The organism is Stenotrophomonas nitritireducens, from assembly GCF_050984405.1.
GTDB lineage: Bacteria > Pseudomonadota > Gammaproteobacteria > Xanthomonadales > Xanthomonadaceae > Stenotrophomonas > Stenotrophomonas nitritireducens_B.
The window spans coordinates 112,995-169,794 of the sequence record NZ_CP158790.1 but is presented as its reverse complement, the minus strand read 5'-3'; the positions used below and the strand labels follow the sequence as shown (position 1 = coordinate 169,794).

51 protein-coding genes (2 of these 51 only partly in view) are annotated in these 56,800 nt (G+C 69.4%); 32 read left to right on the top strand and 19 right to left on the bottom strand.

What is annotated here, in order from left to right; all coding sequences use genetic code 11:
* From ABTV91_RS00790 to ABTV91_RS00765, 6 genes are all read left to right on the top strand, one after another.
* Positions 1–1,095 carry the 3' portion of an ABC transporter substrate-binding protein gene (locus ABTV91_RS00790; RefSeq protein WP_433852751.1) on the top strand. The gene continues 30 nt to the left of window position 1, outside the view, so 1,095 of the gene's 1,125 nt are visible here — the last part of the coding sequence; its start codon lies off the left edge, out of view; it ends in the stop codon at positions 1,093–1,095.
* Positions 1,092–2,162, top strand: a complete 1,071-nt coding sequence (locus tag ABTV91_RS00785) for an ABC transporter substrate-binding protein (protein ID WP_433852750.1) — start codon at positions 1,092–1,094, stop codon at positions 2,160–2,162. The genes ABTV91_RS00790 and ABTV91_RS00785 overlap by 4 nt, the downstream gene beginning before the upstream one ends.
* A gap of 247 nt (positions 2,163–2,409) precedes the next feature.
* Positions 2,410–3,330: an arginase gene (rocF, locus tag ABTV91_RS00780; RefSeq protein ID WP_433852749.1), complete on the top strand. Its 921-nt coding sequence runs from the start codon at positions 2,410–2,412 to the stop codon at positions 3,328–3,330.
* 127 nt (positions 3,331–3,457) lie between these two features.
* Positions 3,458–3,610, top strand: coding sequence for an entericidin A/B family lipoprotein (locus tag ABTV91_RS00775; protein ID WP_433852748.1), 153 nt, complete (start codon positions 3,458–3,460; stop codon positions 3,608–3,610).
* 58 nt (positions 3,611–3,668) lie between these two features.
* Positions 3,669–3,803 (top strand): entericidin A/B family lipoprotein, encoded by a 135-nt coding sequence (locus ABTV91_RS00770; RefSeq protein WP_433852747.1) that lies wholly within the window; start codon positions 3,669–3,671, stop codon positions 3,801–3,803.
* Positions 3,804–3,995: 192 nt separating this feature from the next.
* A complete protein-coding gene (locus ABTV91_RS00765; protein WP_433852746.1) occupies positions 3,996–4,217 on the top strand; it encodes a CsbD family protein in 222 nt (73 codons plus the stop codon).
* Positions 4,218–4,285: 68 nt separating this feature from the next.
* Here ABTV91_RS00765 and ABTV91_RS00760 read toward each other — a convergent pair whose 3' ends face one another.
* Complete coding sequence (locus ABTV91_RS00760; protein ID WP_433852745.1) at positions 4,286–5,077, bottom strand: hypothetical protein; 792 nt, start codon at positions 5,075–5,077, stop codon at positions 4,286–4,288.
* A gap of 109 nt (positions 5,078–5,186) precedes the next feature.
* On the opposite strand from ABTV91_RS00760, the gene ABTV91_RS00755 reads away from it, so the two are divergent.
* The 4 genes from ABTV91_RS00755 (at position 5,187) to ABTV91_RS00740 (ending at position 9,789) form a co-directional block, all read left to right on the top strand.
* Positions 5,187–6,470: a tryptophan--tRNA ligase gene (locus ABTV91_RS00755; protein WP_433852744.1), complete on the top strand. Its 1,284-nt coding sequence runs from the start codon at positions 5,187–5,189 to the stop codon at positions 6,468–6,470.
* Positions 6,471–6,619: 149 nt separating this feature from the next.
* Positions 6,620–6,919: a hypothetical protein gene (locus ABTV91_RS00750; RefSeq protein ID WP_433854226.1), complete on the top strand. Its 300-nt coding sequence runs from the start codon at positions 6,620–6,622 to the stop codon at positions 6,917–6,919.
* Positions 6,920–7,089: 170 nt separating this feature from the next.
* Positions 7,090–8,022: an MBL fold metallo-hydrolase gene (locus tag ABTV91_RS00745; protein ID WP_433852743.1), complete on the top strand. Its 933-nt coding sequence runs from the start codon at positions 7,090–7,092 to the stop codon at positions 8,020–8,022.
* A gap of 114 nt (positions 8,023–8,136) precedes the next feature.
* Entirely contained in the window at positions 8,137–9,789 is a 1,653-nt protein-coding gene (locus tag ABTV91_RS00740) for a M28 family metallopeptidase (protein ID WP_433854225.1), read from the top strand.
* Between the two features lie 21 nt (positions 9,790–9,810).
* Here ABTV91_RS00740 and ABTV91_RS00735 read toward each other — a convergent pair whose 3' ends face one another.
* Complete coding sequence (locus tag ABTV91_RS00735) at positions 9,811–11,118, bottom strand: MFS transporter (protein WP_433852742.1); 1,308 nt, start codon at positions 11,116–11,118, stop codon at positions 9,811–9,813.
* A gap of 168 nt (positions 11,119–11,286) precedes the next feature.
* On the opposite strand from ABTV91_RS00735, the gene yedA reads away from it, so the two are divergent.
* Complete coding sequence (gene yedA / locus ABTV91_RS00730; RefSeq protein ID WP_433852741.1) at positions 11,287–12,186, top strand: drug/metabolite exporter YedA; 900 nt, start codon at positions 11,287–11,289, stop codon at positions 12,184–12,186.
* Positions 12,183–13,103: an EamA family transporter RarD gene (gene rarD, locus ABTV91_RS00725; protein WP_433852740.1), complete on the top strand. Its 921-nt coding sequence runs from the start codon at positions 12,183–12,185 to the stop codon at positions 13,101–13,103. Before yedA ends, rarD begins: the two co-directional genes overlap by 4 nt.
* 58 nt (positions 13,104–13,161) lie before the next feature.
* On the opposite strand, the gene ABTV91_RS00720 is transcribed toward rarD, so the two are convergent.
* The 6 genes from ABTV91_RS00720 to ABTV91_RS00695 form a co-directional block, all read right to left on the bottom strand.
* Positions 13,162–14,280 carry an alpha/beta fold hydrolase gene (locus tag ABTV91_RS00720; protein WP_433852739.1) on the bottom strand — a complete coding sequence of 373 codons (1,119 nt, stop codon included), beginning with the start codon at positions 14,278–14,280 and terminating at the stop codon, positions 13,162–13,164.
* Positions 14,281–14,460: 180 nt separating this feature from the next.
* Entirely contained in the window at positions 14,461–17,313 is a 2,853-nt protein-coding gene (locus tag ABTV91_RS00715; protein ID WP_433852738.1) for a TonB-dependent receptor, read from the bottom strand.
* Positions 17,314–17,564: 251 nt separating this feature from the next.
* Positions 17,565–19,046 carry an ABC transporter permease gene (locus tag ABTV91_RS00710; RefSeq protein ID WP_433852737.1) on the bottom strand — a complete coding sequence of 494 codons (1,482 nt, stop codon included), beginning with the start codon at positions 19,044–19,046 and terminating at the stop codon, positions 17,565–17,567.
* A gap of 10 nt (positions 19,047–19,056) precedes the next feature.
* On the bottom strand, positions 19,057–20,217 hold the full coding sequence (locus tag ABTV91_RS00705; RefSeq protein WP_433852736.1) for an ABC transporter permease: 1,161 nt from the start codon (positions 20,215–20,217) through the stop codon (positions 19,057–19,059).
* A gap of 82 nt (positions 20,218–20,299) precedes the next feature.
* A complete protein-coding gene (locus ABTV91_RS00700) occupies positions 20,300–20,986 on the bottom strand; it encodes an ABC transporter ATP-binding protein (RefSeq protein ID WP_433852735.1) in 687 nt (228 codons plus the stop codon).
* A 971-nt stretch (positions 20,987–21,957) separates the two neighbouring features.
* Entirely contained in the window at positions 21,958–23,208 is a 1,251-nt protein-coding gene (locus tag ABTV91_RS00695; RefSeq protein ID WP_433852734.1) for an efflux RND transporter periplasmic adaptor subunit, read from the bottom strand.
* A gap of 205 nt (positions 23,209–23,413) precedes the next feature.
* On the opposite strand from ABTV91_RS00695, the gene ABTV91_RS00690 reads away from it, so the two are divergent.
* The 5 genes from ABTV91_RS00690 to ABTV91_RS00670 all read left to right on the top strand — a co-directional run bounded on the left by ABTV91_RS00690 (position 23,414) and on the right by ABTV91_RS00670 (position 27,631).
* Positions 23,414–24,340, top strand: a complete 927-nt coding sequence (locus ABTV91_RS00690; protein WP_433852733.1) for an ABC transporter ATP-binding protein — start codon at positions 23,414–23,416, stop codon at positions 24,338–24,340.
* Positions 24,340–25,125 (top strand): ABC transporter permease, encoded by a 786-nt coding sequence (locus tag ABTV91_RS00685; RefSeq protein WP_433852732.1) that lies wholly within the window; start codon positions 24,340–24,342, stop codon positions 25,123–25,125. The genes ABTV91_RS00690 and ABTV91_RS00685 overlap by 1 nt, the downstream gene beginning before the upstream one ends.
* A 36-nt stretch (positions 25,126–25,161) precedes the next feature.
* A complete protein-coding gene (locus tag ABTV91_RS00680) occupies positions 25,162–26,358 on the top strand; it encodes a sensor histidine kinase (RefSeq protein ID WP_433852731.1) in 1,197 nt (398 codons plus the stop codon).
* Positions 26,355–26,957, top strand: coding sequence for a response regulator (locus tag ABTV91_RS00675; RefSeq protein WP_433852730.1), 603 nt, complete (start codon positions 26,355–26,357; stop codon positions 26,955–26,957). The genes ABTV91_RS00680 and ABTV91_RS00675 overlap by 4 nt, the downstream gene beginning before the upstream one ends.
* Positions 26,958–27,154: 197 nt before the next feature.
* Positions 27,155–27,631 (top strand): REP-associated tyrosine transposase, encoded by a 477-nt coding sequence (locus tag ABTV91_RS00670; RefSeq protein WP_433852729.1) that lies wholly within the window; start codon positions 27,155–27,157, stop codon positions 27,629–27,631.
* 294 nt (positions 27,632–27,925) lie between these two features.
* Here ABTV91_RS00670 and ABTV91_RS00665 read toward each other — a convergent pair whose 3' ends face one another.
* The 9 genes from ABTV91_RS00665 to ABTV91_RS00625 form a co-directional block, all read right to left on the bottom strand.
* Entirely contained in the window at positions 27,926–28,258 is a 333-nt protein-coding gene (locus ABTV91_RS00665; protein WP_433852728.1) for a TfoX/Sxy family protein, read from the bottom strand.
* 6 nt (positions 28,259–28,264) lie between these two features.
* Positions 28,265–29,644 carry a leucyl aminopeptidase family protein gene (locus ABTV91_RS00660; RefSeq protein WP_433852727.1) on the bottom strand — a complete coding sequence of 460 codons (1,380 nt, stop codon included), beginning with the start codon at positions 29,642–29,644 and terminating at the stop codon, positions 28,265–28,267.
* A gap of 54 nt (positions 29,645–29,698) precedes the next feature.
* Positions 29,699–30,358, bottom strand: coding sequence for a DUF1294 domain-containing protein (locus ABTV91_RS00655; RefSeq protein WP_433852726.1), 660 nt, complete (start codon positions 30,356–30,358; stop codon positions 29,699–29,701).
* A gap of 4 nt (positions 30,359–30,362) precedes the next feature.
* Positions 30,363–31,058 carry an HAD family hydrolase gene (locus ABTV91_RS00650; RefSeq protein ID WP_433852725.1) on the bottom strand — a complete coding sequence of 232 codons (696 nt, stop codon included), beginning with the start codon at positions 31,056–31,058 and terminating at the stop codon, positions 30,363–30,365.
* A 39-nt stretch (positions 31,059–31,097) separates the two neighbouring features.
* Positions 31,098–32,201 (bottom strand): AI-2E family transporter, encoded by a 1,104-nt coding sequence (locus ABTV91_RS00645; protein WP_433852724.1) that lies wholly within the window; start codon positions 32,199–32,201, stop codon positions 31,098–31,100.
* 47 nt (positions 32,202–32,248) lie between these two features.
* Positions 32,249–32,689 carry a protein sip-5 gene (locus ABTV91_RS00640; RefSeq protein WP_433852723.1) on the bottom strand — a complete coding sequence of 147 codons (441 nt, stop codon included), beginning with the start codon at positions 32,687–32,689 and terminating at the stop codon, positions 32,249–32,251.
* The gene (locus tag ABTV91_RS00635) at positions 32,686–33,183 is read right to left on the bottom strand and encodes a phage holin family protein (protein WP_433852722.1); all 498 of its coding nucleotides are present in this window, start codon (positions 33,181–33,183) and stop codon (positions 32,686–32,688) included. The genes ABTV91_RS00640 and ABTV91_RS00635 overlap by 4 nt, the downstream gene beginning before the upstream one ends.
* A gap of 7 nt (positions 33,184–33,190) precedes the next feature.
* Positions 33,191–33,550: a hypothetical protein gene (locus ABTV91_RS00630; RefSeq protein WP_104939780.1), complete on the bottom strand. Its 360-nt coding sequence runs from the start codon at positions 33,548–33,550 to the stop codon at positions 33,191–33,193.
* Positions 33,551–33,648: 98 nt separating this feature from the next.
* Positions 33,649–35,073 (bottom strand): Do family serine endopeptidase, encoded by a 1,425-nt coding sequence (locus ABTV91_RS00625; protein WP_433852721.1) that lies wholly within the window; start codon positions 35,071–35,073, stop codon positions 33,649–33,651.
* Between the two features lie 464 nt (positions 35,074–35,537).
* Between ABTV91_RS00625 and ABTV91_RS00620 the strand changes: the two genes are divergently transcribed.
* The 9 genes from ABTV91_RS00620 (at position 35,538) to ABTV91_RS00580 (ending at position 51,561) form a co-directional block, all read left to right on the top strand.
* The gene (locus tag ABTV91_RS00620) at positions 35,538–37,691 is read left to right on the top strand and encodes an adenosylcobalamin-dependent ribonucleoside-diphosphate reductase (RefSeq protein ID WP_433852720.1); all 2,154 of its coding nucleotides are present in this window, start codon (positions 35,538–35,540) and stop codon (positions 37,689–37,691) included.
* A gap of 142 nt (positions 37,692–37,833) precedes the next feature.
* Positions 37,834–38,475, top strand: a complete 642-nt coding sequence (locus ABTV91_RS00615) for a hypothetical protein (protein ID WP_433852719.1) — start codon at positions 37,834–37,836, stop codon at positions 38,473–38,475.
* A gap of 77 nt (positions 38,476–38,552) precedes the next feature.
* Entirely contained in the window at positions 38,553–39,317 is a 765-nt protein-coding gene (locus ABTV91_RS00610) for an NrdJb (RefSeq protein WP_433852718.1), read from the top strand.
* A 74-nt stretch (positions 39,318–39,391) separates the two neighbouring features.
* Complete coding sequence (locus tag ABTV91_RS00605; protein ID WP_433852717.1) at positions 39,392–39,817, top strand: GNAT family N-acetyltransferase; 426 nt, start codon at positions 39,392–39,394, stop codon at positions 39,815–39,817.
* An 835-nt stretch (positions 39,818–40,652) separates the two neighbouring features.
* A complete protein-coding gene (locus tag ABTV91_RS00600) occupies positions 40,653–43,934 on the top strand; it encodes a DUF7507 domain-containing protein (RefSeq protein WP_433852716.1) in 3,282 nt (1,093 codons plus the stop codon).
* Positions 43,935–43,945: 11 nt separating this feature from the next.
* Positions 43,946–47,659 carry a hypothetical protein gene (locus ABTV91_RS00595; RefSeq protein WP_433852715.1) on the top strand — a complete coding sequence of 1,238 codons (3,714 nt, stop codon included), beginning with the start codon at positions 43,946–43,948 and terminating at the stop codon, positions 47,657–47,659.
* Between the two features lie 191 nt (positions 47,660–47,850).
* A complete protein-coding gene (locus ABTV91_RS00590) occupies positions 47,851–49,557 on the top strand; it encodes a right-handed parallel beta-helix repeat-containing protein (protein ID WP_433852714.1) in 1,707 nt (568 codons plus the stop codon).
* Positions 49,558–49,830: 273 nt separating this feature from the next.
* Positions 49,831–50,958, top strand: coding sequence for an alpha/beta fold hydrolase (locus tag ABTV91_RS00585; protein ID WP_433852713.1), 1,128 nt, complete (start codon positions 49,831–49,833; stop codon positions 50,956–50,958).
* A gap of 252 nt (positions 50,959–51,210) precedes the next feature.
* A complete protein-coding gene (locus ABTV91_RS00580) occupies positions 51,211–51,561 on the top strand; it encodes a hypothetical protein (RefSeq protein ID WP_433852712.1) in 351 nt (116 codons plus the stop codon).
* Positions 51,562–51,610: 49 nt separating this feature from the next.
* Here the strand turns inward: ABTV91_RS00580 and ABTV91_RS00575 are convergent, their stop codons facing one another.
* Positions 51,611–52,123 carry a hypothetical protein gene (locus ABTV91_RS00575; protein WP_433854224.1) on the bottom strand — a complete coding sequence of 171 codons (513 nt, stop codon included), beginning with the start codon at positions 52,121–52,123 and terminating at the stop codon, positions 51,611–51,613.
* Here ABTV91_RS00575 and ABTV91_RS00570 point away from each other — a divergent pair.
* From ABTV91_RS00570 to bioD, 6 genes are all read left to right on the top strand, one after another.
* On the top strand, positions 52,034–52,243 hold the full coding sequence (locus tag ABTV91_RS00570; RefSeq protein WP_433854228.1) for a hypothetical protein: 210 nt from the start codon (positions 52,034–52,036) through the stop codon (positions 52,241–52,243). The genes ABTV91_RS00575 and ABTV91_RS00570 overlap by 90 nt on opposite strands.
* 30 nt (positions 52,244–52,273) lie before the next feature.
* A complete protein-coding gene (locus tag ABTV91_RS00565) occupies positions 52,274–52,933 on the top strand; it encodes a hypothetical protein (protein WP_433852711.1) in 660 nt (219 codons plus the stop codon).
* Between the two features lie 79 nt (positions 52,934–53,012).
* Positions 53,013–53,282, top strand: a complete 270-nt coding sequence (locus ABTV91_RS00560) for a hypothetical protein (protein ID WP_433852710.1) — start codon at positions 53,013–53,015, stop codon at positions 53,280–53,282.
* 91 nt (positions 53,283–53,373) lie between these two features.
* A complete protein-coding gene (locus ABTV91_RS00555; RefSeq protein WP_433852709.1) occupies positions 53,374–53,910 on the top strand; it encodes a DinB family protein in 537 nt (178 codons plus the stop codon).
* 45 nt (positions 53,911–53,955) lie between these two features.
* Positions 53,956–55,248, top strand: coding sequence for an adenosylmethionine--8-amino-7-oxononanoate transaminase (gene bioA / locus ABTV91_RS00550; protein WP_433852708.1), 1,293 nt, complete (start codon positions 53,956–53,958; stop codon positions 55,246–55,248).
* Entirely contained in the window at positions 55,245–55,895 is a 651-nt protein-coding gene (bioD, locus tag ABTV91_RS00545; RefSeq protein WP_433852707.1) for a dethiobiotin synthase, read from the top strand. The genes bioA and bioD overlap by 4 nt, the downstream gene beginning before the upstream one ends.
* 510 nt (positions 55,896–56,405) lie before the next feature.
* On the opposite strand, the gene ABTV91_RS00540 is transcribed toward bioD, so the two are convergent.
* On the bottom strand, positions 56,406–56,800 hold the end of the coding sequence (locus ABTV91_RS00540; RefSeq protein ID WP_433852706.1) for a membrane-bound PQQ-dependent dehydrogenase, glucose/quinate/shikimate family. Its footprint extends 1,960 nt past the window's final position; 395 of the gene's 2,355 nt are visible here — the last part of the coding sequence; its start codon lies off the right edge, out of view; it ends in the stop codon at positions 56,406–56,408.

The window sequence follows — 56,800 nt, the reverse complement described above, 5'->3', positions numbered from 1 at the left end:
GTGCTGGGCACCGCGGCGATCCTCTCCTCGGCCGCCGGCGTGCTGGCGCCGGCGCAGGCCGCCGCGCGCGCCGCGGACAAGGCCAAGGCCGGCACCGCCACGACGGCAGGCGGGCAGCGCCTGAAAGTCAGGCTGCTGATGAACTCGGCCCTGTCCGGCCCGCACGCCTTTTTCTGCCTGGCCCATGAGCGTGGCTATTTCGCCGACGCGGGTCTGGACATCGAATTCGCCGCCGGCGACGGCGCCGCCTCGGTGGTGCCGCGCATCCCGCAGGAAGGTTTCGACGGTGGTTACGGCGACCTGTGCGCGCTGATCAAGCTGGCCGGGCTGCGCCCGGACAACTGCCCGGTCGCGGTGCACGTGGCCTTCAACCAGACGCCGCTGACCATCGGCGTGCGCAAGGATGGCCCGATCCATTCGCCGAAGGACCTGGAAGGCAAGGTGATCGGCGGGCATCCGATCGACGCCGCGATCGAGGTGTTCCCGGCCTATGCATCGGTCGCGGGCGTGGATGGGTCGCGCGTGTCGATCCTGCGCTCGACCACCAGCATGACCACGCTGGGCGAGGACGTGCTGGGCGGCCACACCGATGGTGTGTTCGGCTTCGTGCACACCATCATCGCCGCGCTGGCGGCCAAGAACATCGACGGCCGCGCCGGCCTGCGTTTCCTCGAATACCGCGACCTGGTGCCGGACATGTACGGCAACGCGCTGATGCTCACGCCGACGTTCCTCAAGGAACATCCGGACGCGGCGCGCGCGCTGGTGGCCGCGGTCAACCGCGGCATCGTCGAGACCCTGGCCGACCCGCAGGCCGCGCTGGAAGCCACCCGCAGGATGGCGCCGAAGTTCGCCGACCATGTCGACGGCCCGCGCCTGAAGGGCACCCTGGAGGTGGAGATGGCGCATCCGGAAGCGCTGAAGATCGGCATCGGCGACATCGACGACGGCCGCCTGCAGCGTTCGATCCAGCTGATGGCCACCTCCTGCCGCCTGCCGCGCACGCCGAAGCCGGAGGAGATCTTCACCCGCGCCTACCTGCCGCCGCTGGCCGAACGCGCGCGTCCGCGCATCGCCGGAGGGAGCCACGCATGAAGCCGACGATGATCGCCGCCGCGATGGCTGCGCTGCTGGTGCTGGCCGGCTGCGGACGCAACGACGCGCCCGCTGCCCCGGCCGCCGCGGCGCCCGCGCAGCCGGCCGCGCCGCACAAGCTGCGCTTCCTGCTCAACTCCGGCTTTTCCGGCGCCAACGCCTGGTTCCTGGTCGCGCAGCAGCGCGGCTACTTCCGCGACGAGGGCATTGAGGTCGAGTTCACCGACGGGCGGGGTGCCTTCACCGCGGCCGGGCGCATGGTCGAGGAGGGCTTCGACGCCGGCTACGGCGATATCCAGGCCACCTACGAGCAGGCCGCGTACAAACCCGGGCAGGCGCCGGTGGGCGTGTACATGGTCATGGACGTGTCGCCGTCGGTGATCATCCTGCCGGTCGCCTCGCCGGTGAAGGAACCCACCCAACTGGCCGGCAGGACCATCACCGGCCACGGCACCGACGTGGCGCTGAACACCTTCGAGCAGTTCGCCTCCAAGGTGGGCCTGGACCCGAAGGCGGTGACCATCGTGCCCAACCCCGGCAACTGGAAGGTGCTGATCGGCCTGCTCGACGAGCACAGGTCCGACGCACTGTTCGGCTATTCCTCCACCAGCACCGCGGCCATCGCCACGGCCGGCGGCAAGGTCGAGGAACGGCTGCGCTTCTTCCGCTTCCGCGATGCGGTGCCGGAGCTGTACGGCAGCGCGCTGATGGTGTCGCCGAAGCTGCTGCACGAGCAGCCGGAGATCGCCCGCGGGCTGGTGCGCGCGGTCAACCGCGGCGTCATGGACACACTGTGCGAGCCGCAGGCCGCCATCGACATGCTGGTCGCGCACAACCCGGACGAAAGCGCCAAGGTCGAGCTGGGCCGGCTGATGGACACGCTGGACGACATGGGCGGGCGCGAGCGCATCGCGCGCGACGGCGTCGGCGACATCGACCCGGCGCGCATGCAGGCCGGCCTGGACCTGACCGTCGCCCAGCGCCAGCTGCCGCGCAGGCCGGAACTGGGCGAAGTGTTCGACCGCAGCCTGTTGCCGGAAGCGGCCGAACGCCGCCCCTGCCTGTAATCCTCCGTCCGGCGTCGCCAGTCCGGCGCCGGCGGGCAGCGCAAGACTCTCTCCCCCTGGCCCGCCGCTTCCCCGGCGGGCCTTTTTTTGCCGCTGTCCCGGGCGGCACGCCGCCGGGCAGCCGATGGCGGTTTCTCCGGCACGCGGGCGCGGTGGGCGGGCCTGCGCCGGCGCCAAGCTGCTGCGTTGCCGCAGGCGGCTGTCATCCGCGCTCGCTAAACTGCTTTCATTTGCAACGGAGAAAGCAATGGCCACTCATCGTCCCGTTTCGCTGATCGGCGTGCCCACCGACGTCGGTGCCGGCCACCGCGGCGCGCGCCTGGGACCGGAGGCGCTGCGCATCGCCGGCCTGCCCGAGGCGCTGGCCGCGCGCGGGGTGGACGTGCGCGACGTGGGCAACCTGCAGGGGCCGCGCAATCCATGGACCGGTCCGGTGGACGGCTACCGCCACCTGGACGAGGTCGTGGCCTGGAACCACGCGCTGATGGAAGCGACCCATGCCGAACTGCGCGACGGCCGCCTGCCGATCATGCTCGGCGGCGACCACTGCCTGGGCATCGGCTCGATCACCGCGGTGGCGCGCTGGTGCCGCGAACAGGGCAAGCAGCTGCGCGTGCTGTGGCTGGATGCGCACTCGGATTTCAACACCTCCGACGTCACGCCCTCGGGCAACATCCACGGCATGCCGGTGGCCTGCCTGTGCGGGCTCGGCCCGGACGCGCTGACCCGGCTCGGCGGCGACGCGCCGGCGATCTCGCCGCAGCAGGTGCGGCAGATCGGCATCCGCTCGGTGGACCAGGACGAGAAGCGCCTGATCAAGCAACACCAGGTGGATGTGTACGACATGCGCTACATCGACGAGAGCGGCATGAAGCGCACCATGGAAGCGGCGCTGCACGGCATCGACGCCAACACCCACCTGCACGTCAGTTTCGACGTGGATTTCCTCGACCCGAGCATCGCCCCGGGCGTGGGCACCACGGTGCCGGGCGGGGTGAATTACCGCGAGGCGCAGTTGGTGATGGAGATGATCGCCGACACCGGACTGATGGGCTCGCTGGACATCGTCGAGCTCAACCCGCTGCTCGACCGCCGCAACCGCACCGCCAAACTGGCCGTGGACCTGGTCGAGAGCCTGTTCGGCAAATCCACGCTGATGCGCGATTGACGCCGGCGCGACCTCGCTGAACCCGGGCCGGCGGCGTTCACGCCCGCTGCACGTGAATGCCGCCAGATTCCTCTCCACACGCGGCATCGCCAACCGGCAGCCGCCAGTCGAGCAGAGGAGAAACCTGATGAAGCGAGTACTGATGCTGGCCCTGCTGGGAATGTTTTCGGCCGGAATGCTCAGCGCCTGCAACACCGTCGCCGGCGCCGGCAAGGACATGCAGAAGGCCGGCGAGAAGGTCGAGGACAAGGCCCAGGACTGCAGCGACGGCAAGTGTTGATCCCCGCCGCGGCCCGTCCGGCGCCGCGCCATACCCACGAGCCACTCAGGAGAAAGACATGAAGCGCATGGTTGCCCTGATGATGCTGTCGCTGTTCTCGATCGCAATGCTGTCGGCCTGCAACACCGTGGCCGGCGCCGGCAAGGACGTGCAGAAGGCCGGCGAGAAGGTGGAGGACGCAGCCAAGCGCTGATGCCCGGCGATTGGCGGAAACGGAAGAGGCCGGCGCATTCGCCGGCCTTTTTCGTTGTGCGGCCCGCGCAAGCTGAAGCGCCATTCAAGAAAGTCAGCGGCTCTGCACGAATCGTCGATGCGGCGCCAACATCGGCGACGGCATGCTGGTCGTGCGGCGGAGCTGCCGCCATTCCCCCGAAAGGAGACACGCATGAACAAAGACATCATTTCCGGCAAGTGGAGCCAGCTCAAGGGCAAGGCGCAGGCCAAGTGGGGCGATCTGACCGACGACGATCTCCAGGTGGCCGAGGGCAATGCCGAATATCTGGCGGGCCGCCTGCAGGAGCGCTACGGCTGGGCCAAGGACCGGGCCGAGAAGGAAGTGCGCGATTTCCAGGATACGTTGCACCGGGACTATCCGGACTGGCGCTGATCCGGCGCGGGTCACCCCTGCAGCATCCCGACGGGCCGCATCACGCGGCCCGTTCTGCATGCGCGCGATCAGCGCCCGCGTGCCGGCGGATCGGGCACGAAGCCGCCGGGAAAGGCGCGCGGCGCGGGATGCACGCGATGGCGCGGCAGGATGCCCAGCGCCACCAGGCGCGCACGCGTGTCGTAACGGATCTGGCCGACCTGGACGGGCGCGCGGCTGGCGCGTTCGAAGCGCGCGGCGTGGCTGATCGAGCCTTCGCGCCCGCCGTGGCCGGTGCCGAGCTGCTGGCGGTCGCGGACTTCGCCGCGCGCGCCCGATGCTTCGGCGGCCATCGCGCGGTCGGCGCGCGCATCCTGCGCGATCACCGGCGCCGGCCGCCGCGGCATCGGCGCCGGCGCGATGTAGGCCGGGCGCGCCTCACGGAACACGGCGATGCCGACCACGCCGACGTTGTCCGGGCGACCGGTACGGCTGGCATAGCTGTCGCCATGGTCGGTGAATACGAACTGCGCCACTTCCGCGGACGACTTGCGCCAGCCGGTGATCTCGCTGTCCTGCCACGGCTCGAGCACGTAGCCGGCCTGGTCGGGCGCGGCGGTTACGCCGCTGATGGCATTGACCCCGTCCACCGACAGCACCACCAGCACGCGTTCGCCGGTGAGGTTGCGCAGGCGCACGGCATAGCGGTGGCCGGGGGCGCCGGCCACCCAGCGGTCGGCGCGGTGCGGGTACTGGTCGAGCTCCTCGCCCGTATCGCGGTCGACCAGCGACAGCGCCACCGGTCCGCTCGAAGGGGGCGGCACGGCGCGGAAGCCGCACAGGGCCAGGACGGTCAGCAGGCAGGCGGAAAGGCGGTACATGGCGGGCTCCTTGGCGGGGGACGAGGCCATGAACGGACGGGCGCGGGCGGCGGGGTTGGCGCGCGGCGGTTACACTGGGCCGGTTAATCCGTCCGTCACGTCTGCGTTCATGACTACCCGCGTCCTCACCGGCATTACCCCCTCCGGCACTCCCCACCTCGGCAACTACGTCGGCGCCATCCGCCCGGCCATCGCGGCCAGCCGCGCGCCCGGGATCGAGAGTTTCTTCTTCCTGGCCGACCTGCACAGCCTGATCAAGTCGCAGGAACCCGAGCGCACCCAGCGTTCGACGCTGGAGATTGCCGCCAGCTGGCTGGCCTGCGGCCTGGACCCGGACAAGGTGTGGTTCTACCGGCAGAGCGACATCCCGGAAACCACCGAGTTGATGTGGTTCCTGACCGTGGTGGCCGGCAAGGGCATCCTCAACCGCGCCCACGCCTACAAGGCGGCGGTGGACAAGAACCGCGAGGAGCAGCTGGACGACGATGCCGGCGTCACCGCCGGGCTGTTCATGTACCCGGTGCTGATGGCCGCCGACATTCTCATTTTCAACGCGGACAAGGTGCCGGTGGGCCGCGACCAGATCCAGCACATCGAGATGGCGCGCGATTTCGCCCAGCGCTTCAACCACATCTACGGCAAGGACTATTTCACCCTGCCGGAAGTGGTGATTGACGAGCAGGTGGCGACCCTGGCCGGCCTGGACGGCCGCAAGATGAGCAAGAGCTACCACAACACCATCCCGCTGTTCGCCCCGCGCGAGGAGCTGAAGAAGCTGGTGTTTTCCATCGTCACCGACTCGCGCGCGCCCGGCGAGCCCAAGGACACCGAGGGCTCGGCGCTGTTCCAGATGTACCAGGCCTTCGCCACGCCGGAGCAGACCGCCGCGTTCGCGCAGGCCTTCGCCGGCGGCATCGGCTGGGGCGAGGCCAAGCAGCAGCTGTTCGAGCGCATCGACGGCGAACTGGCGCCGCTGCGCGAGCGCTACAACGCGCTGATGGCCGAACCGGAGAAGATCGAGGCGATCCTGCGCCGGCGCGGCCAGCAGCTGCGCGAGCAGTTCGCCATCCCGCTGCTGAAGGAACTGCGCCACGCCGTGGGCCTGCGCGACCTGTCCGCCGCCGGCGACCGGCCCGTGGCCGCCGCCGCCAAGGCCGCGCTGCCGCTGTTCAAGCAGTACCGCGAGAAGGACGGCCGTTTCTACTTCAAGCTGCTCGACGGCGAGGGCGCGCTGCTGGTGCAGAGCGCAGGCTTCGACTCGCCGCGCGACGCCGGCCAGCTGATCGCCGTGCTCAAGCAGGCCGAGCACGGCGACGCGCTGCAGAGCGAGCTGTTCCGCCTGGAGGCCGGCGTCGACGCGGTGCTGGAGGCGCTGCGCCAGTTGCGCGACTAGCCGGAACCGGCGGCAATGCGCCCGGCGCGCGACGCTGTTCCTTCCTGCCCGCGGCGAAGCCACCGCGCGGGCGCGGACGAGGACGGACGGGCGCCAGGACGCAGCCGCGATGTCCTTGCCCGGACCACGAACGCTACAAGGAGCCCATGATGGCCTGGTTGTCGTTGTTGCTGTTCCTGCCCTGGTTCGGCGTGATGGCCGCGCTGTACTGGTGGTTCCCGCGCCAGCCGCGCCACCGCACGCGCACCGTGTTCGACGGCGTCATGTTGGTACTGGCGCTGCTGGTCAGCATCGGCTTCATGCACTGGGGCTACCGCATCGGCGCGGCCGACGTCGACGCCGACAGCCTGTGGAAGCAGATCCTGGCGGTGCTCTACGCCTACGGCGGCTTCCTGGCGGTGATGGTGCTGGCGCTGCTGCTGCGGCCGCGCGTGCTGCACCGCTCGTAGGCGCGCACGCCTTCGCGTAGGAGCGGCTTCAGCCGCGATGGGGACTTCGCAGGGAAAGCCCGTTCGCGGCTGAAGCCGCTCCTGCGCGCGCGCCTGCGGCCCCGACGAAAGCCGTATTGCCGCGCTGCGGCGGCGGTGACAGCATCGGGACGGACCTCCGGAGCCACCGCATGAGCGCCGAGCACGACATCCACGTCATCGACACCGCGTTCCAGCGCGATCATTTCGATGCCGCCTACCTGCTGGTGGGCGGCGGCCGCGGCGCCTTCATCGACTGCGGCACCAGCCACTCGCTGCCCAATCTGCTGGCGGCGGTGGAACAGGCCGGGCTGGGCGTCGACGCCATCGACTGGCTGATCCTGACCCACGTGCACCTGGACCACGCCGGCGGCGCCGGCGCGCTGATGCAGCGGCTGCCCAATGCGCGGCTGCTGGTGCACCCGCGCGGCGCGCCGCACATGATCGATCCGGCGCGGCTGGTCGCCGGTGCCACCGCGGTCTACGGGCAAGCGGAAATGGCGCGCAGCTACGGGCAGATCGTGCCGGTGGCCGCCGAACGCGTGGTGGTGGCCGGGGATGGGCACCGCCTGTCGCTGGGCGGGCGCGAACTGCTGTGCATCGACACGCCCGGCCATGCCCGCCACCACCTGTGCGTGTGGGACGCGGCCAGCCGCAGCTGGTTCACCGGCGACACCTTCGGCCTGTCCTACCGCGAACTGGACAGCGCGCAGGGCGCCTTCGTCGTTCCCACCACTTCGCCGGTGCAGTTCGAACCGGACGCGCTGCACGCCTCGATCGACCGGCTGATGGCGCGTGCGCCGGAGGCGATGTTCCTGACCCACTACGGCCGCGTGCGCGATACCGCGCGCCTGGCCGCCGACCTGCACGTGCAGATCGACGCGATGACCGCCATCGCCCGCGCCTGCGACGGCCGCGCCGACCGCCACCGCGCGCTGGTGGCGGCGCTGGGCGAGCTCTACCTGGAGCGCGCCCGCGCGCACGGCTGCCGGCTCGACGATGCCGGCGTGCTGCGCGTGCTCGGCATGGACATCGAGCTCAACGCGCAGGGCCTGGAGTGCTGGCTGGACCGTGCGAAGCCGTAGCTGCCGGGCTCGCCCGGCACGGGGCATCGTCGTTGGAGCTTCATGCGGGGCAAGCCCCGCATCTACGGGTAAAATCCCGCAATCTTCCTGTTGTCTGGTACCGCCGTGAATCCGATGCGCATGCTGTTGTTGTCGTCCTGCCTGTTCGTCGGTGGCATCGCCAGCGCGGCCAACGACCTGCCCGGCGGCGGCATCGACGCGGACGCGCTGTCGCGGCACGTGCGCGTGCTGGCCTCCGATGAATTCGAGGGTCGCGCGCCGGCTACCGCCGGCGAGCAGCGCACCGTCGATTACCTGGTCGAACAGTTCCGCAAGGCCGGCGTGCAGCCCGGCGGCAAGGATGGCGGCTGGGTGCAGGAGGTGCCGCTGGTGCGCGCGCAGGTGGACGGCGCCATCGACGCCAGCCTGCAGCTGGCCGGCAAGCGCCAGCCGCTGGTCAACGGCGAGGACGTGACCCTGCAGAGCCTGAGCCCGCTCGGCGCGGTGGACCTGCAGGACGTGCCGCTGGTGTTCGTCGGCTACGGCATCGACGCGCCGGAGCGGCGCTGGAACGACTACAAGGACGTGGACCTGCGCGGCAGGATCGCCGTGGTGCTGATCAACGACGCCGATTTCGAGGCCGACGCGCCGGGCGCGTTCGACGGCAGGGCGGTGACCTACTACGGCCGCTGGACCTACAAGTTCGAGGAGGCCGCGCGGCGCGGCGCGGCGGGCGTGCTGATCGTGCACGAGACCGCGCCGGCGGCGTATCCGTGGGCGACGGTGAAGGCCTCCGGCACCTCGCCGCTGTTCGACATCCAGCGCAGCGAGGTCGATGCGCGCGCGCTGCACACGCCGCTGCGCGGCTGGATGCAGCGCGCCCTGGCCGAACGCATCTTCGCCGCGGCCGGGCTGGATTTCGACGCGGAGAAGCGCAAGGCCATGCGCGCCGACTTCCGCCCGGTCGAGCTGGGCGACGCGCGCCTGTCGGCCCGCTTCAAGCTCAAGCGCGAGCCGGTGGTCACCCGCAACGTGGTGGCGAAACTGGAAGGCGCGGCGCACCCGGACGAGTCGGTGATCTTTTCCGCGCACTGGGACGCGTTCGGCATCGGCCAGCCCGACGCCAGCGGCGACACCATCCGCCACGGCGCCATCGACAACGCCACCGGCGTGGCCTCGGTGCTGGAACTGGCGCGCGTATTCGCCGCCGGCCCGCGCCCACAGCGCACGCTGTATTTCCTGGCGTTGACCGCCGAGGAAAAGGGCCTGCTCGGCGCCAGCTACTACGCCGAGCATCCGCTGGCGCCGCTGGAGAAGACCGCCGCGGTGCTGAACATCGAGATGTTCAGCCCGGACGGCGAGACCGCCGACATTGCCACCTGGGGCAAGGGCCATGTGTCGCTGGAAGCGGACGTGGACCGCGTCGCCCGGGCGCGCGGCCGCCGCTGGTCGCCCGACCCGAACCTGGAAGCCGGCTTCTTCTACCGCGCCGACCACTTCGCCTTCGCCCGCAAGGGCGTGCCGGCGATCACCGTCGGCGCCGGCCTGGACAAGCGCGACGGTGGCATCAAAGCCGGCCGCGCGCTGCGCGATGCCTACTTCGCCAAGTGCTACCACCAGGCCTGCGATGCGTGGTCGCCGCAGTGGGACGCGCGCGGCCTGGCCGCCGATACGCTGCTGGTCTACGACCTGGGCCTGGAACTGGCCAACAGCCGGCGCTGGCCGGCGTGGGACAAGGGCGCGGAGTTCGAGGCCGCGCGCGGCGCCAGCGACGGCGCGCGGCGCTGATCGCCGCGGCGTGCGCGCGCACTACGTCCGCGTGCCGTCCAGCCAGTTCGGCCCCTTGTTCTCCAGGAAGAACAGGTAGACCACCAGCGACACCGCGATCACCGCGGTGACGTAGAACGCGAACGCGCCGACATGGCCGGTGCGCAGCGCGGCCTGGTACAGCAGCGGCGCGGTGCCGCCGAACAGCGAGTTGGCCAGCGCGTAGCCGAAGCCCACGCCGAGCGCGCGCACGTGGGTGGGGAACAGTTCGGCCTTCACCATCGCGTTGATCGAGGTGTAGCCGGTGAGGATGACGAAGCCGGCCGCCAGCGTCGCGAACGCCGCCAGCGCGTCGTGCTGCTGCGGCAGCCGGGTCACCAGGTACCAGGTGTAGAGCACGCCGCCCACGCCGAAGAACACCAGCAGGCGCTGGCGGCCGACGATGTCCGACAGCCAGCCGCCGACCGGCTGCAGCGCCATAAGGAAGGCGAGCACGCCCAGGTTGATCAGGGTGCCGGTCATCGGGTCGCCGCCGGCGAACGCGCTCTGGATCATCTTCGGCCCGTTCACCGAATACGTGTAGAACGCGACGGTGCCGCCGGCGGTGATCAGGAAACACAGCAGCAGCGGCCGCCACTGGTGGACGAACAGTTCGCGCATCGAGCCGGAGGCGCGCGCGCCGCCCTCGCGCGCGGCGGCGATGGACGACGCTTCCAGCGATTCGTCCATGGACCGCCGCAGCCAGAACACCACGATCGCCGCCACGCCGCCCAGCGCGAAGGCGATGCGCCAGCCCCATTCGGAGATCTGCGGGAGGTCCCAGAACAGCAGCATGACCAGCAGGGTCAGCTGCGCCAGCACGTGGCCGCCGACCAGGGTGACGTAGTGGAAGGAGGACAGGAAGCCGCGGCGGCCGGGCAGGGCGGCCTCGGACATGTAGGTGGCGCTGGTGCCGTACTCGCCGCCGGTGGCGAAGCCCTGCAGCAGGCGCGCCAGCAGCAGGATCAGCGCCGCCCAGATGCCGATGGTGCCGGCCGTGGGGGTGATGGCGACCAGAAACGAGCAGCCGGCCATCATCGAGACCGAGACGGTCAGCGCCAGGCGGCGCCCGTAGCGGTCGGCGAAGCGGCCGAAGTACCACGCGCCGATCGGCCGCATCAGGAAGGTGGCGGCGAAGATCGCCCACACGTACAGCGTGGAGTTGCGGTCGGCGGCGGAGAAGAAGCGCGATTCGAAATAGACCGCGAACACCGAGTAGACGTAGACGTCGTACCACTCGACCAGGTTGCCGGCCGAGCCCTTGAGGGTGTTGGAGACCGAGCGCCGCAGCGCGTTGCCGGAGGTGCGCATGCCGGATGATGTCCTTGCGTGGAAACCGGGCGCCCGCGCCCCTGTCCGCATCGCCGGGACGGCGGCGGCAGGCGTGGCCGGGCGGATACAGCATGCCGTTTTTCGGGCTGATCGCCACCATCGCGGTGCCCTAGAATCCGCATTCCCCCGGATGGCGGTACCTGCCCCATGTCTGCGCCCCCCACCACGTCGGCTGCTCCACGGAGCGGCCTTGTCGTTCTGGCCCTGTTCCTCGTGTACGTGGTCTGGGGCTCGACCTACCTCGGCATCCACCTGGCGCTGGAAGGCGGCATGCCGCCGCTGTCGGTGATCTCCGGTACCCGTTTCGTCATCGCCGGCAGCGTGCTCTACGCGCTGCTGCGCTGGCGCGGCGTGCCGGCGCCGACGCGCGCGCAGTGGCCGACCCTGGCGGTGATGGGCTTCAGCCTGCTGTTCCTGGGCAACGGCATGGTGGTGATGGCCGAGCGCGACGTGTCCTCCGGCCTGGCCGCGGTGGCGGTGGCCTCGGTGCCGCTGTGGATGGCGCTGTTCTCCGCGTTCCGCGGGCAGCGCGTGACCGCCGGCGAATGGCTGGGCATCGCGGTCGGTTTCGCCGGCGTGCTGTGGCTCAATGCCGGCAGCAGCCTGACCGCGACCCCGGCCGGGCTGGTGTTCCTGCTGGTGGCGCCGCTGGGCTGGGCCGCCGGTTCGATCTGGTCGCGCGGGCGCGACCTGCCGTCGCCGTTCATGACCGCCGCCGGGCAGATGCTGTGCGGCGGCGCGATCCTGGTGGTGGCCGGCCTGCTGCGCGGCGAGCGCCTGGACGGGCCGCCGTCGCTGCAGGGCATGCTGGCGGTGGCCTACCTGTGCGTGTTCGGCTCCATCATCGCCTTCACCGCCTACGTATGGCTGCTGCACAACGTGCGCCCGGTGCTGGCCAGCAGCTACGCCTACGTCAACCCGGTGATCGCGGTGGCGCTGGGCGCGTGGATCGCGCACGAGCGCTTCAGCGCCGCCGACATCGGCGCGATGGCGGTGATCCTGGCCGGCGTCGTGGTCATCACCCTGGCCCGGATGCGCCGCGCATGACGACGCCCGCGCACGAACACCGCAACGGCCTGCTGGCGACCACGCTGGCCTTCGTCATCTGGGGCCTGTTCCCGCTGTACTGGCGGCTGCTGATCGAGGTGCCGTCGTTCCTGATCATCGCCCACCGCATCGTCTGGAGCGCGGTGCTGCTGGTCGGCGGGCTGGCGCTGCTGCGCGGCTGGGGCTGGCTGCGCGAAGTGTGGGCCACGCCGCGGCGGTTCTGGCTGCTGGGGCTGTCGAGCCTGCTGATCGGCGCCAACTGGAGCCTGTACATCTGGGCGGTGAACGCCGGCCACGTGGTCGAAACCAGCCTGGGCTATTTCATCAATCCGCTGCTGAGCGTGGTGCTGGGCGTGGCGGTGCTGGGCGAGCGCCTGGGCCGGCTGCAATGGCTGGCGGTGGCGCTGGCGGCGCTGGGCGTGGCCTGGCTGACCTGGCAGAGCGGGCGCGCGCCGTGGATCGCGATCGGGCTGTCGATCACCTTCGGCCTGTACGGCCTGATCCGCAAGCTGGTGGTGGTCGAGGCGGTGACCGGGCTCGGCGTGGAAAGCCTGTTCATGGTCGGGCCGGCGCTGGCCTACGCGGCATGGGCCGAGAACGGCCACGGCGGCGGCTTCATCTCCGGCTGGGGCTGGGGCAACGACGCGCTGCTGGTACTGGCCGGCGTGGTCAGCGCGGTGCCGTTGATCGCCTTCGCCTACGGCGTGCGCCGCATCCCGCTGTCGGTGGTCGGGCTGCTGCAGTACATCGGCCCGACGCTGCAGTTCCTGATCGGCGTGCTGGTCCTGCGCGAACCGTTCGCGGCGGCGCAGCTGGTCGGTTTCGGCCTGATCTGGGCCGGGCTGGTGGTGTTCGCCACCGCCGGCGTACGCGCCGCGGCACGCGCGCGCTCGCGACTGCCGGCACCCACGCCGTAGGAGCGACTTCAGTCGCGATGGGGCTTCCCGGTAGTGCCTTTCGCGACTGAAGTCGCTCCTACGGCATCGTCGAGGTTGCTGCCACGGTCGCCCGCCCAGGTGCGGGCGATGCGGGTGTCGGGCATGGGGCGCCATCGTTGCCGGCGCGTGCGAACCAGTCGTCGATCACGCCCGAGAGACGGTCCAGCCGCAGCGGCAGGGTCAGGTGGTCCTCGCTCTGCAGTTCCAGGTAACGCGCGCGCGGCGCGGCGGCGGCCAGGGCGCGGCCCTGCGCGACCGGGATGTGCGCGTCGTCGCGGCCATGCAGCAGCAGGACGCAGGCCGGCACCTGCGCCAGCGCCTGGCCCACGTCCACGCGGTCCAGGTCGATGCCGAGCCGGCGGTCGGCGGCGGCGATGGCCGCGTCCAGCCCGCTGCCGCCGTACTGCCAGCGCGCCAGGGGCAGGGCGAGGTAGTCGCCCAGGCGTTCGGGCGGGCGCGACAGCATGTGCGGCACCATCGCGCGGATCGCCTGGCCGGCGTTGTCGAAGGATTCCATCGCCACCACGCTGCGCAGCCGCGGGCCGAGTTCGCGCGCGGCGAAGATGGCGGTGGCCGCGCCGTAGGACACGCCGAGCAGGTGCACCGGGCCGCTGATCTCGCCCTCGGCCTCGAGCGCGCGCAGCGCGGCGGCGACGTCGTCGCCTTCGCGCGTGCCGTAGCCGGACGGCGCCTGCCCGGAGCGGCCGTGGTTGCGCAGGTCCAGGGCGATGGTGCGGTAGCCGTCCTGCGCCAGCTGCAGCGCCCACGGCAGCAGCGAGCCGCCGTCCATCATCCAGCCGTGCAGCAGGATCACCGTGCCGCGCGGCGCAGCGCGCGGCGCATCCGCCGCCGGCGCGGTTGCCTCCAGCGAGAACTCGGGAAAGCGCTCGCCCTGGCCGAGGTAGCGGTACTGCAGGCGGTAATCGCCGGGGTCGAAGGCGAGCCAGTGCAGCGCCACGCCGCCGCTGCCGGGCACCGTGCCCTGGCGGTGCGGCAGGCGCGCGAGCAGCGCGTCGATGCGCGCGGTCGGCACCATCGGCGAGGTGCCGCCGGGCGCGGCCAGCCGCGCGCCGAGCGACAGCGGCGGCATCGGGGAGGACAGGGCGAAACCGGCCAGCATCACGCAGACGCCGGCCAGCGCCAGCGAACGCAGCATGGCGGTGATCCGGAAAGAGGAGGGGGGCCACGGTAGCGCCTGCGCCGCCGCGGCTCTACCGCGCGGGGATGACAGGAAGATGACCGTTGTATGCCGTTCGGCCTGGCGGCGGCCGGGCGCAGGAAAAAGCAAAGGCACCTTGCGGTGCCTTTGCCGGTGGAACGCCTGGCGGTCAGGCGATCAGAAGCGCTGCTGGTACTTCATGTACAGGAAGCGGCCGATGTCGAAGCCGCCGTAGTAGGTGAAGCTGCTGTTGGGCTGGCTGTACATCACCGGGCCGACGTGCTTGAAGACATTGTTCACGCCCAGCGACACGGTGCCGTCCCACGGCAGGCTGTAACGCACCTGCAGGTCGTGGAAGGTGTTGGAGCCCAGCTTCCTGCTCGGCTGCACATCGGTATACGACGAACGGAAGTCCGGCAGGTTGCATTCCGGGCCGCCGTCCAGGTCGTAGGAGCACTTCTCCTTCATGCTGGAGTAGTAGCGGGTGCTCCAGGTCAGACCGAAGTTGCCGCGCTGCCAGTCGGCGCTGAAGTTCGAACGCACGCGGAAGTCGCCGCCCCAGCCGGTGTACTGGTCGACCGGCGTGGTGGCTTCGCTGTCGCTCTTGCGCTCCAGGTAGTCGACGTAGGTGGCGTTCAGGCGCAGCGAGATCTGGCCGATGGCCAGCTCCGGCAGGCGATAGCGCACGCCGACGTCGTAGCCGGCGGTTTCCTGGTAGCCGGCGTTGTTGAGCGAGCGGTTCATGCCGCTGACCTGGCCCTTGTTGGTGCCGGAGGCGTAGCGGGTGAAGCGCGAGCACGCCGAGGCGATGCCCTGCACGTAGCACTGGTTGAGGATGTCGGTGGCCGACTCGCCGACGATCACGTTGTCGATGCGGATCTTCCACCAGTCCAGGCTCAGGTCCAGGCCGGAGACGAACTCGGGGCTGTAGACCAGGCCCACGGTCCAGGTCTTGGCGGTTTCCGGCTTCAGGTCCGGGTTGGAGCCGGAGGTGAAGTCGGTCACTGCCTGCACGCCGGAGGTGCTGGCCAGTTCGCCGTCGCCGGTCTTCTGGCGGAAGCCGCTGCCCAGGCCGGCGGCCGTGCAGCGCGCGGCCACTTCGCTGTTGCGTGCCGCCGCGCCGAAGGAGCGGTCGCACGGGTCGGTGATGCGGTCGCGGGTGGTGACGGTGCCGCCGTACAGGTCGTCCACGGTCGGCGCGCGGAAGCCGGTGCCATAGGTGGCGCGCACCAGCAGGGTGTCCACCGGCTTCCACTTCAGGCCGAACTTGCCGTTGGTGGTGCCGCCGAAGTTGTTGTAGTCCGAATAGCGCCCGGCCGCCTCCAGCGACAACTCGCGCGCGAACGGCAGGTCGGCCAGCAACGGCACCTGCAGTTCCAGGTAGACCTCGTCCAGCTTGTAGTCGCCCTGGGTCGGCTGGCCGCTGGTGCCGGCGATCTCGCCGTTCTGCACCATCAGGTCCGGGGTGTAGCGGGCTTCCTCGCTGCGGTGCTCCACGCCCATCGCGGCCATCACGTCACCGGCCGGCAGGCTGAACAGCGAGCCGGAGATGTTGGCGCTGACCACCTTGGTGGTGCTCTGGATATCGTCGACGAAGCTGCGGAACAGGTAGTCGCGCACGGCCGGATCGCCGCTGAGCGAGCCGGGGCTGTTGCTGCCCATCGGCGCCAGCGGGTTCCACGGCACGCAGTCCTGGATCACGTTGTCCGGGGTGCCGCAGCGGGCCACGCCGTTGGCGTCGATGAACGAGGCGCCCACCGACTTGTTGACGTTGGGCTGGTACATGCTCTGCAGCGTGCGGCGCTCGCCTTCGTTGCGGTTGAACATGTAGCCCACGTTCCAGTCCCAGAAACGCGAGCCGGTTTCGAAGCTGCCTTCCAGGCCCAGGCTGGCGCGCTTGGTGGTCAGGCTGTTGTTGGTCGCGCGCGGGAACTCCTCGGTGCGGTGCGAGAACAGCACGTCCTTGCCCCAGTGGTTGAACGCGCTGTCCTTGGACAGCATCGCGCGCGTGCCGCTGGCCGCCTGCGCCGAGGACACCGAGTACGGGTAGCCGGCCAGCTGCTTGAGCGATTCGCGCTCGCTGTACAGCACGTCGGCGACCACGCGCAGGTCGTCGGTGATCTGGAAGCCGCCGTTGGCGAACGCCGAGCGGCGCTCCAGGCCCGACAGCAGGGTCATGTTGGTCTTGGTGTTGGCGTAGGCCGAGCGGTCCAGCGGCTTGAAGTCTTCCACCTTGGACGGATCGCCGCCGGGCCCGACGCTGATCACCTTGCCATCGACGGTGACCGAGCCCCATGCGGTGGTGCCGTTCAGGCCGTCGGTGGGGTGGTACGGGCCGTTCGGATAGGCGGTGAACTCGCGCGCGCCGCCCAGCACCGGGTCTTCCTTCACCTTTTCCGCGCCGAAGGTAACCCAGCCGCGCTCGAAGGTCTTGCCCCAGGTGGCGCTGTAGGAGCGCTTCTGGCCATCGCCTTCGCTGTACTGGCCGACATAGGCGTTGGCCTGGCCGCCGTCGAAGTTCTTGCGGGTGATGATGTTGACCACGCCGGCGATGGCGTCCGAGCCGTACAGCGCCGAGGCGCCGTCGGTCAGCACTTCCACGCGTTCGACGATCGCCGACGGGATCGAGCCCACGTCGGAGTAGCCGCCGGCGCTCACGCCCATGCGGCGGCCGTCGACCAGCACCAGGCTGCGCTCCGGGCCGAGGTTGCGCAGGCTGACGAACATGCCGCCGTAGTCGCGCGCCGAGGACAGCGCCGAGGCGCGGCTGAGCGCCGGCGAGCCGGCCGCGGTGACGTCCTGCAGGATGTCGGCGACGTTGACGTAGCCCTTTTTTTCGATCTCGGCGCGGCTCAGCGCGATGACCGGCTTGGCGGTCTCGACGTTGGCCTGGCGGATGCGCGAGCCGGTGATCTCGACGCGGTCCAGGGTGGTGGTGCCGTCATCGGACTGCGCGAAGGCGCTGGCGCTGCACGCGGTGGCAAGGGCCAGCGCGATCGCGGAGCGGAGTGGGGTCGACTTCAGATACATCGTTTCGTGTTTCCTTTACTGCCTACGAAAAAAAGCGCCCGCGAGGGGCGCCATGAACAGATGCGATCACCGTTGGGGGAGGGACGCAGCATCCGCTGTCACGCAGCTGCGCTGTCCGCGGGATTTCCGGCGGGCGCGCATCATGGACCAAACGGATCGATGCGTGAAGGGGAAAGTTCCGCCATCCCGCCGGTGGATCGCCGTGGCAGGGGAAGGGCGGCGGCGCGTCGGCCGCGCCGCCGCGACGGCCGTCAGGTCTCGCGCAGGGCCGTGGTGATCGGCAGCCGCGCCGCCCGCAGCGCCGGGAACAGGCCGCCGACCAGGCCGATGCCCAGCGCCCACTTCAGCCCGCTCCACAGCAGCTCGGGCGAGACGTGGAACTTGAACACCACCGCGCTGAAGTTGCTGCCGATGGTGGACACGCTGTAGCCGTTGAACACCAGCCACGCCACCGCGCAGCCGAGCAGGCCGCCCACCAGCGCCAGCAGCATGGTCTCCAGCATCACCGCGGTCACCACCGGCAGGCCGCGGAAGCCGATCGCGCGCATGGTCGCGATCTCGCGGGCGCGGGTGGCCACGGCCGCATACATGGTATTGAGCGCGCCGAACACCGCGCCGATGGCCATGATCGCGCCGATCACCTTGCCGAGGATGCTGATCAGCGTGTTCAGCCCGCCGCCCTGCTTGCGGTAGTAGTCGCGCGTGGTTTCCACGTCCAGCTTCAGCCGCGGGTCGGCCGCCACCGCCGCCTTGAACTGCTCGAAGCCGGGCTTGCCTTCCGTGCGCACGCTGATCGACTGGTAGGCGCCGCGCTGGTAGGTGGTGGCCAGGGTCTGTACGTCGGTCCACAGCTCCGAGTCGTGCGCGTCGCCGGAGGCGAACACGCCCACCACCGTCCAGGCCTGGTTGCCGAGGGTGAGGGTCCTGCCGACCTCCATGTCGCGGAACTGGCCCTGCGCGCCTTCGCCGACCACGATCTCGCGCAGACCCGGCTTGAACTGACGGCCCTTCACGATCTTCACCTTGTCGTGCACCGCCCAGGCCATGTCGCCGACACCGCGGAACTGCGCGTTGACGTCGGTGCCGTCGGAACGCGACACCAGGTTGACCACCTGCGACAGCTCGGCCGACAGCAGCGCCCGGCCCTGCGCATCGCGCGCCACGCCCGGCAGCGTGCCCAGCAGCGGCACCTGGTCGCGGGTGATGACCGAGTTGGTCTCGGCCTGCGAGCCGCCGCGCAGCACGATCGCGGTGGTGTCGTCGCCGGTGCTGTCGAGCGTGGCCTGGAAGCCTTCGCCCATCGCCAGCATCGCCACCAGCACGCCGACCACGCCGGCGATGCCGACCACGATCACCGACGAGGCGCCCCAGCGCTGCGGCAGGCTGGCGATGCCGATGCGGGTGGCCGCCAGCGCCAGCCGGCCGGTTCGGGTGAGCGGCAGCCACAATGCGATGGCGACGGCCACGGCCAGCACGCCGACCCAAGGCAGCGCGATCCAGGCGCCCAGGCCGATGGCGAGCAGGACGATGGTCAGCAGATTCCACAGCCAGTTCCACGAACGTTGCCTCGGCTGCCGCGGCCTGGGCTTGCGCAGCAGCTTCCACGCACCAATTGCGGAGGCTAACAGCAGGGCGATGCCGAGCAGGTGCAGCGATCTGTGCGGGCCGAACAGCAGCAGCGCGAAACCGAGCAGCGCGACCAGGCCGGGGACCCACTTCATGTTGTTCTTCATGGTCTTCTCCTCAGCGTCCGGCCAGCGCGTCGACGATCTTCAGCCGCTTGGCGCGCAGCGCCGGCAGCACGCCCACGATCAGGCCGATCAGCACGATCAGCCCCAGCCCCACCAGCCAGGTCTGCAGCGGTACCTGCGGCGGCAGCATGCCCATGGTCTTGGGCGCCATCGCCGGCAGCGCCAGCGCCGCCAGGCCCAGGCCGAGCGCGCCGCCCAGGCCGACCAGCAGCACCGATTCGACCATCACCAGCATCAGCACCGTGCCGTCCTTGAAGCCCAGCGTCTTGAGCGTGGCCAACTCGGGGATGCGCTCGCGCACCGCCTGAGCCATGGTGTTGCCGGTCAGCAGCAGCAGGGTGAAGAACACCGCGCCCATGATCGAGGTGACGATCATGCCGATGTCGGCGAACTGCTTGATGAAGGCCTGCTGGAACGCCGATTCGGTCTGGCTCTTGGTCTCGTGGTCGGAGTTGGCCGAGATCGCATCGATGGCCTGGGCCACGCGCGAGGCATGGTCGGCGTTGTCCAGCGTCACCGTGTACCAGCTCACCTGGTTCTTGATGTAGTCGTTGGATTCGTCGAAGTACTTCCAGTTCATCATCAGCTGGCGTTCGTCGTTGGCGGCCGTGGCGGTGTTCTTCGAATGGAAGATGCCCACCAGCTGCAACGGCCAGTCGTTGCTGCCGCCGCGCGGGAAGATCGTGGCCTGCAGCGGGATGGTGTCGCCGATCTTCCAGCCGAACTGGTTGGCCAGCGTCGCGCCGACGATGGCGCCGGTGCGGGTGTTGTGGAAGGCGTCCAGCTGCTCCTTCGGAATCTCGAACTCGCGGTAGACGTCGAAGTAGTTCGGCGCCACCGAGAAGTTGGGGAAGAAGTTCTTCGGGTCCTGGTAGATGCCGCCGAACCACATGCCGTAGGTGACATCGCGCACGCCCTGCACCTGGCGGATCTGCGGTTCCAGGCGGATCGGCAGCGACTGGGTGATCGACAGCCGTGAGGCGACGACCAGGCGGTTGGCGCCGGCCACGCTGCTGCCGCCGCTGCTGAAGGCCACGCGCACCGAATCGAGCATGCCGAACAGCAGGAACGCGGTGACCACCGACAGCAGGGTGAACAGGGTGCGGGTGCGGCTGCGGAACAGCTGCGCCCAGATCAGGGAGAAGTACTTCATGCCGCGCCCCCTTGTGCGCCGCCCTGCGGGCGGCTTCGCCGTGAAAAACACTTGTCGTGTTGTTTGTTCATGGCCGCGCTCCTCAGTGCACCGGGGCGTCGACCAGCTCGCCCTTGTCCAGATGCACGGTGTGGGTGGCGTATTCGGCCGCCTTCGGATCATGGGTGACCATGATGATGGTCTTGCCGTGCTCGCGGTTGAGCAGCTGCAGCAGGCCCAGCACTTCCTCGGCCGAGTGGCGGTCCAGGTCGCCGGTGGGCTCGTCGCAGATCAGGAAGGTGGGATCGGAGACGATGGCGCGGGCGATGGCCACGCGCTGCTGCTGGCCGCCGGACAGTTCGTTGGGGCGGTGGTCGCGACGCTCGGCCAGGCCGACCAGCGCCAGCGCGATCTGCGCGCGGCGTTTGCGCTCGCCGGCCGACAGGTTGGTCAGCAGCAGCGGCAATTCTACGTTCTTCTGCGCGGTCAGCATCGGCATCAGGTTGTAGAACTGGAATACGAAACCGACGTGGTGGCTGCGCCAGGTCGAGAGCTGGCCGGCGCCGAGCTGGTCGATGCGCTGGCCTTCGATGGCGATCTCACCGCCGCTGGGCGTGTCCAGCCCGCCGATCAGGTTGAGCAGGGTGGTCTTGCCGGAGCCGGACGGGCCCATCAGGGCGACGAAGTCGCCGCGGGCGATGTCCAGGTCGATGCCGTGCAGCACCTGCACCTTCTCGGGGCCGCGCTGGTAGGTCTTGGTGATGTTGCGGAGGGTGACTAGGGCGGTCATGGGTGGTCCTCTGCGGTGGTGCGGTGGGTGGCGCTGCCGCGCCGTTCTGCTTTTTCCTCCCGCGTGGGCGGGAGCGGTGAATGGGGCGATGCTTCGGCGGTTGCGGTTTGCTTTTGACTTCCTATGGCCGTAGAGCGAGCCGAGCACCGCAGTGGGACAGGGGGCGAAGAGGCGCACGTGTCTGAGCGAAGCGAGTTGTGCGCCGTCCCCCTGGCCCGCGAGGAGCGCAGGGAACCGGCGGGCGCAGCCCGACGGATCGCGGCCCGGCCCGTGTTTCTCTTGGTTACTTCTCTTTGCACGAGCAAAGAGAAGTAACTCGCGCCCCGAAGGGGAGCGAAAGCTCTTGATCCTGCCCTTGCCGTTGCTTCAGCTTTCCAGAACTACACGACAACAGCCAAGACGCAGAGCCAAAGCGGGAGCCTGAAAGCAGAGCTTTCACTCCTGCTTCGCAGGAGCGAGCCACCTTTCTTTGCTCGTGCAAAGAAAGGTGGCCCAAAGAAAGCACGCCCTGCCTCCGCGCCCGACGCGCTGCGCGCGCCGGGTCCACTCCGCCGGCGGGATTTTTCGACGAGACATCCATGTCTCGTCGAAAAACGACGTGCATCCATGCACGTCGCCCTTCGGGTTTTTCCCGCCGGCTCCGTCGCTGCGGAAGGGAACCCGGAAGATCAAAGGCACGAGCAAAAGCAACAGCAACAGCAGAAATCGGGTTTTAAGCCCCTCTCCCTCCGGGGCGAGAAGGCACGGCCTGCGCGCCACTGGCGCGCGTGCCTTGGAGCGCCCACGCCGCTGGCGTGGGCCGGGGCGCGGAGCGGGGGTTGGGGTGAGGGATGGGCGAAGGCCCATGGCTGAACATGCCGGACGCTTCGCCTACGCCCTCATCTCTTCGGGGCATCTTCTTCCATTGGAGAAGGGACGCTCTCGTCATTCGTCGTGCGGCGCCAATAGCCACGCAGCCTGCCCGACGCCGGTCACTGCTCCACGTCACCCGCCAGCGCCACCTTGTCGCCATCCTTCAGCGTCGCCGGCGGGTCCACCACCACGGTCTGTCCCGCCGACAGGCCCGACAGCACCTGCCGGTCCTTGCCCATTTCCATGCCGGTCTTCAGCGGCTGCGCCTGCACCGTGTCGTCGTCGCCGACCACGAACGCCACCGCGTCCTGGCCGCGCTGAACGATCGCCGCCGCCGGCACGCGCACGCCTTCGGGTTTCTTCTGTCCGGCTTCGGCCGGCTTTTCCAGGAAGCTCACCCGCACGCCCATCTCCGGCACGATGCGCGGGTCCTTCACCTTCAGCGCCACGCGCACCTTCACCGTGGCCTTGCCGCGGTCGGCGGTGGGGATGATCGCGATCACCTCGGCGGGGATCTTCCAGTCCGGGTAGGCGTTGAGCACCGCTTCCACCGGCATCTTCGGCTGTACGCGGCCAATGTAGGCCTCGCCGACCTCGACCTCGATCTCCAGCGAATCCATGTCCACGATGGTGCCGATGCCGGTACGGGTGAAGCCGCCGCCGGCCGACAGCGGCGAGACGATCTCGCCCGGCTGCGCGGCCTTGGCGGTGACCACGCCGGCGAACGGCGCGCGCACCACGTTGTTGTCCACGCCCAGGTCGGCGATGGCCAGCGCGTCCTGCGCGACGGTGGCGTTGTGGCGCGCGGTGGCCAGCTGCGCGCGCAGGCTGTCGCGCTGGGCCACGTACTGGTCGTACTGCGAGCGCGACACCAGCTGCCGGCCGACCAGCTGCTGCAGGCGCTGCGCGTCGGCCTCGGCCTGGCGCAGCTGCGCCTGCAGGCCTTCGACCTGGCTGCGCGCGGCGTCGAGCTGGGCGGCGTTGAGCGCGCGCTGCGCGTTGGCGTCGATCGGGTCGAGCGTGGCCATGACCTGGCCTTCCTCCACGCGCATGCCTTCCTCGATCATCACCTCGCGCACCTTGCCGGTGATCTTGGCCGAGACCGTGGCCATGCGCCGCGCCACCACGTAGCCGCTGGCGTCGAGCACCGAGGCGCTGGCGCTGTCCTGGCCGATGGCGACCACCGGCGCGGTCTGCACCACCACCGGCTTGCCGCCGCTGAAGAAGATGCCGGCCACGATCGCCAGCACCAGCACCGCCAGCAGGCCCAGCACCCACCACAGCCAGCGGCGTGGCGAGGACGGGCCGGACGGCGGCGGCGCCGAGCGGTCGATGCGGAGTTCCTTGAGCAGGTCGGCGGAGGTGTTCATGGGCACCAGGACGGAGAAAGCGGGAAGAAGTGACGGAAGGTAACCCAAACCGGTCCGGCGGGCCTCCCGGCGACGGGGACCGATTCTAGGCAGTGCCTGTCCGCCGCGCAGGTGACGGGTGTCACCCGCCTGGCCTGACCGCCCGCACTGCAGGGCGAACGCGCGCTTGGCTACCGTGGCGTCATTCCCGACTGGAGGCGACGAGATGGGCGCGAACGGCGAAGTACTGGCGAGCCTGCGCGGCGTGCACAAGCGCTATGGCGCGCTGCAGGCGCTGGCCGGCGTGGACCTGGACCTGCATGCCGGCCAGGTGCTGGCCCTGCTCGGCCCGAACGGCGCCGGCAAGACCACCACCATCGGCCTGCTGCTGGGCCTGCTGCGCGCAGATGCCGGACAGGTGCGGCTGTTCGGGCAGGACCCGCAGCAGCTGGCCGCGCGCCGCGGCATCGGCGTGATGCTGCAGGACGCGGCGCTGCCGCCGACGTTGAGGGTCGGCGAACTGCTGCGGCTGACCGCCAGCTACTACCCGGCGCCGCGCCCGCTGGCCGAAAGCGCGACGCTGGCCGGAGTGGAGGACCTGCTCGACCGGCCCTACGGCAGGCTGTCCGGCGGCCAGCAGCGGCGCGTGCAGTTCGCCATCGCCCTGTGCGGACGCCCGCGGCTGCTGTTCCTGGACGAGCCCACCGTCGGGCTCGACCTGCCGGCGCGGCAGCGGTTGTGGGCCACCGTGCGCGCGCTGGCCGGCGAAGGCGTGGCGGTGGTGCTGACCACGCACTACCTGGAGGAGGCCGGGCACCTGGCCGACCGGGTCTGCGTGCTGATGCGCGGGCGCATCGTCAGCGACGGCAGCGTCGACGCGCTGCGCGCGCGGGTGGAGACGCGCCGCATCCGCTGCGTCACCACGCTGGACGCCGATGCCGTGGCCGCCTGGCCCGGCGTGCGCCAGGCGCAGCGCGAAGGCGCACGACTGGACCTGTCCAGCGACCAGGCCGAAGCGGTGGTGCGGCGCCTGCTCGACGCCGATCCGGCGCTGTCGGGCCTGGAAGTGCAGGCCGCCGGGCTGGACGAAGCGTTCTGCGACCTGACCCGCGACGACAGCGTCGCTTCCTCCTTTCTGCGCGAGGCCGCCTGATGGACACCCTGCCTGCTTCCTTCGCCGCGCAGCCGCCGATGCCGCGCGGCCGCGTGTTCGCCGCCTACCTGCAGGAGACGCGCGCCGAATGCCTGCGCTACCTGCGCAGCCCGTCGTTCCTGCTGCCCACGCTGCTGTTCCCGGCGGTGTTCTTCCTGATGTTCGGCGTGGTGCTGGCCGGACGCAGCACGCCGGAGGCGCCGCGCTTCCTGCTGGCGTCGTATTCCACCTTCGGGGTGATGGCGCCGGGCCTGTTCGGTTTCGGCATGTCGCTGGCGCTGGAACGCGACAACGGCCTGCTCACCCTCAAGCGCGCGCTGCCGATGCCGCCGGCCGCGTACCTGGCCGGCAAGATGGCGATGGCGATGCTGATGGCCGCGCTGATCACCGCCCTGCTGCAGACGCTGGACCTGACGCTGGCGCACGTGCAGCTGCAGGCGGCGCAGGTGCTGCGGCTGGCGCTGGTCTGCGTCGCCGGATCGGTGCCGTTCTGCGCGCTGGGCCTGCTGCTGGGCACGCTGGTCAAGGGCCAGGGCGCGCCGGCCATGGTCAACCTGCTGTACCTGCCGATGGCCTTCCTGTCCGGGCTGTGGTTCCCGCTGCAGATGCTGCCGCCGCTGGTGGCCGCGCAGGCGCCGCTGTGGCCGAGCTACCACCTCAACGCGCTGGCGCTGTCGGCGGTCGGCTTCGATACCGGCAGCGCCTGGCCGCACCTGCTGTGGCTGGCCGTATTCACCCTGGTCGTCATGGCCGTCGCCGTGCGCCGCCTGCGCCGGCATGGCTGATGGCATCATCGACGCCTGCGCGACAGGAACCGCCCCGTGAACCACCGCCACCTCCCCGCCTGGCTGAAGCCCGCCTCCGATTCGGTGGTGGCCGACAACCTCAAGCTCGGCAAGTGGCCGTGGATCGATGCCGTGCACCTGCTGTGGACGGTGTGGGTGTTCATCACCCCGATGTTCGGCGCCGGCTTCACCCTGCGCTGGGTGCTGATCACGCTGTGGTCGTACCCGCTGTTCATCCTGTTGTACGTGATGACCCTGGTGGCGTCGCGGCGCAATGCGCCGATCTTCGCGCTGGCGATGATCGTGCTGTCGATGGCGCTGCTGCGCAGCTATCCCTCGGGCATGAACTACTTCGTGTTCGGCTGCGTGATGCTGCGCACCAACCGCTGCATCGGCGTGCCGCGCTACCTGCTGGAGCTGCTGCTGCTCAACGCCGGCTTCGTCTCGCTGGCGTGGTGGATCGGCTATCCGTGGCAGGTCGTGGCCTGGATACCGGCGCTGACGGTGATCATCGGCCTGATCGTCAACGTCGAGCGCGCCAGCAGCGAGAAGGACGCCGCGCTGCGGCTGTCGCACGAGGAAGTGCGGCGGCTGGCCGCCACCGCCGAGCGCGAGCGCATCGGCCGCGACCTGCACGACCTGCTCGGGCACACGCTGTCGCTGATCACGCTGAAGATGGAGCTGTCGCGCAAGCTGTTCGAACGCGACCCGGCGCGTTCGCAGCGCGAGCTGGCCGAGGCCGAGCAGATCGCGCGCGACGCGCTGGCGCAGGTGCGCAGCGCCGTCACCGGCTTCCGCGCCGCCGACATGGCAGCCGAACTGGCCTCGGCGCACCTGCTGCTGGAGTCCTCGCGCGTGCACCTGCGGCACTCGCCGCCGCCGCCGATGCCCGGCTGGATCGAATGCGGGCTGGCGATGGTCCTGCGCGAGGCGGTCACCAACATCGCCCGCCACGCGCAGGCCAGCGAGGCGATGATCGCCCTGCGCGTGGAGGCCGGCGCGGTGGTGCTGGAGGTGGCCGACGACGGCCGCGGCGGCGTGTCCGCCAACGGCAACGGCCTGGCCGGCATGCGCGAACGGGTGGCGGCGCTGGGCGGCACCCTGCGCATCGATTCGCCGCGCGGCGCCGGCACGCGGCTGACGGTGACGGTGCCGCTGGGCGATGGCGACGCGGCCATGACCGCCGCCGTACCGGATGATCCAGGGCTGCCGGCCATGGAGGCGCGCGCATGATCCGCATCCTGCTGGCCGAGGACCAGGCGATGGTGCGCGGCGCGTTGTCGGCGCTGCTGAACCTGGAAAGCGACATCGAGGTGGTCGGCGCCGCCGCCGACGGCGAGAGTGCGTGGCGCGAGCTGCAGCGGCTCGCCCCGGACGTGCTGGTCACCGACATCGAGATGCCCGGCCTGACCGGGCTGGAGCTGGCCCAGCGCGTGCAGCGCCACGGGCTGGCGACGAAGGTGGTGATCGTCACCACCTTCGCCCGCACCGGCTTCCTGCGCCGCGCGCTGGACGCCGGCGTGCAGGGCTACCTGCTCAAGGACGCGCCGGCGGAAAAGCTGGCCCAGGCCCTGCGCCAGGTGCAGCGCGGCGGCCGCGCCATCGATCCGCAGCTGGCGGTGGAAGCCTGGTCCGAGGCCGATCCGCTGAACGACCGCGAGCGCCAGGTGCTGCGCCTGGCCGGCGAAGGCCGCTCGGCCAACGAGATCGCCGAACAGCTCGGCCTCTCGCACGGCACCGTGCGCAACTACCTGTCCGAATGCATCGGCAAGCTCGGCGTCGCCAACCGCATCGAAGCGCACCGGCTGGCGCGGCAGAAGGGCTGGCTGTAGCAGTCCGTAGGAGCACCCCTGTAGGAGCGCACTTCAGTGCGCGAAAGGGCTCTACCGGGAAAGCCATTCGCGCACTGAAGTGCGCTCCTACGGGCGCGCCCCTTACAAGCGTGCTCCTGCATGATGCGGTGAAATCCGACACACAAAGAAGATGATGCAACTGGGTGGCGGATCCGCCGTCATCCCACGATGTACGCATGGACAGGACCAGGCAATCGCCGCGACCGGGACACCACGCGCTCCGCAAGGGGCGCCACAGCCTGCCGGGCCACATTTACCACGTCACCACGAGCACATGGGCGAGGATGCCTCGATTCCTGGATCATCAGGTTGCATGGACGGCGTGCCGTTGTTTCGAGGGCGCGACGGTACTGGGCGACGCAAGAATGTTGGCTTGGGTTCTGATGCCAGACCACGTGCACTGGTTGCTGCAACTGGGGCAACGGCGTTCGCTGTCAGAGGTCGTCCATATGCTCAAGGCATTCAGCGCCCGCGATATCCATCGCGAGGAGGGCGGGTGTGGGCCGGTATGGAGCCGCGCCTATCACGACCGCGCCCTGCGCCGGGACGAGGACATCCTTGCGGTCGCACGCTACATCATCGCCAACCCGTTGCGGGCAGGGCTGGTCCAGCGGGTTGGCGACTACCCCTACTGGAACGCGACGTGGTTGTAGTGGTGTCCCGCAGGAGCGCACCTCAGTGCGCGGCAGGGGCTTCAATGCACCCGCGGATGCATCATCTGCGACAGGATCTGCAGTACTGAAATGCGCTTCTGCACAGGCGGGAGCGCCTGGCGTGCGAGTTGGTCCGCGCAGCGCATCGGATCGTCCACAGTCCGTCGAGGCACCCTGTAGGAGCGCACTTCAGTGCGCGACAGGGACTTCCCATCGTCCTGGGGTGCGTCTCCTGCGGCGGGATCTGTGTGAAGGCCCCGTCGCGCACTGAAGTGCGCTCCTACAAGTGCGCTCCTATCGGGTGGCGGGCTTCCGGTGCGGCTTCGGCAGCGGCATCAGCTCGGCGGTACGCAGGATCAGCCGGCGCAGCGCATCGGAGTCGTCCAGCAGTTCGTCGGCCACCGGGTAGTCCTTCGCACCGGGGTAGGGCGGGCGCTGCGGCAGCAGCGGCGCGAGTTCGCTGGCCGCCGCTGAAGGTTTGACGAACAGGCTGTTGTCGCAGGCGAAGGCCACCACCTTGTCGTCGACGTAGAACGCGTACTCGCCGAACATCTTCCGGTGCGTGAGCCGCGGGCCGAGCGCGATCTGCTCGGCCACGTAGTCGATGAAATCGCGGTCGGTGGCCATGTTCCGTCAGCCGTTGTAGCGGACCTTGAGCATTTCCCAGGCCGAACGCAGCGCCAGCGCTTCGCCGCCGGCGGGGCGGCCCTGGCGTTCTCCGTCGTTCCAGGCGTAGACGTCCAGGTGCGCCCACTTCTGGCCTTCCTCGACGAAGCGCTCCAGGTACAGCGCGGCGGTGACGCTGCCGGCCATGCGCGAACCGGCGTTGGCCATGTCGGCGATGCCGCTGTTGAGGTAGCGCAGGTAGGGACGCCACAGCGGCATGCGCCACACCGGGTCGCGGGTGCGGTCGCCGGCGTCCAGCCACTGCTGCGCCAGCGTGTCGTCGTTGGCGAACAGCGCCGGCAGGTCGGGGCCGAGCGCGATGCGCGCCGCGCCGGTGAGCGTGGCGAAATCGACGATGGCGTCCGGCCGCATTTCGCCGGCGTAGGCCAGCGCGTCGCACAGGATCAGGCGGCCCTCGGCGTCGGTGTTGTCGATCTCCACGGTGATGCCCTTGCGCGTGGTGATGACCTCGCCCGGACGGAACGCATCGGGGCCGACCGCGTTTTCCACCGCCGGCACGATCAGGGTCAGCCGCACCGGCAGCCGTTGCGCCATGACCAGCCCGGCCAGCGCCAGCGCGTGCGCCGCGCCGCCCATGTCCTTCTTCATGTTGCGCATGCCGTCGGCCGGCTTCAGGTCCAGGCCGCCGGTGTCGAAGCACACGCCCTTGCCGACCAGCGCCAGGTGCGGCGCGGCTTCGTCGCCCCAGCGCAGCACGATCAGGCGCGGCGCGCGGTGCGAGGCGCGGCCCACGGCGTGGATGGTGGGGAAGTTGCGCTCCAGCAGCTCGTCGCCGGCGATCACTTCCAGCGTGCCGCCGTGGGCGTCGGCCAGCTCGCGCGCGGCGTCTTCCAGCTGCTGCGGGCCCATGTCCTCGGTCGGGGTGTTGACCCAGTCGCGCACGCGCAGGCAGGCGGCCAGCACGTCCAGCACTTCCGGCGACGGCGTGGCGGCCAGCTGCGCCGGTTGCCGCGCCGGCTTGCGGTAGCGGGCAAAGCGGTAGCTGCCCAGGCCCCAGCCGAGCTGCAGGTTGGCGGTGTCGGCCGCGTCCAGCGCAGTGGCCAGCCGCCAGGTGCTGCCGGCCGGCAGCGCGAACGGCGCATGCGCGTAGGCATAGGCATCGGCGCGGTCGCCGACGCCCAGCACTGCGCCGGCCAGCCCGTCCTCGCCCGGCAGCAGGGCCACGCTGCCCGGCGCGGCGGCGAACTGCTGGCTGCCGAGCCAGGCGCGGGTCGCGGCCGGCTGGGTGTCCAGCCATGCGGCGAAGCCCGCCTTGTCCAGCACGTACAACGGGCGCGCGCCGGCGGCGTCGGAGGTGAAACCAGCGGGAGACGATGAAGCGGACATGAGGTCATTCCTGGAGGTAGGGGCCGGCCGCTCGCGATGACCGGCTGCAGGGGGTCACGATGCCGTTCCGATCCGCGGAAGCAGCCAGTAAAGGGCGGCGCAGTTCAGCGCCACGGTGATCCAGAACCCGGTCTGGAAGCTGATCTTGCGGGTCTTGTGGCGGAATGCCTGCTGGGCCAGCAGGCCGCCCGGCCAGCCGCACAGCAGGTCGAAGGCGTGCAGGGTGCTTTCGCGCGTGCGCCAGCGGCCGCTGTCGGCGGCCTTCTTGTCGATGGCATAGGCGAAAAACGAAACCGTGCCCATGGCCGCATAGGCCAGCGTCACCACCTGCGGCCACAGCTCCAGCATGCTGCCGGCCGCGAGCGCGAGGAGCGCGCCTGCGATAACGAAACGCTGCACGGAATCGACCAGCGCGGCGGAGGCGCGGCGTTGGCGCGTGGCGGTTTTCGTTTCGGCGCGACGCTGCGCCTGGGCGCGCATCATCCCGGCGTTGACGAAGGACACGTTCACCGCGTTCAGGCGGCCGCGCGCGTCGCGTTCGCCGTCATAGCGGACGAGATCGCCATCGGCGGGGCGGCGGCCGGCCCTGGCGATCGCCTTGATGTGCACGAAGGCGCGCGCTGCATCGCCGGCGCCGGCCTGCGATTGGAGCGGGCGCACGAAACCGTAGCCCTTGCCGTCGTTCCACTGTTCGATGCGGCCGAGCTGCGGCATCGCTTCAGTCCTGCGCGTCCAGCCAGTCGGCCAGCCCGGTGAGGGTGTCGAACTGCAGGTCCGGCGGCGGCGCGGTGTGGCTCCAGGCTTGGGCTTCGCGGTTGATCCAGCAGCCGCGCAGGCCCGCGCGCATGGCGCCGGCCACGTCCATCTCGGCGTGGTCGCCGACGTGCAGGACATGGGTGCGCTCCACGCCCAGCCGGGCGCAGGCGGCGTGGAAGATGCCCGGATCCGGCTTGGCCGCGCCGAACTCGCGCGAGCCCAGCTGGAACGCGAACAGGTCGCCGATGCCGATGCGCGCCAGGTCGGCGTTGCCATTGCTGACCGCGGCCACCGGCACGCGCGCGGCGATGCGCCGCAGCGCGTCCAGCGCGTCGGGATAGAACTCCACCTGGTTGCGCGCGGCGTAGAACGCCTCGTAGGCCGGTTCCAGCAGGTCCATGCTGGCGCCGCTCTTCTCCAGCGCCTCGGTCAGGGTCAGGCGCCGCAGCGCGCTCAGGTCGTAGTGCAGGTGCGGGTTGTCGTCGAAGGTGCGCACGCGCAGTTCGCGCATGGCCTCCACCGGGTACATCGCCGCGGTGGCGGGGCTGTGGACGCGCATCCAGTCGTGCAGCACCTGGTCGATGCGCGCGCCGATGGGCGCGAACGGCCAGAGCGTGTCGTCCAGGTCGAGGGTGATGGCTAGGACAGGAAAGTTCACCGGGCCATTTTACGGCAGCGCGGCGGGCCGCGCCTTTGCCTATTCCAGCAGGCGCGCCCAGCCCTGCATGCCGTCCAGCCGCGCCAGCACCAGCTTGGCGCAGACCAGCAGCGGCACCGCCAGCAGCAGGCCGACGATGCCCCACAGCCAGCCGGACACCATCAGCGCCAGCACCAGCATCAGGGGCGAGATCGCCATGCTCCGGCCCAGCACGATCGGCGTGACCAGCTGCCCTTCCAGCGTGTGCAGCGCCAGGTAGGCCAGCGCCGGCAGCGCCACCGCCAGCGGTTCGCGGAACTGGGTCAGGCCGACCAGCAGCATCAGCGCGATGCCGATCAGCGGGCCCACGTAGGGCGCGAAGTTCAGCAGCATCGCCACCGTGCCCCACAGCAGCGCCTCGGGCAGGGCGATGCCCAGCAGCACCAGCACGCCCGCCAGCGCCAGCCCGACCAGGGCGTTGATGATGGTGATGGTCAGCACGTAGCGCGAGATCTCGCGTTCCATCGCGCGCAGGATGTCGGTGGTGAAGCGCTTCTGCTGGCGGTTGGGCAGCAGCGCGATCACGTGCCGCTGCAGGTTCTCGCCATAGATCATGAAGAACAGCGTCAGCAGCACCACCGCCAGCGCCGAGGCGGCCAGCCGCGGCGTGCGCACCAGCACCTTGTAGGGGTCGTCGAGCCGGGTGCGGATCACTTCCACCTTGCGGTTGTCCTCGCCGCCGGCGGCGCGGGCGAAGCTCTCGGCGGCCTGGTTGGCCTGCTGCACCGGACGCACCAGGTCGCGCACCTTGCGGGAGACCTGGCGCAGCTGCTGCGGCGTCTCGGCGAACCAGTCGGCCGCCGGCCCGGCCAGCTGCACCGCCAGCGCGCCGGCGCTGGCCAGGCCCAGGGCCAGCACCAGCAGCGCGGCCAGGAAACGCGGCAGGCGCAGTTTCTGCAGCAGGCGGATGATCGGGTTGCCGACCAGGGCGAAGAACATCGCCAGCAGCACCGGCAGGATCACGTCCTGCGCGGCCCACAGCGTATAGCCGACCGCCAGCGTGGCCAGCACCAGCACGGCGGCGGAGGCACGCGGGCGCGGCGCCGGCGCGGCGGGTTCGGTGGCAGGCGCAGGGGCGGACGTGTCGGACGGCAGTGCGGACATCGGGCGGCACTCCGGAGCGGGAAGGGCGCGGCCGGCGGCCGCGCGGATCAGGATTCTGACAGTTCGGTAGCCGCCTCGGCGGCCCGCGGCGGCGTGCCGGGCGGCGGTTCCGCCACCGCCTGCGGACGCGGCGCCGGCGCATCGTCGTCCGCGTGCGCGGCGGCTTCGCCGGTGGCCGCCCCGGCCGCAGCCGCGGCCGCGGCCAGCCCCGCTTCCTGCAGGGTGGCGATCGAGGCCTGCGCCGAGGCCACCAGCCCGGAGACCGAGCCGATCATCTGCAGCCAGCGCGCGCCGCTGAAGGCGCCGCCCGGTTCCAGCCTGCCGGCCACGAAACCACCGGCCAGGCCGGCGATGACGATGCGGCCGGGCGTCCAGCTGCGGCGCCAGGTCGTTTCCAGCGCGTCCCAGTGCTGCACGGTCTCGTCCATGCGTACCTGCACGACGGCTTCGGCGCGGCGCACGCGGCGCTGCAGGGCATCGAAATTCATGGCGTGCCGTCCCCCGGGATCTTCACGTCGGCGTCGGGATCGTCCTCGGCCGGTTCGTCGAACAGGCCCAGCCGCGACAGCTGCCGGCGCGTGGCGTGCATGCCGGTGTGGTGGAAGAAATAGCTGACCCGCCAGACCGCGTAGCCGGTGACCGCCAGGCTCGCCACCGAGGTGATCAGCAGCGACACGAACCACGACAGCCCGATGGCGTGCAGGAAGGCAATCAGCGTGGCGGCCAGCAGCAGCCACGCCGAGGCGCCGAACACGATGGCCACGCCGCTCCAGGCCAGCGCGCGCCCGAAGGCGCTGCGGGCCAGGGCGAAATCGGCCGAGGCCAGCCGCCGCAGCGAGCGCAGCGTGTGCGCCGCCGAATCCAGCGTCTGCCGGCCGGCGCTGCCGACCTGGCGGATGCTTTCCTCCAGGCCCGGCGCCGCCTGGCCGTCCCCGTCCGTGCCGTTTCCGCCCGCGTCCGGCGGTGGCGTGTTTTCGCTCACGCCCGGGTCAGTCGTTGCTGCGAGCGAGCTTGGCGATGATCCAGCCGGCGGCGAAGGCCACGCCGAACGAGGCCAGCGGGCGCTCGCGGATCAGGTCGGCGGCGCTGTCGATCAGGTCCTTGCCCTTGTCCATCAGCGCGTCCATCTGTTCCTTCGCCGCGGCGCCGGAAAGCTCGGCGGCGGCCAGGCCGGACAGCGCGCTGTCGGACAGCTCGGCCTTCACGTTGGCCTTGCCCAGGCGCAGTTCGTCGCCGGCCAGGCCGGCCGCGTCCTTGACCGCCGTGCCGGCCGCGCGCGCGGCCGATTTCAGGTGCGATCCGGCGTCGCCCAGGTGGTCCTTCATGGTGTCGGTGTTCGTGGGGCTCATCACTTCGTCTCCTTGGTTCGGCGGGAACGCCACTGTGCGGCGCAGGATGCAAGCAATACCAGCGCCAGGGTGTAAGGAACGTTACGAGCGCGCGGCCGTTACCGCATCACCAGCTGGCCTTGCGTATTCCCGCGCATGATGCGCAGCACCAGCTGCTGCGGCCGCGGGCTGAAGCTCGCGCGCCAGCTGGCCAGGTCGACGAACTCGCCGCTGCTGGCCGCCAGCACGATGTCGCCGCCGGCCAAGCCGGACTGCGCGGCGCGGCTGCCGCGCGCCACCTCGCTGACCAGCACGCCGTTGAGGCCGGACTGGCGCAGCGATTCGGGCAGGTCGACGAAGGTGGCGCCGGACAGGCGCACGTCCAGCGTGTCGCCGGTCACCGCGCGCGGCTGTTCCTTGAGCGTGGCCTTGAGCTGCAGCGGCTTGCCGTCGCGGCGCACGTCCAGCTCGACGGTGCGGCCCACCGGCTGCAGGCCCTCGAAGTTGTGCAGCGCCTGGGCGTTGTCCACGCGCTGGCCGCTGATCGCGGTGATCACGTCGCCGGCGCGCAGCCCGGCCGCGGCGGCCGCCGAACCGGACAGCACGCGCGTGACCAGCGCGCCGCGCGCCTCGTCCAGGCCCAGCCCCTGCGCGATCTGCGGGCTCAGGTTCTGCGTCTCCACGCCCAGCGTGCCGCGCACCACCACGCCCTTGGTGATCAGCTGCTCGACCACGTCACGGGCGAGGTTGGAGGGGATGGCCAGGCCCAGGCCGATGTTGCCGGCCATGCTGCCCTGCGGGTTGAAGCTGGCGGTGTTGATGCCGACCAGCTGCCCGGCCAGGTTGACCAGCGCGCCGCCGGAGTTGCCCGGGTTGATCGAGGCGTCGGTCTGGATGAAGTTCTGGTAGCCCAGCCCGCGGATGCCGCTGCGGCCCACCGCCGAGACGATGCCCGAGGTCACGGTCTGGCTGAAGCCGAACGGGTTGCCGATGGCCACCACGAAATCGCCGGTGCGCAGCTGGTCGCTGTCGCCCAGCGGCAGCGCGGTGAGCCTGTCGGCCGGGATGCGGATCAGCGCGATGTCGGTGTCGCGGTCCGAGCCGAGGAACTCGGCCTTGACCGTGCGCCCGTCGGCCAGCGTCACCTGCACGTCGTCGGCGTTCTCGATCACGTGGTGGTTGGTCAGCACGTAACCCTTGGCCGCGTCGATGATCACGCCCGAACCCAGCGACTCGTTGATGCGCTCGGCCGGCACCTGCGGGAACAGGCGGCGGAAGAACGGGTCGTCGAAGAACGGGTTGCGCACCCGCACCACCTGCTTGGTGTTGACGCTGACCACCGCCGGCATCACCCGCTCCAGCATCGGCGCCAGCGACGGCACCGGCTGGCCGGCGACCGCGGCCGGCAGCGCGGCGGTGGCGGGCAGCAGGGCGCCGGTGGCGGCCTCGGCGCGGTTGTCCAGGTGGGCGTTGATGGCGCTGGCGGTGAAGCCGCCGAAGGCGGCGGCCAGGGCGAGGGTGAGCAGGGTCGGGAGCGGTCGCATAGTGGCCGGGGGTTCCATGCTGGGACGCCGCTCGGGGCGTCCGGTGGGGCGGAAGTTGCTGAACGGGAGTGTGGCGGCAGCGACCTAAATCGACAATGAAATCTGCCGCAGCGCCGCAATCGCCGGGCTGCCAAGCCCTGCGCGGATTGCAAGATCCCCGACACATATTTTTCGTTTGACATCACCCCTATGGTGGGTAAGCTTGGCGTCGCCATCAGCCACTAGATGTTGGGTTGATGTGAAATGCGTCCCCAAGAAGTAGGGTTGAGGCCCGGGGTGCAGGCACCCCGCAGGAAGGCGTGCAATGACGACGGAAGCGATGCAGACCACCGGCCCCCGCCGGACCGATTCCCGCCCGCCCGCAGGCGCGTGACCACGCGCCGGCATCGTCGTCGTTGCAGCCCGGCCCGACCGGGGAAACGGTAAACCGCACCGCAAGGTGCACAAGGAGAGTTCCCACCATCATGAGCACGGTGCGTCTGGAAGTGGTCAGCAACCCAACCCGATCGGACCTTATCCCCCTGCAGCCCGCCTCGCAGGACATCTGGGACAAGAAGTACCGCCTCAAGACCAAGGCCGGACAGGCGCTGGATGCCGACATCGACGGCACCTACCAGCGCGTGGCCCGTGCCCTGGCCGACGCCGAGGGCAGCGACGAGAAGCGCGCCTACTGGTACGAGCGCTTCGTCTGGGCGCTGCGCCGCGGCGCGATCCCGGCCGGCCGCATCACCTCCAACGCCGGCGCGCAGGAACACAAGCCGGCCACCAGCACCATCAACTGCACCGTGTCGGGCACCATCACCGACTCGATGGACGGCATCCTGGAGAAGGTGCACGAAGCGGGCCTGACCCTGAAGGCCGGCTGCGGCATCGGTTACGAATTCAGCACGCTGCGCCCGCGCGGCGCGTTCGTCGCCGGCGCCGGCGCCTACACCTCCGGGCCGATGTCCTTCATGGATATCTACGACAAGATGTGCTTCACCGTGTCCTCGGCCGGTGGCCGCCGCGGCGCGCAGATGGGCACCTTCGACGTGTCGCACCCGGACGTGAAGGACTTCATCCGCGCCAAGCGCGAGGACGGCCGCCTGCGCCAGTTCAACCTGTCGCTGCTGATCACCGACGGCTTCATGGAGGCGGTGGACAAGGACGCCGACTGGCCGCTGGTGTTCCCGATCAACACCAAGGAACAGGCCGAGCTGGACCCGGCCAGCGGCGAGGAAGTGGTCTGGCGCGAATGGCCGACCCACGAGAACTACATCGTGCGCGACGACGGCCTGGTGGCGTGCAAGGTGTACGGCCACATCCGCGCCCGCCACCTGTGGGACATGATCATGGTCTCGACGTACGACTACGCCGAGCCGGGCTTCATCCTGATCGACCGCGTCAACGAGATGAACAACAACTGGTGGTGCGAGAACATCCGCGCCACCAACCCGTGCGGCGAGCAGCCGCTGCCGCCGTACGGCGCCTGCCTGCTGGGCTCGGTCAACCTGACCAAGTTCGTGCGCGACCCGTTCACCGACAAGGCCTCGTTCGACTGGGACGAGTACAAGGAAGTGGTGCGCGTGTTCACCCGCATGCTCGACAACGTGGTCGAGGTCAACGGCCTGCCGCTGGAACAGCAGCGCAACGAGATCATGCGCAAGCGCCGCCACGGCATGGGCTTCCTCGGCCTGGGCAGCACCATGACCATGCTGCGCATGAAGTACGGCTCGCCCGAATCGTGCGAGTTCACCGAGGCCATCGCCCGCGACATGGCCGTGGCCGGCTGGGAAACCGGCCTGGAACTGGCCCGCGAGAAGGGCCCGGCGCCGATCATGGAGGAAACCTTCGACGTCACCGCGGCGATGCTGCGCCAGCGTCCGGAGATGCGCAAGGACGGCTGGAAGGCCGGCCAGAAGATCCAGGGCAAGGTGCTGCACGCGCGCTACAGCCGCTACATGCAGCGCATCGCCACGGTCGCCCCGGAACTGGTGGACGAACTGGCCGAGACCGGCGCGCGCTTCACCCACCACAGCTCCATCGCGCCCACCGGCACCATCAGCCTGTCGCTGGCCAACAACGCCTCCAACGGCATCGAGCCCTCGTTCGCGCACCACTACAGCCGCAACGTGATCCGCGAAGGCAAGAAGAGCAAGGAGAAGGTGGACGTGTTCTCCTTCGAGCTGCTGGCCTACCGCGAGCTGGTCAATGCCAAGGCCATGCCGTTCGCCGAGGACGACCAGGCGCGGCTGCCGGATTACTTCATCGCCGCCGACGACATCTCGCCCAAGGAGCACGTCGACGTGCAGGCCGCCGCGCAGAAGTGGGTGGACAGCTCGATCTCCAAGACCGCCAACGTACCGACCGACTATCCGTACGAGCAGTTCAAGGACATCTACCGCTACGCCCACCAGCAGGGCCTGAAGGGCTGCACCACGTTCCGCTTCAATCCCGCCGCCTTCCAGGGCGTGCTGGTCAAGGAGGCGGACCTGGAGAACACCACCTACCGCTTCGAGCTGGAAGACGGCCAGGTGGTGGAGGTCAAGGGCAACGAGCAGATCGAGTACGACGGCGAGATGCACACCGCCGCCAACCTGTTCGACGCCCTCAAGGAAGGCTACTACGGCAAGTTCTGAGGTCGCCTTCGCATGCCGTTCCGCCGCGAGGCGGGACGGCGACGGTGGTTCCGCCACCGGGCTGTCGCGCCTGTTCCCTGTTCCATCGGCTTTCGATCCAGCATCGCCAACGTTACGGACCCTGTGCCCCCAGGAGGGCTATATGAGCAATGGCAATGGTGTGACGGCGACCGTTTCCCAGGTTGCCGATAACGTGAAGGAAAGCGCGGCCCACCTGGGCGACGCGATGGCCGCTACCGCCAGCGACGCCGTTGCCGCGGTCAGGAGCCGCGCGCGCAAGGCCGGGGCGGGTGCGAAGAAGCAGGTCGCCAAGGTCGGGAAGGCGGTCAAGAAGGCCGAGAAGGTCGTCGCCCGGAAAGCGGCCGCCGCGAAGAAGGAAGTGAAGAAGACCGTCTCGAGCGTGCGCCAGAAGCTGGAGGCCGCCAAGGCCAATGCCAAGGCCGAAGCCGCCGGCCTGAAGAAGAAGGGCGCCGGCACCCGTGCCGCCGCCAAGAAAGCCGTCGTCGCCGCCGAAAGGAAGACGGTGAAGAAGGTCGCGGCGGCGAAGAAGACGGTGAAGGCCGCCGAGAAGAAGGTCGCCAAGGCCGTCGGCAAGAAGACCGCCGCGGTGAAGAAGGCGGTCGGGAAGATCGAGAAGAAAGTCGCCGGCAAGACCGTCGCCGCGAAGAAGGCGGTGAAGAAGGTCGGGAAGAAGATGGCCGCCAAGGCCGCTCCGGCGAAGAAGGCGGTGGCGAAGAAGACCGCCACCGTGAAGAAGGCGGCGAAGAAGGCCGCCCGCAGGTAAGCCGCACCCGCGCCCCCGTTCCGCAGCGGACGGGGGCGCCGCAACCCGCATCACAACGCATAACCAGGACCCGCACCATGGCCGTCAAGATCGACAAGAAAATCAAGGGTTATTCCGTCATCACCCCGGACGACAAGGCCCGGGAAGCGACGGCCAAGGCTCCGGTCGCACAGGCGCAGGACGATGCCCAGGACAGCAACATCGTGCACATGCACGAGCGCATCGAGCGCCCCGACGTGCTGATTGGCAGCACCTACAAGATCAAGTCGCCGCTGGTGGAGCACGCCTTCTACGTGACCATCAACGACATCGTGCTCAACGCCGGCACCGAGCACGAACTGCGCCGCCCGTTCGAGATCTTCATAAACTCCAAGTCGATGGAGCATTTCCAGTGGATCGTGGCGCTGACCCGCATCATGTCCGCCGTGTTCCGCAAGGGCGGCGACGTCACCTTCATCGTCGACGAGATGAAGGCCGTGTTCGATCCGAAGGGTGGCTACTTCAAGGCCGGCGGCGTGTACATGCCCTCGCTGGTCGCAGAACTGGGCTCCATCGTCGAAGACCACATGAAGTCGATCGGCCTGCTGCACGACCCGGAAATGAGCGCCCACCAGCGCGCGCTGATCGCCGAGAAGCGCAAGCAGTTCGAGGAGCGCTCAAAAAAAAACACTGACGCCGTAGCCGCCGCGCCCGCCAGGCGCGAGGAAGACGTCGAAGTCACCGGCGAAGGCACCAGCTTCCCGCCCAGCGCCACCATGTGCCACAAGTGCAGCACCAAGGCGCTGGTGATCATGGACGGCTGCCAGACCTGCCTGAACTGCGGCTACAGCAAGTGCGGTTAAGGTGAGGGGCTGACTGCCCGCCTGTGACGGGCGGGCGTGCTGGAACCGCGGTCCAATGGCATGCCGGAGGGGGGATGGAGATCGCATTCGTCGAAGATGCGGCCGCGATCGCGCGCTGCTACCCGCTCATGGCAACGCTGCGTCCGCGTCTTTCGCGCGAGGACTTCCTTTCCGCCGTGCCGCGCATGGCGGCCGAGCAGGGCTACAGGCTGGTCTGCATCGAAGACGAGGGCGTTCCCCGCGGGCTGGCGGGCATCCGCATCGGCGAATGGCTGCACACAGGGCGTTATCTGGAGATAGAGGACCTGGTCGTCGCCGAAGGGCAGCGATCCAAGGGCTACGGCCGCGCACTGCTGCATTGGGTCGCCGGGCATGCGCGGCGGCAGGGATGCCGGCAGCTGCGTCTGGTTTCGGGCGTGAAACGGACCGACGCGCATCGCTTTTACGAGCGCGAGGCCATGATATTCGAGGCCAAGTATTTCTCGCTGGACCTGGCGTGAGCGGGTTGCCGCGCTGAAGCGATCTGCAGGCGGGGCCGGTCGGATTCCAGTGGCGGCCTCCCTCGATCAGGGCGGAAGCCAGATGGAGCCAGCAGAAGGTGATTCAAGCCTCTGCCGGGAATGAGGACAGACATCGGCCGCTGGCTGGGCAGGTATCGGTTGCGGGCAAGGATATACGAAGGCGACATGCGCGAGCGATAAGGATTCCGAGAGCGTGAAGGGGGCTCTTTGAGCCCTTTTTCCTTTGTCTGTCGTGCCCTGAAACGCCGATGGTCACGGGGTGCATCGGCGGGAGCCGGCGTGCAATCTACGGCTACCTGTTCAAAGGTCGATGGGTAGCGCTCCCCACAATGAGCAGAGAAAGCCGCTCCGCGACGACGGGCACATCCGGTTGGAACCGCGGTCGACGCCCTTGGAGTCATCATGGCGGAAGGCGGGACGTGGCGCGGGAGATGGCGGAACTTTGATGCAGGAAGATAAAAAACCGGCAAAGTGAATGCTATCTTCCGCCGGATGGGAACGGCACATGGTTGCCGTCGCTGGATGGTTCCGAATCTGCGAACGTGGCGGGAGGGATGCTCCAGTCGCGCTTTTTCAGGGTGTGATTGATTTTGCCGACCTGATCCAGGGACGTTCCGGACCGGCGGCAATGCCTGGGCGAGGGGAAACGGATGGACCTGTATGGCTGTCCCGGAAGGGGGTTCGAATGGAGAGGGCGATGACGCACCGGCATCGGGTGAAGGACCTTGCGCGGGATCCCGGACGCGTTTTCCGGGCATGATTCGTTAGGGTGAACCGATACGGCGTATCGGGGCGTGCAGTTCGCTGGGCTGTCATGGGGGCGATCTACGTGATGCGGAAGTATGGAACGACGCGGCTGCGCCGCATTTTCTGCTGTGTGGCGGCGAACTGGCTTGCCTTGGCTGCCGCTTCTGCGTTTGCGCAGACCGCAAGCAATACCGCGACGGTTTCGCCACCGGCGAGCGTTTTCGATCCAGCGTGCAACGTAGCCGGTCCGGCGTGCAACAGCGCGACGGACAGCGATGCGGTCCTGTACGGGATTTCCTTGGGCAAGTCGTGGTCCGGCGGAAAAGCCGGCGATACGCTCGCTCTGGCCATTGCCCTCGACCCCGCATACGTGGGGTCCTACCCGGATATCAGCAACGCCATGCCGGGCAGTTCCACCTCCCCCGGCAGTACCACCGGTGCGACCGCCAACGCCGCAGGCGGTACGCCGGTCAGGCTGACGGAAACCTTTTCGGTTGGCAGCGTAACGGGTTACGTGGTCACGCTGGCCTGTAACGGCACACCGGTACCGGTGGTCATCGACGCGGGCTCCAACTTGGCGTCGGCCACGTATTTCACGCCGGCAACGGGTCGGGCCGCTTGCCGGTTCACCAACACGGGCCTGAGCCAGACCCTGACCAAGGCCCTGACCGGCAATGCCGACGAAGACGGCAGCGGCACGGTGAGCCTGGGCGATACGCTGACCTACACGGTCACCTTGGCCAATACCAGCACCAGCGGCGACCTGGCCAACGTGGTGGTCAGCGACCCGAAGATCACCCCGGCCACGCAGACCTGCGCGAGCGTGGCACCGGGTGCGGCATGCGTGCTGACGGGCACCTATGTGGTGACGGCCGCGGACGTGGCGGCGGGCAGCATCCGCAATACCGCCGTGGCAACCAGTCCCACCTGCCCGGCGGGCAGCACCGAACCGTCCTGCACCACGACAATCGATACGCCGACGACGCGGCGGGTCATCGACGCAGTTGACGACTCATATGCAGGTATCAATGGCGGGGAGGGGAACCCGAATGCGGGTAACGCCTATACCGGGAACGACACGCTGAATGGCCAACCTGTCGAGCCCTCCCTCATCACGGGTACGGTGACGACGCCGGCGACGCCGATCAATGGTGGCCCCGTGCCGACGCTGGACCCGGCTACGGGTGTGGTAAGCGTACCGGCGGGTACGCCCGCGGGCAGCTACACGATCACCTACCAGATCTGCGAGAAGGCCGATCCAGCCAACTGCGACACTGCAATCATCACGGTGGCGGTGGTGGCACCGCGGATCATCGCCAATGACGATACGTACACGGGTATCGACAGTGCGACAGGCAACCCGAGCGCGGGCAATGCCTATGCCGACGATACCCTGAACGGCCGGCCCATCATCGACGTGTCCCTGATCACGGGCACCATGACGATTCCTGCAACGCCGATCAATGGTGGACCGGTACCCACGCTGGATACCACCACCGGCAGCGTGCATGTGCCGCCAGGAACGCCGGCCGGCACCTATGTGATCACGTACCAGATCTGCGAAGTCCTGAATCCGACCAACTGCGATCCGGCCACCATCACGGTGGAGGTGCAGTCCAATGTGGAACTCCGCGTAACCAAGACGGCCGGCGTGCGCGAGGTACGCATCGGCGACCTGGTCCAGTACCGGCTGGCCGTGGAGAACGTCGGCACGACCGACCTGGTCGATGGCAGCATCGTGGACATGCCCGCAGAGGGCTTCAGCTACGTGGAGGGCTCGCTGGTTTCGGGCGATGCCGATGGAATGGCGACCGCATCGGGTGGCCGCCCGCTGCGCTTCTCCGGCCTGGACGTACCGGCAGGGCGGAAGGTGGCGCTTGTCTACGTGATGCGCGTCGGCGCGGGCGTCCGCCCGGGCACTCACATCAACCAGGCGCAGGCGTATTCGCCCCAGGGCGAACCCGTATCCAACGTGGCGACGGCCGAGGTGGTCCTGGCCGCCGATCCGCTGCTGGACGACAGCCTGGTGTTCGGCACGGTGTTCAACGACCGCGATGGCGACGGCTGGCAGGACAGCGCCGAACTGAGCGGCGTGAGCGTGCGTGGCGGGTTTGCGGCGCAGGCCTACATCGCCGGTTCCACCACGGTGGACCGCGGCGCGGGCCCGCAGCCGCAGGCCGATACCGGCGCGTCGATGCTGCGTGGCATCGACCTGGGCCGGATCAGCGGCCGCCAGTCGGTGGCCGATCCGGTCGCGGCGCATCGGGTGGTGATCCGCCAGCGTCTCCGCGAGCTGGCGTTCACCGACGACTTCGTGCTGACCAGCGCGCAGGGAACCACGGTGCGCATGGACAAGGATGGCAGGACCGTCGTCGGGAAGAGTGGCGACGCGGCCAAGGGATTGAACGCGGCGGCGCCCACGGTGGAGCGCCTGGTGGGCCAGGGCGAGGGCGGCTACGTGGTCGACTACGTCATCAGCAATGCCGGAATCGACGAGCGCGGCATCCCGGGCGTGCGTATCGCCTCGGTGGAAGGCCTGTTGATCGAGACCGACCAGTTCGGCCGCTACCACCTGGCCGGCGTCGACGGCGGCGCATGGGAGCGTGGGCGCAACTTCATCCTGAAGGTCGATCCGTCCACGCTGCCGGCCGGCGCCGGATTCACCACTGACAATCCCGTGCTGCGCCGGGCTACCCCCGGCGTGCCGGTCCGGTTCGACTGGGGCGTGAAGCTGCCGGAGCGGATCATCGAAGGCGGCAGCGAAAAGATCGAACTGGAGATGGGCGAGGTGTTCTTCGCGCCAGGCAGCGCGGAAGTCCGCGAGCGGTTCACGCCGGTGATTGAGGCCATGGCGGCCAAGGTGCGCCAGTACCACGGCGGCGAAGTGGTGATCCAGGCCAATGCCGACGGGCAGGGCCTGGCCTTCGACCGCGCGAACGCGGTCAAGCAGGCCCTGCGTGGATTGCTGGATCCGGCCGCTGCACAGGGGCTCGTGGTCAGCATCCGGGCCGAGGTGGACGAACCGGATTCGCTGATCGCGGGGGTCGGCGAAGGTGGTGCGCTGCTCGGCACGGTGCTGTTCGATACCGACGGATCGACGATCCGCCCGCAGTTCGAGCCGCTGCTGGACAGGATGGCCGCGGCGCTGGAGCGCATGGGGGGCGGCAACATCGCCATCGTCGGGCATACCGACGTGCGCGCTTCGCATGCCTACAACACCGCGCTCGGCCTGCGTCGCGCCAGGGCCGTGCATGACGCATTGGCCCGACGCCTGAGCCCGGAGGCGCGCGCCAGGGTCAAGGTGGACGTCAGCAACGATCCGACCGCCCCTGCCGGAGCACTGAAATGAGCGGCCGGCCCATGCACAAGCCCCTGAAGATGAAACTGCTGGACCGCGCCGTGACCGGTGTGCTCGCCGGCATGGCCATGATCGTCACGACCCCGTCTGCGGGTGCGCAGGCCCGGCAGGACGATGCGGATGAAATGGCCGCGTCGGTGCATTGCGGCGATGTGCAGTGCACGGGGGAAGAGGGCTTGCTGTTCCGCCTGCGCACGCGCAGCTACGACAGGCCGGTCACCCGGGATACGGACGCGCGTTCGTCCTCCGAAGCGCTGCAGCCGGATCGCCGGGTCACCGTGGCCGTCGAGCCGCCGGGCAGGGCGAACGTGCTTGGCCGGTTCGCCATCGATCTGCCCGATGGCGGCGTCATCTGGGCGACCGAGGATCCCACCCTGGGGCGGCCGGAGCTTTCGGTCTCCGCGCCTTCGATCGTGGCGTTCGATGGCCGGCGCATCCCCGGGCCGGTGCAGTTCTATGTGCGCAGCAACTACCCGGCGTTCATCCAGCGCCTGGAAATCACCCTGTACCGCGGCAGCGATGGCGACCTGGTCGATCCGGTCGCGCGGATTCCGATGGACGTGGCGGCTGTATCGCAGGGGGAGTGGAACGGCGAACTGCCCGCCGGGTATTCCTTCCGCAAGGGCGACGAACTGGTCTACGTGCTGCGCGCCTACGGGGAGAACGGCGCCTTCGACGAAACCCGCCCACGCACCCTGCAGCTGGTTTCGCCCGGGGACGCCGAACGTGGCGCCGACCTCCTGCGCGACCGCGTCGAGCGGGACAGGGGCGGCGGCCTGACGGCCGACCAGGCGCAGTCGCAGGCGCTGATCGACAGCGTCTTCTCGGGCAATGGCCTGCGCCAGCAGAACATCGCGCTGTATGGTTCGCGCATCCGCATCCAGGGCCGGAACCTGCCGCAGAACGCTTCGCTCACGATCAACGGCGAAGCCTACCCGGTGGATCTGGAGCGGAAGTTCGTGGCCGAGTATCTGGTCCCCGTCGGGCGGCACGAATTCGCCATCGGCGTGGGCAGTACCGACGCAACAGGAAAGGCCGCTCCCGTCCACACGCTGGACGTGGACGTAACTGGCCGCTATTTCTTCGGCGTGGCGCTGGCCGACGTGACCTTCGCGCGCAACCAGGTCGGCGGTTCGACCGGCCCGTTCGCCAACGACGACCGCTACCGGGATGACGTGATCAGCGACGGCAGGCTGGCGTTCTACGGCAAGGCGAAACTGCGTGGAAAGTACCTGCTGACGGCGCAGGCCGATACCACGCAGCGCGACCTGGAGCACCTGTTCAGCGGCTTCACCCAAACCGATCCCCAGGACATTTTCCGGCGCCTCGATCCGGACCTGTACTACCCGGTCCATGGTGACGACTCGACGACCTATCGGGACGTCGACACGATGGGACGCTTTTACCTGCGCATGGACTGGGACAAGAACCAGGCGTTGTGGGGAAATTATTCCACCGGGATGACCGGAACCGAACTCGCCCAGTACCAGCGCTCGCTGTACGGCGCGGCCCTGGACTGGCGTTCCAACGCCACCAACCGCTGGGGCGATGCGGGCACCGAGCTGCGGGTATTCGGTTCCCAGGCGGAAACCGCACCGGGCCACAGCGAGTTCATCGGCACCGGCGGCAGCCTTTACTACCTGCGCCATACCGACCTGCTGCCCGGCTCGGAGGTGGTCACCCTGGAAGTACGCGACCGCACCACCGGCCGCGTCGAGAACCGCATGGTCATGCAGCGCGGTACCGATTACGAGATCGACACGCTGCAGGGGCGCATCCTGCTGACCCGCGCGCTGGCGCAGGTCACGCGGGAGAACATTCCCACGCTCACCCGCGACGCGCCGCTGGACGGCTTCGAGCAGCGCCTGCTGGTGGACTACGAATGGGTGCCCTCCGGCTTCGATGCCGACGACATCGCGGCCGGCCTGCGCGCCAGGCACTGGCTGGGAGACCACGTCGGCGTCGGCGCGACCTACGTGGAAGAAAACCGGTCCGGCGAAGACTATGTGCTGGCCGCCAGCGACCTGACCCTGCAGGCCGGCAAGGGAACCTACCTCAAGGCCGAGTACGCGCAGACCGAGTCCTACGGCGCGCCCGTTTTCTTCTCCGACAACGGTGGCCTCAGCTTCATCCAGCAGAACGACACCGGCCTGTACCGCGAGGGTGAGGCGAAGTCGCTGGAAGGGCGCGTCAACTTCAAGGAGCTGGGCTGGACCGGGCAGGAATGGAGCGCGGGCGCCTGGTGGCGCACTACCAGCGCGGGCTACTCCGTCTCGCGCTACGACACCGGCCTTTCCGTCGTCGAATACGGTGCCGAACTGCAGGGCCAGTTCACCCCGGACCTGGGCCTGTACACGCGTTACACCCGGGCCGAGAGCGGCGCGGACGCGTTGACCCAGGCGCAGGCCACGCTGGAGTGGCGCATCGGCGACGCCGGCACGTTCAGTGCGGAGCTGCGGCACGTGCAACAGGAGGGCGGGGCGCTCGAATCCAGCGGCACCCTGGGCGCGCTGAAGTACCTGCGGCGCGTCGGCAGCACGCTGGAGATGTACGGCGTCGGCCAGTTCACCCTGGACGACGATGGCGGCAGGTACGTCGGCAACGACGCCTTCACGCTGGGCAGCAAATACCTGTTCGGCGACAACTCCAGCGCTGGCGCGGAGGTCACCACGGGCGACCGCGGCGATGCCGCGTCGGTGAACGCGGAATATCGGCTGAGCGCCGAGCACGCGCTGTATGGCGCGTACACCTACTCCACCGATTCGACTGCCTACGAGTCGCCCTTCATGCGCAGCGCGCAGAACGGCTGGACCCTGGGCCAGCGCTGGCGTCTCTCCAACCAGGTCAACCTGTTCAATGAAAGCCAGTTCCTCAAGGAGCCCGACCAGTCCGGGCTCGCGCATACCTACGGCATGGATTTCTACCCGGCGCAGGGCTGGAACCTGGGCTTCACCCTCTCCAAGGCCGAACTGACCACCACGGACGGCGGCGACGTGGAGCGGCGCGCCATCGGCGTATCCGGCGGCCACACCTCGCCCAGTGCCGATTGGACCAGCAAACTGGAGTGGCGCCGCGACAGCGGTGCCGAGCAGCGCGAGCAGTGGGTCAGCACGACCCGCCTGGCCTACCGGATCAACGACAGCTGGCGCATCGCGGCGAGGCTGAACTACGCCGACACCGATGACAAGGCGAACCCCGCGGCGGGCGCGAAGTTCATCGAAGGCAACGTGGGCTTCGCCTACCGCCCGTGGAACAGCCAGCGCTGGGGCCTGTTCGGCCGCTACACCTACCTGTACGACCTGGCCGCCCTGGGGCAACTGGGCGGCGCGGACTACGACCAGCGTTCGCAGATCCTAGCGTTCGAGGGCGTGTACAGGCACGACCAGCACTGGGAGTTTGCCGGCAAGCTGGCGCGTCGCGAAGGCGAGGTCCGCATGGGCCGCGGCATGGGCACCTGGCTGGACGCGGCCACCACCTTCTCCGCCGTGCAGGTCCGCTACGAACTGCGCGCCCAGTGGCATGCGCTTGTGGAGTACCGGCGGCTGGACGTCAGGGACGGGGGTGTCCGGCAGGGCCTGCTCGCCGGCGTGGACCGTGATCTCAACCGGAATTTCCGTATTGGCGTGGGCTACAACTTCACCGAGTTCAGCGATGATCTCACCGACTTCGATTACGACCATCGGGGTTGGTTCCTCAACCTGACCGGACGTTATTGAGATGCGGCCGCTGCGCCTGGAAGCGGTTGCGGTCGCAGTGCGCCGGCGCCAGTGGGTGCGCCTTGATGAAGAGCAGAGCGTGGATGATGGTCATTCGATGGAGAGCACTTATGCGGGACTCTGATACCTCCTGGTCGACCGCGCGGAGTGCGCCTCGGTCTGGACGGTGCCGTCCGGTACGCAGGTTGGCGATGCTGGCCGCGCTGCTATGGGCGAACGCTGCGGCGGCCGCCACCTACACCGTCACCACGCTGGACGACGATGTCGGGACCTGTACCGGCGCCAGCCCGAATTTCAGCTGCACGACCCTGCGCGCGGCCATGGAGGAGGCCAACGCCACGGCGATGGTGAGCGACAGCATCGTGTTCGGTGTCTCCGGCACCATCACGCTGACCTCGACGCTCCCCGATGTGATCGATACGCTGGTGATGGATGGGGGCAATGCCATCACCCTCGCGGCCGGGAACTTCGCCAGCCTGTCCATTTATGGCGAGGATGCCAGGAACAGCCAGATACTGAACATGCGCTTCAGCGGCACGTCCGAACCCGGCAGCACGCTGCTGATCACCGAAGCGCCGTATGTCCTGATCCAGGGAAATACCTTCACGATGGGCTCGACATCGGGCTCGGCCATCCTGGTGCGAAACAGCAACAATGTCACCACGGACCGGAACACGGTTACCGGGGGCGTATACAGCATCAACTACTTCAATGACGAGTACTCGGCCTATCTGGCCGATCCGGCCTACACCGGTACGATCACCAACAACAACGTTGTCGGCGCATCTTCCGGCATCGCGCTTTTCACGGCCAGCAACGTGCTGGTCGACGGCAACACCATCACCAACAGCACCGGCATTGGAATCCGGCTGGGCATGCAGTTCGACGGCCCTTATGGGGCCGGCAACAACCGCATCACCAACAACATCATCACCGGGGGAGGGGGCGCGGGGATATCGGTCACCGGGTACGGTGGCGGGGGGCAGGTCGGCGTGTTCAACAACAACCTGATCCAGGGGAACACCATCTCCGGCAACACCGGTCCGGGCGTGGGTTTTCCAAGCGCCGGCCTGATCCGGATCGAGGGCAACGTCGTAACGGACAACACCATTACCGGAAACCGGGGTGCCGGCGTCAGCGTCACCGGCAACAACGCGGCCGACAACAGCATCCACGCGAATCGGATATGGGACAACGGTGGCCTGGGCATCGACCTGGGGGCGACCGGCGTCACGGCCAACGACCCGGGCGACACCGACACCGGGCCGAATGGGCTGCAGAACTTCCCGGTGGTCGTCAGCGTTTCCGGCAACGCGGTCTCTTTTTTCCTGGACACCACGGCCAACGCCAACGGCCACCGGATCGACTTTTACAACAACCCCGGCGGCCTTGATCCGAGCGGCCATGGCGAAGGCCAGGTCTGGCTGGGTTCGTGCAACGTCACCACCCCGAGCGCCACCGTTCCCAGCACCTGCAGTATTGCGGGCGTGGACCCGGCCACCCTGCGCATGACCGCCACGCGCTGCGCAGACGCGGCGTGCACACTCGGCGCGACATCGGAGTTCAACGGCGCGTCAGCCGATCTGACCATCACCAAGACCAATACGCCGGGGGCCAATGGCGAAGCCGATCAGCCCAATGACATGGTGACCAGCGGCTCGCGCACCACCTACACCATCGTGGTGGGCAACAAGGGGCCGAGCCCGGCGAACAATGCGGTGGCCAGGGACATGCCAGGCGCGGGATTGAGCGATTGTGTCGCAACCTGCACCTCGACCACCGGTGGCGCGGTCTGTCCTGCCGCACCTGCCGATCTGCTGACCACGGCCGGCGTGCGGATTGCGGTACTCCCCGCCGACAGCAGCGTCACGTTCGCGGTCACCTGCAATGTGCTGTAGGCGGTTCCCGGGTGTATTCCGCGAACCGGCGGAAGCGCTGGGCCGGGGTATTGCAGAGCGATGAGCGCCTGCCCGGCAGTGGCTGCGTGATCATCTGCCCGCCATCGCCGGGACCACTGCGGAGATGGATGGAGCCGGCGGCTCTGGATGCCTGGGGCCCGGTCGCGCCCCGGTGTGACGAAAGGGGGGATGACGTTGGGCCTGCTTGATCTGCCTGTCGCGCCGAAGGAGGCTGTCGGCAACGCATATCACGATGCAATGCAGGAGATGGCCATGACCAGGAATCGACCCGGATGGCGCGCGCTGGCTGTGCTGTTGCTGGCCCTGCCGCTGGCGGCGACCGCGCAGGACGCCTGCCCTGACCGCTCCAGCTACGCGCCGGCACGCGGGATCATCGCCGACCTTGGCCGTATCGTCGCGCCCGATGGCGTGCAGGAGGACTACGCGGTGGAGATCGGCGGCATCCAGCAGTGGGTGAACGTACGCGGGCAGGACCGCGACAACCCGCTGCTGCTGTTCGTGCACGGCGGGCCGGCGTCGCCGGTGATCCCCACGCTGTGGCAGTTCCAGCGTCCGCTGGAGGAATACTTCACCGTGGTCAACTACGACCAGCGCGGCGCGGGCAGGACGCTGCTGCTCAATCCGCGGGAGGAGGTGGCCGGCACGCTGCGCATCCAGCGTTACGTGGCCGATGCCATCGAACTGGCCGACTACCTGCGCAGGCGCTACCACAAGCGCAAGGTCGTACTGGTCGGGCACAGCTGGGGCACGGTGGTGGCGATGCAGGCGGCGTTGCAGCGTCCGGACCTGTTCCATGCCTACGTCGGCATCGGCCAGGTGATCGACGTGCGCACCAACGAGCGGGTCAGTTTCGATTACGGACTGCGCACCGCGCGCGAGCGCGGCAATGCCGAGGCGGTGCGTGAGATGGAAGCCATCGCGCCGTACCCGGGCGACACGCCGATCACCCGCGAGCGCATCGTCGTCGCCCGCAAGTGGCCGCAGTACTACGGCGGCCTGAGCGCCTACCGCAGCGAGTCGAACTATTTCTTCCAGGGGCCGCGGCTGTCGCCGGACTACGACGATGCCGCGCGCTGCGCGATCGACGCTGGCAGCGTGTTCACGCTGGGGCGGCTGCTGGACGAGTTCCTGCAGGTCGACTACCGCGGCGTGAAGGAATTCCCGATCCCGGTGCTGATGTTCATGGGGCGCCACGATTACACCACGCCTTCGGAGCCGACCGCGGCCTGGCTGGCGCAGGTGCGCGCGCCCTACAAGCGCGGCGTCTGGTTCGAACATTCGGCGCACATGATGCCGTGGGAAGAACCCGGCAAGACCCTGGTCAGCCTGTTGGAACACGTGCGTCCGCTGGCAGTGCAAGGCGAAGCCGGCAGCCGGTGACCCGCGCGCGGCGCACGCTTCCACTTTGCGGCATGCACCGCGGATTGTGGCCTGCCGTGCCGGGCTATCATCGAGGTCCACCTCGACAGGAAGGAACGGCGCATGGCAGGGATACGGCATGGACGGTTGTTGGCATTGGCGGGCGTGATGGTCGCATTGGCGGCCTGCGGCGCACCGGACCCTGCGCCCGTGGCCGCGGCACCGCCCGCCACGCCAGAGGCGACGGCCGCCGCTGCCGGTCCGTCCGCAGCCGTGGCACATACACCGGCCGGCGCTGGCGCCACGCACGCCTGCATGATCGCCGGCGAATTCCAGCTCCTCGGCCAGGTCATCCGTTCCCGCGACTGCGTGCAGACGGCCGGTGCGACCACCGAGGCGCAGCTGAAGCGCGTATGCGAGGGCCTGGCGCAGACCTCGGCGCAGATGGGCGGCAAGGCCGGCGAGATCACCTACATGGAGGCCTGCCCGGCGCCATCGCAGGGCAGCTGCCAACGCTTGTTCGGCCAGGATCTCGACGGCTACTACTACGAGCGCTCGGCCGAGGACCTGGCCGGCCTGCCGGCCAGCTGCGCGCAGGGCGGCGGTCACTGGAAAACGGAGTGAGGCGATGACGACGGCGCGCCGTCGCCTTGCTGGAGCGTAGCGGCGGGATTCAGCTGCCGGATTCCCAGCCGCGCACGGTGTCGCGCACGAAGTCCGCGTAGCTGCGCGGCGCGTGGCCGAGCAGGTCGGTCAACACGGCGACATCGGCCACGCTGGCCGGCGAGCCGTGTTCCTGGAAGCCGCGGAACATCAGGCGCAGGTCGTAGGCGAAGCCGGCCGGTACGTGGCGCGCCATCTGCGCCTCGAATGCATCCAGGTCGTCGCCGCCATAGGCGATGGTGCGGCCGAGCGCGGCGCTCCAGGTGGCGGTGATGCTTTCGGCGGTCAGGTTGTCCGGGCCGACCACGTCGTGGCAGGCCAGCGGCACGGCGCTGGCCTCGCGGCGCAGCAGTTCGCTGGCCGCCAGTGCGGCGATGTCGCGCGTATCCACGTAAGCCATGCCGCGGTGCCCGACCGGATTCCCGTAGAGGCCATGGTCCAGCGCCGGTTTCTGCCGCAGGTCGTTCTGCATGAAAAACGCGGGCCGGAGAACGGTAGCCGGCAGGTCGAGCCTGCGGATCATGCGCTCGGCGACGACCTTGCAGGCGAAGTGCGGCACGTCCGGGTGCGCATCGCACTGATCGAGCGCGCCTCCGCGCAGGCCGGCGCGGCTTGCAAGCCAAGCGCGCGCGCCGCAGATTGATGCCGTCGCCGCAACCCGTGGAGCCGGCGCATGCGTGGTCTTGATTTCAGTTCCTGGCAGGCCGTGCTCTCGACGTTGCTGGGGTTGATGGTCATCACCCTGGTTGGCGTCGGCATCCGCCTGCTGGTGATGCAGACGCTGCAGCAGCGGCGCAAGCGCGAGAACCGGCAGATCAACGAGCGCCTGCGCACGCTGATCGCCGCCTACAAGACGCTGGGCGGCTCGTTCACCGGCGACCTCGGCGTGGACCCGAAGCATCTGCGCGACCTGCGCGGGCAGGAAGATGCCGGGGCCCTCGCCGCCACGGCCTCCGACCGCTCCCGCCGCATCCGCGACGCCGTGGAGGCGGGGCTGTCGGACATCCTGCTGCTGGGCACCGACGAGCAGGTGCGGCTGGCGGCGCACGCCGCCACCGAGCTGGCGCAGGGCCGCCCTGTGCACACCGATGCGCTGGTGGTGTCGCTGCGCGATTTCATCCGCCAGGCGCTGGACCTGGCGCCGATTCCGCGCGAACTGGCGATTCCACGCCAGGGGCCGACCCGTCCGGCCGGTGGCGCGGCCAAGGGGTGCAAGGAAGAGGGTGACGCCAAGGGCGGCAAGGGCGGGGGCATGGGCGCGATGGGCGGCGGCATGGGCGCCGGCATGGCGCTGGGCGCGCGCGGCGGCGAGGACCACGAACGCGACGCTTGAGATGAACGGCCGCGCCGCGATTGCACCGGCAATCGGCTTCGCGCAAGCTCTGGGCTCCCTCAATCCAGGTGAGCCGCCCATGCAAGACAACATCCTCCAGATCATGCCCGCCGCCGGCTGGGTTGCCGTATTCGACGAGGACGGCGAGGAGAGCGCACAGGGCGTGGTGTGCTTCGCGCTGGTGGAAAGCGCGATGAAGCGCGAGGTGCGGGCGATGGTCGCCGACGGCGCGCAGATCGGCTTCGCCGATGCGCTGCCCAACTTCGTGCGCGTGCAGGAACTGGACGCGTTCGAGGACGACGAAGACGAGGAAGAAGAGGACGAGGACGAGGAAGAAGACGAGGCGTGATCGCCGTTTCCGCCGCCGTTCGCGTTTGCGCGGCAGGCCGGGCCACCGGCCTGCCGTGCTGATGCCGGCCGCTTCCGGCGCGGGACAGCGCATGTTCGACGAAGCCTTCGCCTACAAGCGCTGGGCGATGGAGCGCACACTCGACGCGGTGCGCGCGGTGGATGCGCAGGCCTTCCCCGCCAGCGTCGCGTTCGCGCGGCAACAGCTGAACCACATCGTGATCGTGGAAGAACTGTTCCGCGCGCGCCTGCTGGACGAGGCGCCACCGCATGCGGCCACCAACACGGCCGAAGTGCCGGCGCTCGAGGCGCTGGCCACGCGGCTGCAGGCGTCGGACCAGTGGTATGCCGCCCATCTGGCCGGGCTGGCCCCCGCGCAGTGGGACGAAGTGCTGCGCTTCCGCTTCGCCGATGGCCGCGAGGGCTGCATGACGCGGCGCGAGATCCTGTTCCACGTTCTCAACCATTCCACTTACCACCGCGGCGCCATCGGCCACGCGCTGGACCTGGCGCGGATGCCGCATCCGGCCGACACCTGGACGGTGTTCCTCCACGAAACCCAGCCGCAGCGGCGCGAAGGCATGATGCCCGGCGCGGCCCGGGATGCGGACCCGCAGGCGAAGCGGTAAGGTACGCGCCCGCACGCCGCCGCGCCGGTGGCACGACACACCTACATGCTGACCGATCCATTCGACAGGGAGCACCTCTGGCATCCCTACAGCGCGCTGCGCCATGAGCTGCCGGCGCTGAAGGTGGCGCGCGCCGACGGCGTGCTGCTGGAACTGGCCGACGGCACCCGGCTGATCGACGGCATGGCCTCGTGGTGGTGCGCGATCCACGGCTACAACCATCCGCAGCTGAACCAGGCGGCCATCGACCAGCTCGGGCGCATGTCGCACGTGATGTTCGGCGGGCTCACCCACGAACCGGCCATCGCCCTGGGCAAACAGCTGCTGGCGATGGTGCCGCCGCCGCTGGATGCGATCTTCTACGCCGACTCCGGTTCGGTGTCGGTGGAAGTGGCGCTGAAGATGGCGATCCAGTACCAGGCCGCGCGCGGCCGGCCCGGCCGCCACAACATCGCCACCACGCGCTCGGGCTACCACGGCGACACCTGGAACGCGATGTCGGTCTGCGACCCGGTGACCGGCATGCACGGCCTGTTCGGCGCCGCGCTGCCGTCGCGCCGCTTCGTGCCGGCGCCGGCCACGCCGTTCGACGGCACGTGGGACGCGGCCGACAGCGCGCCGCTCGAACGCCTGTTCGCCGAGCATGGCGACGAGCTGGCCGCCTTCATCATCGAGCCGGTGGTGCAGGGCGCCGGGGGCATGCGCTTCTACCACCCGCAGTATCTGCGCGAACTGGCGCGGCTGTGCCGCGAACACGACGTGCTGCTGATCTGCGACGAGATCGCCACCGGCTTCGGCCGCAGCGGCCGGCTGTTCGCCTGCGAGCATGCCGGCATCGCGCCGGACATCCTGTGCATCGGCAAGGCGCTGACCGGCGGCTACCTGACCCTGGCCGCGACGATCACCCGCCGCGACATCGCCGACACCATCGCCTCCGGCGAGGCCGGCGTGTTCATGCACGGCCCGACCTTCATGGCCAACCCGCTGGCCTGCGCGGTGGCGCTGGCGTCCACGCAGCTGCTGCTGGCGCAGGACTGGCAGGGCAGGGTGCAGCGCATCGAACGCACCCTGCGCGAACGGCTGGCGCCGGCGCGCGCGCTGCCCCGGGTGGCCGACGTGCGCGTGCTCGGCGCCATCGGCGTGATCGAACTGACCGCGCCGCTGCGGCTGGAACGCATCCAGCGGCGCATGCTGGAACAGGGCATCTGGATCCGCCCGTTCGGGCGGCTGGTGTACGTGATGCCGCCGTACGTGATCGACGACGCGCAGCTGCGCCAGCTGTGCGACGGCATGGTCGCGCTGGTGGAAGGGCTGCAGGCGGAGGACGTGCGCGCATGAGCGGCGAGGCGATTTTCGTCAGCGGCATCGACACCGAGATCGGCAAGACGGTGGTGACCGGCTGGCTGGCGCGGCAGTGGATCGAACAGGGCCGCGAGGTGATCACGCAGAAGCTGGTGCAGACCGGCTGCGTGGGCGCGTCGGACGACATCCTGCTGCACCGGCGGCTGATGGGCTGCGGCCTGTTCGACGAGGACCGCGACGGCAGCACCATGCCGGCGCTGTACGCCTACCCGGCCTCGCCGCACCTGGCGGCGCGGCTGGAAGGCCGCGCGCTGGACCTGGACGCCATCGCCGCGGCCACCGCGCGCCTGCGCGCGCGCTACGGCACGGTGCTGGTGGAAGGCGCCGGCGGGCTGATGGTGCCGCTGACCGAACAGCTGCTGACCATCGACTACGTGGCGCGGCAGGGCTGGCCGGTGATCCTGGTCACCTCGGGGCGCCTGGGCAGCATCAACCACACCCTGCTGTCGCTGGAGGCCATCGCCGCGCGCGGCATCGCGCTGCACGGCATCGCCTGGAACAGCCGCGACGACGGCAGCGACGAGGTCATCGCCACCGAAAGCCGCCGCTACCTGCGCGAATGCATGCAGGCCCGTTTCCCGCGGGCGCGCTGGTACGACGTGCCGGTACTGGCGCTGGACTGAGCGTCCGCCCCGTAGGTGCGGGGCTCGCCCCGCACGCTCCTGCCGCGATTCATGGGACAGCCCCATGCCGGGCGAGCCCGGCATCTACGAGGGCGCGCCATGGTTGTTGGCACGGCTTGCCCGCGTCCCGCATCGCATCGTGCGGGTGTCGCTGGATCGGTTGTTCGCGGATCGCGTCGTGCGACAGGAGCGCGATGGGGCCATGACGAGGTCATCGCCACCGAAAGCCGCCGCTGCCTCCGCGAATGGGTGCATGCGCGCTGGTACGACGTGCTGGTACTGGCGCTGGATTGGGCGTTCGCCGTAGGTGCGGGGCTCGCCCCACACCCTCCTGCCGCGATTCATGGGACAGCCCCATGCCGGGCGAGCCCGGCATCTACGAGGCGCGCGGTCCCGCATTGCCCGCGTCGCGCATCGCACCGTGCAGGGCGTCGCTGGGCTGGTTGTTCGCCGATTGCGTCGTGCGGCAGGAGCGCGACGGGACCGCGCCGCCGGCCCTCCCGTTCCTCTTCACTCGTTCCTGCGTCCGCTCCCGTTCCCCAGCCGGTAGGCGAGGACGTAGTCGCCGGGCCGCGTGCCGATCGAGCCGTGGCCGCCGGCCACCAGCAGCACCATCTGCCGGCCCTGGCTGTCCAGGTAGGTCATCGGCGTGGCCTGGCCGCCGGCGGGAATGCGCACGTTCCACAGCACCTTGCCGCTGGCCAGGTCGTAGGCGCGGAAGTTGTCGTCCACCGCCGCGGCCAGGAAGGCGACGCCGCCGGCGGTGAGCAGCGGTCCGCCGATGCCGGGCACGCCCAGGCGTATCGGGACCGGGATGGGCGAGAGATCGCGGATGCTGCCGTTGCGGTATTGATAGGCGACCTTGCCGGTGCGCAGGTCCGCGGCGGCGATGGTGCCCCACGGCG

Bases quoted from the DNA above. Each gene is read 5' to 3' on its own strand.
- ABTV91_RS00785 (WP_433852750.1), top strand. From the start codon at position 1,092: ATGAAGCCGACGATGATCGCCGCCGCGATGGCTGCGCTGCTGGTGCTG.
- rocF (WP_433852749.1), top strand. From the start codon at position 2,410: ATGGCCACTCATCGTCCCGTTTCGCTGATCGGCGTGCCCACCGACGTC.
- ABTV91_RS00775 (WP_433852748.1), top strand. From the start codon at position 3,458: ATGAAGCGAGTACTGATGCTGGCCCTGCTGGGAATGTTTTCGGCCGGA.
- ABTV91_RS00770 (WP_433852747.1), top strand. From the start codon at position 3,669: ATGAAGCGCATGGTTGCCCTGATGATGCTGTCGCTGTTCTCGATCGCA.
- ABTV91_RS00765 (WP_433852746.1), top strand. From the start codon at position 3,996: ATGAACAAAGACATCATTTCCGGCAAGTGGAGCCAGCTCAAGGGCAAG.
- ABTV91_RS00760 (WP_433852745.1), bottom strand. From the start codon at position 5,077: ATGTACCGCCTTTCCGCCTGCCTGCTGACCGTCCTGGCCCTGTGCGGC.
- ABTV91_RS00755 (WP_433852744.1), top strand. From the start codon at position 5,187: ATGACTACCCGCGTCCTCACCGGCATTACCCCCTCCGGCACTCCCCAC.
- ABTV91_RS00750 (WP_433854226.1), top strand. From the start codon at position 6,620: ATGGCCTGGTTGTCGTTGTTGCTGTTCCTGCCCTGGTTCGGCGTGATG.
- ABTV91_RS00745 (WP_433852743.1), top strand. From the start codon at position 7,090: ATGAGCGCCGAGCACGACATCCACGTCATCGACACCGCGTTCCAGCGC.
- ABTV91_RS00740 (WP_433854225.1), top strand. From the start codon at position 8,137: ATGCGCATGCTGTTGTTGTCGTCCTGCCTGTTCGTCGGTGGCATCGCC.
- ABTV91_RS00735 (WP_433852742.1), bottom strand. From the start codon at position 11,118: ATGCGCACCTCCGGCAACGCGCTGCGGCGCTCGGTCTCCAACACCCTC.
- yedA (WP_433852741.1), top strand. From the start codon at position 11,287: ATGTCTGCGCCCCCCACCACGTCGGCTGCTCCACGGAGCGGCCTTGTC.
- rarD (WP_433852740.1), top strand. From the start codon at position 12,183: ATGACGACGCCCGCGCACGAACACCGCAACGGCCTGCTGGCGACCACG.
- ABTV91_RS00720 (WP_433852739.1), bottom strand. From the start codon at position 14,280: ATGCTGCGTTCGCTGGCGCTGGCCGGCGTCTGCGTGATGCTGGCCGGT.
- ABTV91_RS00715 (WP_433852738.1), bottom strand. From the start codon at position 17,313: ATGTATCTGAAGTCGACCCCACTCCGCTCCGCGATCGCGCTGGCCCTT.
- ABTV91_RS00710 (WP_433852737.1), bottom strand. From the start codon at position 19,046: ATGAAGAACAACATGAAGTGGGTCCCCGGCCTGGTCGCGCTGCTCGGT.
- ABTV91_RS00705 (WP_433852736.1), bottom strand. From the start codon at position 20,217: ATGAAGTACTTCTCCCTGATCTGGGCGCAGCTGTTCCGCAGCCGCACC.
- ABTV91_RS00700 (WP_433852735.1), bottom strand. From the start codon at position 20,986: ATGACCGCCCTAGTCACCCTCCGCAACATCACCAAGACCTACCAGCGC.
- ABTV91_RS00695 (WP_433852734.1), bottom strand. From the start codon at position 23,208: ATGAACACCTCCGCCGACCTGCTCAAGGAACTCCGCATCGACCGCTCG.
- ABTV91_RS00690 (WP_433852733.1), top strand. From the start codon at position 23,414: ATGGGCGCGAACGGCGAAGTACTGGCGAGCCTGCGCGGCGTGCACAAG.
- ABTV91_RS00685 (WP_433852732.1), top strand. From the start codon at position 24,340: ATGGACACCCTGCCTGCTTCCTTCGCCGCGCAGCCGCCGATGCCGCGC.
- ABTV91_RS00675 (WP_433852730.1), top strand. From the start codon at position 26,355: ATGATCCGCATCCTGCTGGCCGAGGACCAGGCGATGGTGCGCGGCGCG.
- ABTV91_RS00670 (WP_433852729.1), top strand. From the start codon at position 27,155: ATGGACAGGACCAGGCAATCGCCGCGACCGGGACACCACGCGCTCCGC.
- ABTV91_RS00665 (WP_433852728.1), bottom strand. From the start codon at position 28,258: ATGGCCACCGACCGCGATTTCATCGACTACGTGGCCGAGCAGATCGCG.
- ABTV91_RS00660 (WP_433852727.1), bottom strand. From the start codon at position 29,644: ATGTCCGCTTCATCGTCTCCCGCTGGTTTCACCTCCGACGCCGCCGGC.
- ABTV91_RS00655 (WP_433852726.1), bottom strand. From the start codon at position 30,358: ATGCCGCAGCTCGGCCGCATCGAACAGTGGAACGACGGCAAGGGCTAC.
- ABTV91_RS00645 (WP_433852724.1), bottom strand. From the start codon at position 32,201: ATGTCCGCACTGCCGTCCGACACGTCCGCCCCTGCGCCTGCCACCGAA.
- ABTV91_RS00640 (WP_433852723.1), bottom strand. From the start codon at position 32,689: ATGAATTTCGATGCCCTGCAGCGCCGCGTGCGCCGCGCCGAAGCCGTC.
- ABTV91_RS00630 (WP_104939780.1), bottom strand. From the start codon at position 33,550: ATGAGCCCCACGAACACCGACACCATGAAGGACCACCTGGGCGACGCC.
- ABTV91_RS00625 (WP_433852721.1), bottom strand. From the start codon at position 35,073: ATGCGACCGCTCCCGACCCTGCTCACCCTCGCCCTGGCCGCCGCCTTC.
- ABTV91_RS00620 (WP_433852720.1), top strand. From the start codon at position 35,538: ATGAGCACGGTGCGTCTGGAAGTGGTCAGCAACCCAACCCGATCGGAC.
- ABTV91_RS00615 (WP_433852719.1), top strand. From the start codon at position 37,834: ATGAGCAATGGCAATGGTGTGACGGCGACCGTTTCCCAGGTTGCCGAT.
- ABTV91_RS00610 (WP_433852718.1), top strand. From the start codon at position 38,553: ATGGCCGTCAAGATCGACAAGAAAATCAAGGGTTATTCCGTCATCACC.
- ABTV91_RS00605 (WP_433852717.1), top strand. From the start codon at position 39,392: ATGGAGATCGCATTCGTCGAAGATGCGGCCGCGATCGCGCGCTGCTAC.
- ABTV91_RS00600 (WP_433852716.1), top strand. From the start codon at position 40,653: ATGGGGGCGATCTACGTGATGCGGAAGTATGGAACGACGCGGCTGCGC.
- ABTV91_RS00595 (WP_433852715.1), top strand. From the start codon at position 43,946: ATGCACAAGCCCCTGAAGATGAAACTGCTGGACCGCGCCGTGACCGGT.
- ABTV91_RS00590 (WP_433852714.1), top strand. From the start codon at position 47,851: ATGCTGGCCGCGCTGCTATGGGCGAACGCTGCGGCGGCCGCCACCTAC.
- ABTV91_RS00585 (WP_433852713.1), top strand. From the start codon at position 49,831: ATGACCAGGAATCGACCCGGATGGCGCGCGCTGGCTGTGCTGTTGCTG.
- ABTV91_RS00570 (WP_433854228.1), top strand. From the start codon at position 52,034: ATGGTCCAGCGCCGGTTTCTGCCGCAGGTCGTTCTGCATGAAAAACGC.
- ABTV91_RS00575 (WP_433854224.1), bottom strand. From the start codon at position 52,123: ATGATCCGCAGGCTCGACCTGCCGGCTACCGTTCTCCGGCCCGCGTTT.
- ABTV91_RS00565 (WP_433852711.1), top strand. From the start codon at position 52,274: ATGCGTGGTCTTGATTTCAGTTCCTGGCAGGCCGTGCTCTCGACGTTG.
- ABTV91_RS00560 (WP_433852710.1), top strand. From the start codon at position 53,013: ATGCAAGACAACATCCTCCAGATCATGCCCGCCGCCGGCTGGGTTGCC.
- ABTV91_RS00555 (WP_433852709.1), top strand. From the start codon at position 53,374: ATGTTCGACGAAGCCTTCGCCTACAAGCGCTGGGCGATGGAGCGCACA.
- bioA (WP_433852708.1), top strand. From the start codon at position 53,956: ATGCTGACCGATCCATTCGACAGGGAGCACCTCTGGCATCCCTACAGC.
- bioD (WP_433852707.1), top strand. From the start codon at position 55,245: ATGAGCGGCGAGGCGATTTTCGTCAGCGGCATCGACACCGAGATCGGC.